Origin of the sequence: Pedobacter insulae, from assembly GCF_900113525.1 — a bacterium.
GTDB classification, from domain to species: Bacteria; Bacteroidota; Bacteroidia; order Sphingobacteriales; family Sphingobacteriaceae; genus Pedobacter; species Pedobacter insulae.
Genome location: NZ_FOPP01000011.1, coordinates 57672 through 115342, shown reverse-complemented (window position 1 = coordinate 115342; position 57671 = coordinate 57672). Strand labels below are relative to the sequence as shown.

Below are 57671 nucleotides of genomic sequence, written 5' to 3'. Positions count from 1 at the left end.
ACTGGGCATTGCGCTGCAAAAAATCAAAAATCTCTGTATGATAAGAGGAGGACGAGCTCGTAAATGCAGTTTCCCATTCTTCTCTTTGCATTACATAAGTAGCATTCGGGAAACTAAGCTCCATCTTTTCTCCCAAATGATGTACCATGCCTCCTGAATGATCGAAGTGCAAATGCGACATCAGCACTAAATCTACGTCCTGCGGGTCAAATCCTGCCTTCTTAATATTTTTATGTAAATGCAACTCCCCTGCTTCATCGCTATAGCCCAAACCTGTATCCAATAAAATCAATTGGTTATCCAACTTAACTAAAAAAGGTTGGACATGGATAAATAAAGAAGCAGGTCTGTCTTTCGGATTGTCCTTCAAAGGATCAAATGGTATAAATTTCTTAGTGGAATCTACAGAATAAGAACCTTCATTTAACGTAAAAACTTGCATCGGCATAGGCGAGAAAAGATATATAAGAAATATTGAAGCAAATATAAGGACGAACGGGGATTAATTCATCTCTTTTTTGTATCTATGCTTTAACAATTAATTGTTTATCAAAGAAACAGTAAAGATGGAAAAAAGATGGGCGCAAGTTGAACAAGGTGATCTGAGATTGAGCGATCTACTTGCCCGCGAATTGAATATTGATCGAAGTCTGGCTCAAATTCTAGCACAGAGGGGAATTTCAAACTTTGAAGAAGCACGCTACTTTTTTAGACCGCAATTAACACACCTGCACGACCCTTTTTTAATGAAGGGTATGGAAACAGCCATTGACCGGATTAAATTGGCGCTAGAAAGGGAAGAGAAAATAATGGTTTATGGCGACTACGATGTAGATGGTACTACGGCTGTGGCCTTAACCTACAGTTTCTTCAGCCAATTCACCAATAACATTGCTTATTATATACCCGACAGGCATAAAGAGGGTTATGGCATTTCTACTTTAGGGATCGATTATGCCAGTGAGCATAATTTCAGTTTAATCATCGCATTAGATTGCGGCATTCGTTCGGTTGATAAAGTCGACTATGCAAAAGGCCTGGGAATAGATTTTATCATTTGCGATCACCATTTACCAGGAAATGAAATCCCTTCGGCTATTGCGGTATTAGATCCGAAACAAAAAGACTGTGGCTATCCATTCAAAGAATTGTCGGGCTGCGGAATTGGGTTTAAATTAGCTCAGGCCTATTGCGAAGCGATGAACCTGCCAGACGAACTTTACACGCAATATTTAGATTTGGCCATGGTGAGCATTGCTGCAGATATTGTGCCCATAGTTGATGAAAATAGAGTACTTGCCCATTATGGCTTGTTAAAACTCAATGAAAATCCTTGTAGGGGTTTAAAAGCCTTAATGGAAATTGCCAACAAAACAACCCACTATACCATTACCGATGTTGTTTTTATACTTGCCCCTCGTATTAATGCGGCGGGACGAATGGGGCATGGCAACGAAGCGGTAAAAATGTTGCTTTGTGAAGGCGATATTGCATTAGTACAAAGCAATTTAATTAACGCACAGAATACCGATCGTAAATCATTTGACCAACATATTACCTTAGAAGCTTTAGCCCTTATTGAAGAAAATGAGGAGCTTATTCATCGAAAAACAACGGTGGTGTACCAACAAGATTGGAATAAAGGCGTGATCGGAATTGTAGCCTCCCGCTTAACGGAAAAATATTACCGGCCCACTATTGTTTTAACGGAGTCGAACGGATTTTATACCGGTTCAGCCCGTTCAGTTGTTGGCTACGATCTTTATGAGGCACTTGTAGCGTGCTCAGATCTGCTAGAGCAATTTGGCGGGCATAAATTTGCAGCGGGGTTGACCTTAAAACCGGAAAACCTGCAGTCATTCTCTCAAAAATTTGAAACTGTAGTTGCCGCAACTATTCATCCTGATCTATTAATTCCGGAAATACTGATTGATGCAGAGATTGATTTGGCACAAATAGATTCGAAGTTTTATCGTATTTTAACACAAATGGGACCCTTCGGACCATCAAATATGAACCCAACTTTTGTTAGCCACGGCGTTAGCCTGATAGGTTTTCCGCAAATTGTTGGCACAAATCATTTAAAGTTAAGTGTAAAACAACAAAATTCAGCTATTTTTGAAAGCATTGCCTTTGGCTTAGCGAACTTCGAGGAGTTACTAAGGCCAAATACATTATTTTCTATATGCTATATGATTGAAGAGAATGTATGGAAAGAAAAAAGAAGATTGCAATTAAATATTAAAGGAATAAAAATAGCATGATTTTAAAAGCCGAGAATCTGGTTAAAAAATATAAACAACGCACTGTTGTAAATGATGTTTCTTTTGAAGTAAGTCAGGGAGAAATTGTTGGGTTACTTGGGCCAAATGGTGCAGGAAAAACAACTTCATTTTATATGATTGTTGGGTTGATAAAACCAAATGAGGGCAATATCTATCTGGAAGGCGAAAATATTACTAAAGACCCAATGTATCGCCGAGCACAAAAAGGCATAGGTTATTTAGCACAGGAAGCTAGTGTTTTTAGGAAATTAACGGTAGAAGATAATATTATGGCCATCTTAGAGATGACCAATATGGGTAAAGAAGAGCGCCGAGAAAAATTGGAAGAACTAATCAACGAGTTCAGTTTGCACAAAGTTAGAAAAAACAGAGGCGATCTACTCTCCGGGGGCGAACGCAGGCGGACGGAAATAGCCAGAGCACTTGCTGCAAATCCAAATTTTATTCTACTAGATGAGCCTTTCGCTGGTGTTGACCCTATTGCGGTAGAGGAAATTCAAACTATTGTAGCCCGTTTAAAAGACAAAAACATCGGAATCCTGATTACCGATCACAATGTACAGGAAACCTTATCTATTACCGACCGTGCTTATTTACTCTTTGAAGGTAAAATCCTTGAGTCTGGCACACCAGAGGTGTTAGCTGCCAACGAAATGGTAAGAAAAGTATATTTAGGTTCGAACTTTGTACTACGCAGAAAAAAGCTATAAAAATCTATTCAATGGCAATTGTTAATTCAATATTTACCTGGTACATGAAGAAGCGCATCCATCAGATTGAGCTTTTTATGAAGTATCCATTAGATGTGCAGGAGGAATGGTTACACAGCTTAATTGCAAGCGCCCAAAATACCGAATGGGGAAAGCAGTATGATTACAAATCTATTTTAACGGTAGCCGAATATAAAGAACGCGTTCCTATCCAAAATTACGATACGCTAAAACCCTATATCGAACGGATGCTCAAAGGTGAGCAGAATGTACTATGGCCATCAGAAATAAAATGGTTTGCTAAATCGTCGGGTACAACAAGCGATAGAAGTAAATTTATTCCTGTCTCTGAGGAAGCTCTAGCAGAATGTCATTTTAAAGGCGGAAAGGATATGATTTCGATTTATTGCAATCACAGACCAGATACCCAAATGTTTACGGGAAAAGGATTGGTACTCGGGGGCAGTCATCAAATTAATCAACTCTGTGATGATATACATTTCGGAGACCTTTCAGCGGTGCTGATTAAAAACCTTCCCATGTGGGCAGAATATTATCGAACGCCTAATATTTCGATTGCTTTAATGGACAATTACGAAGAAAAGATGGATAAAATGGCTGAAGCCACCATCAAAGAAAACGTAACCAATATTGCTGGTGTTCCTACTTGGACGATTGTTTTAGCGAAAAAAGTTCTGGAAATTACCGGAAAAAAGAATTTGCTGGAAGTATGGCCTAATTTGGAGTTATATTTCCATGGCGCAGTAAATTTCGGACCCTATCGAGAGCAGTTCAAAGAATTGATACCTTCTCCAAACATGTATTATTTGGAAACCTATAATGCCTCGGAAGGCTTTTTCGGCATACAGGATCAAGATCAGTCTGAAGAATTACTTTTGATGCTCGATTATGGGATTTATTATGAGTTTTTACCCTTAGAAAATATTGGAGCTGAACAGCCCAAAACACTTTCTTTAGACCAAGTGGAACTCCATAAAAATTATGCGATCATCATTTCTACTAATGCCGGGCTATGGAGATATCTGATTGGAGATACCGTGCAATTCACCTCTATTCATCCCTTTAGAATTAAGATAACAGGTCGAACCAAGCACTTCATCAATGCCTTTGGCGAAGAAGTGATCATCGACAATGCCGAACAAGCACTGGCAAAGGCATGCGAAGCTACCTCAGCGAAAATAAGAGATTACACCGCTTGTCCCATATACTTTAAAGGTGAAGAAGCAGGCGGACATGAATGGATCATCGAATTTGAAACTCAGCCCAGCAATTTTGAATTATTCATTGATATAATGGATCAGACGCTAAGGGAAATCAATTCCGATTACGATGCTAAACGTTTTAAGGATATGGCTTTAAAAAGGCCAAAAGTGCATAATGTGCCAACCAATACCTTTTACAATTGGCTTAAGCAACGTGGAAAACTAGGTGGCCAGCATAAGGTTCCACGCCTGGCGAACGATAGGGAATATGTTGATGAGATATTAACAATGCTTTAAAATATCCTTTTTTGATTTTCAATAATTTTGTTTAAATTTAAGTAGCTAATAAACAAAACATTATGAGAACCGTTCAGCATGTCTTAAATACCAAACCTGTTCAAGTGTACAGTGTAACTGCATCCAGCTCTGTTTTGGATGGTCTAAAAATGATGACTGAAAAAAACATCAGTGCCTTATTGATTATGGAGGCCGGAACTTTACAGGGCATTTTTACAGAACGCGACTATGCACGTAAGATTATCTTACATGGTAAAGCCTCGAAAGATACGCCTATTAGCGAAGCCATGACCCTCAATCCAATTACCGTAACCTCGTCAGACAGTATTGATAGTTGTATGGAAATTATGACGGAAAAACATATCAGACACTTACCGGTGGTAAATGAAAATCAAGTCGTCGGTATGGTATCTATTGGTGATGTAGTTAAGTTAATTATTGCTGATCAAAAACAAACCATATCACAGTTGGAGAGCTATATTAACTCCTAGTCTTTCCACCTCCACTCTCCCGCAATTTTTAACGGTTCTTTTAAGCGTTGAGAAATTAAGAAGGCCTCTAATTTTTCTTCTGTTTGCTTCTGCACAGGTATTTTACCGGTATTAGCTAATGCATAAGTAAGCATAGCCCCATAGCGGACAGTGTTTTTCAAGCCTTGCTCATCTACCAGCTTAAACGTATCGCCATCAGAATGATAAAATGGTCCTGAATTGTTTGGCAATCTTCCTCCGGCTCCGCCGCCCGTTGGAATACCTTCTAATAAAAATGGTTGATGATCACTATGCAAACTTGCGCCCGCCAGAAATAAATTCCTAAAGTTTGTATCTATTTTTACAACATCGGCTCCCCAGGCAGTAAACAAGGGCTCCATCTCTTCTCTTGAAGTAGAAAAACCTTTTGGATCGTTTGTCATGTCATAATTCAGCATAAAACGCACCTGGTCTAAGGTTTTATCTTCTTTGCCCTGCGCTACATAGGCTTTAGAACCTAAAAGGCCTTGCTCCTCGCCCATAAATAGCACGAATTCAACAGTTCTTTTATTTTTAAGATTAAGCTTTTTGAATGTCCTTGCCATATCAATTACCGAGAAAGATCCGATACCATTATCTATGGCACCCGTTGCTAAATCCCAACTGTCTAAATGGCCACCAACCACAATTTTCTCTGCAGGAAACTCCGTTCCCTTGAAAGTAGCAATTACATTTCTAGCTTTAATTAAACCAGAGAAATTTGTCATCTCAATGGTCGAAAATTGCTGTGCAGTTTTGAGTTTTTCTTTTAACTCCATTCCACTTTCCAAGCCTATGCATACTGCAGGAATTGGAATTAACTTACCCGTAACCGAGGCAGTTCCCGTTAAAAGCACGCCATTTTTAACTGTATTGATAATAATTACGCCAATAGCACCATATTTTGTAGCAATCGCCGTTTTTTCAGAACGGTGTAGAGAGCCTGTTCCTTTTGGAGACCCCGGTAAAACACCCAAATAAATCAAAGCGATTTTCCCTTTCACCTTCTCCAATAAAGGCTGATAATCTGCATCCAGGCCATTACCTACATCAATAATCTCCCCGGTAACTTTTGATTCAACCGGTGAGTGCGCTAAAGTTACCGCTCTAACTGCTTTCATAGCTGTACTAGAAGGACCAACTTTAACGGAAATTGTTTTTCTATTCCAGCTTTCTACTTCAAATGGTTGATACTTCACCTCACAACCATAAGATTTTAGCAAATTATACGCATACTCTTCTGCTTTTGCGCCATTTTCCGATCCTGTTAGTCTGTGCCCAATTGTACTTGATGCATCTTTTAAATTCGCATATGCATTTGAATTGGTTTGTACCTCTTTGTTAATTTGTTTGAAAGCGGAACCAAAGTTATCTTGGGCGTTGGCACTAAAGCAAAGAGCAGCAAGTGCTAGGAAAAGGAAATTTCTCATTTGTAAATACGATTTGGTAAACTCGACCATTGAAAATTAATTCAGTGAAATTAACTTTTTTTTTGAAATAGATTATACAGAATTAAAGATTTCACTGATTAGTTACAATCCTGGTTTAATCCGCTTTTTAGGAAACGCCAAAGATGCCACGATACTAGCCGTCAAAATAGACACAATAACTATTAAAGAATGTTCCGTTGTAAAACCCCAGCCTTTTAAATAATCATGTGCAAGCATTTTGACTCCGATAAATGTTAGTAATATAGCCAGTCCCGTTTTTAAATAGTGGAATTTATGGATGATATTAACCAAAAGAAAAAACATCGATCTCAATCCCATGATGGCAAAGATGTTTGAAAAGAATACGATATAAGCATCTTTTGTTACCGCAAAAATTGCCGGAATTGAATCCACTGCGAAAATCAAATCTGTAAATTCAACAATTAACAGCACTAAAAATAACGGGGTTATTAGCTTTTTTCCACCTACTCTATGGAAAAACTTCTTGCCTTCATATCTAGGATGAATTTTAAAAAACCGGGCAGCAAACTTTACTACAGGATGATTCTCGGGATCTATCTTATCATCTTCTTCTTTTGAAAAGAACATTTTCACGCCAGTAAAAAGTAAAAACGCTCCAAAAACATATAGTATCCAAGAAAACTCTTTAATTAACGCTGCGCCAGCGAAAATAAAAATGAAACGCATGACAATGGCCCCTAAGATCCCCCAAAATAACACTCTATGATAGTATTTTTCTGGCACTGCAAACGCTGAAAAAACAAGCACAATTACGAAGATATTATCTACAGACAGTGCGTATTCAATCACATACCCAGTTAAAAACTCTATTCCCAGGTTCTTTTTATAAATGATTAAGCTTTCTTCAAAATGGCCTGGTATTAAGGTAATTGGGTGTTTATTTGCGGCTACAACCTCTTCGAGCCTAGCGTAGCTATCGATACCGTGTAAATATTGCCCTTCTAAAACCAGCAGCAGGTAAAAACTAAGCGCTAACACTACCATGATGAAACTCATGATGGCTGCTTGCTTTAAAGTGATCGTGTGTTCTCTTTTACTTAACAACCCCAGATCAAGTGCTAAAATGAGCACGATAAAGATTAAAAAACCGGAAATAAATAAAAGTTCGTGCGACATTATTTTTTGCGTTCTGTGGTATATCTAACTAATTGTTCTAGACCGATTCTGGCTTCACTTTCCTCAAAGGTGTATAAGACATCAAACGCCTGTTGCTGATATTCCAGCATCTTTTGGTTTGCATAATGAACTCCTTGTTTACTGTTTACAAAGTCAATAATCGCTTGGATTTTTTTTGGATCATCCTGATGGTTTTTAACTAAGTTGATTACTCTCTTTCGTTCTGCCTTATCAACCGAATTTAATGCATAAATTAACGGTAAAGTAACTTTCTTTTCTTTGATGTCTATTCCAAGTGGTTTACCTACATCATCCGTTCCAAAATCAAAAGTATCATCCTTAATTTGAAATGCGATTCCCACCTTTTCTCCGAATAGCCGCATTTTTTCAATCGTTTGTTCATCAGCACCTGCTGAAGCTGCTCCACAAGCACAACATGAGGCAATTAAGGAAGCGGTTTTTTGTCTTATGACATCAAAATAGAGTTCCTCACTAATGTCCATCCTCCTTACCTTCTCAATCTGTAATAATTCACCCTCACTCATTTGCTGTACTGCCTCGGAAACAATTTTCAACAAGGCGAACTCATTATTGTTCACTGACAACAATAGTCCCCTCGCCAATAAAAAATCACCCACCAACACAGCGATCTTATTTTTCCATAGTGCATTGATAGAGAAGAAACCTCTTCTCTCGTAGGCATTGTCTACTACGTCATCATGTACCAAGGTTGCCGTATGCAATAATTCTACCAACGCTGCACCGCGATGTGTTGATTCAACAATTCCGCCGCATAATTTAGCGGCAAAAAAGACAAACATTGGCCGCATCTGCTTACCCTTACTTTTTACAATATAATGCGTAATTCGGTTAAGTAAAGGGGCATCACTCTGCATCGAAGCTTTAAACTTTGCTTCAAACGCATCAATTTCGGTGGCTATAGGGAGTTTTATCTGATTTATTCCGGGCATTCAGCTAAAAAATGTGTTTGCAAACTTACTTATTAAAAGCGTATTTTTAATCAAATTATTAATGTGAAAATATTTGTAAGTTTCTTTTTGGCCCTAATCATCGTTTTGTTAGTGCTGTACTTTATTGGTCCAAAACCATCAAAGCCTAATTATGCAACCAAGCTGCCAAATGTTCCAGAACTCGCGGCCTTAAATAATTATGTTTCGTTACAGGAAGCAAAATACAAGGTGAAACCGGGTAATGAAGCTGAGATTGTATGGGCCGATAGCTCAAAACAAGAGCAAACGGAGTATGCGGTCGTTTATCTGCATGGTTTTTCGGCTTCCAAAGCAGAAGGAAACCCCGCTTATAATTATCTGGCCAAATCGTTAAATGCCAATATGTATTTAGCTCGCTTGGCCGACCATGGCTTAGACACCATCGCACCTATGGAGTTCTTTACGGCAGATCGGTTATGGGAAAGCGGAAAACAAGCCTATGCAATTGGTCAGAAATTAGGAAAAAAAGTAATCTTAGTGGGTACCTCAACAGGGGGAAGCTTGGCCTTACAATTAGCAGCTACCTATCCCGAAATCAATAGTTTAGTATTGATGTCGCCCAATATCGCCATTAACGACAGTAAGGCGTGGCTACTCAACAACCCATGGGGATTGCAAATTGCCAGACAAGTAACAGGCGGAAATGAGCGGCGAGTAGACGGCAAAAGCCCGCTGTATAAGAAATTTTGGTACACAAACTATCGGCTTGAATCGGTCGTTCAGTTAGAGGAGCTTTTGGAAAGCAGTATGAATACAGAACTTTTTAATAAAGTTAAGCAACCCGTGCTCATGCTCTATTATTACAAAAGTGAGACCGAACAAGATCCCGTAGTACGGGTTGATGCGATGTTAAAAATGTTTGATGAACTCGGTACTCCGCTAAAAGACAAGCAAAAAGTTGCACTGCCAAAAACCGGCAACCATGTAATTGGGTCAGCTATTACTTCAAAAGATATTAAAGGGGTTGAAAAAGCAATGAACAAATTTATTGCTGCCCGGTTAAAGGGCAAGTCATGAAGTATTCCTTTCAAGCAAAAATTTATCAAATAGGTATCAATTGGGCGGTTGATGTTCCTAGAGATATCTCGCAGAAAATGACTCCCGAAAAAGGATATATCAGGGTAAAAGGGCAAATTAACCGTTTTGATTTTACACAAACCTTAGTACCCGTAAAAAATGCACCCTACCGGCTTTTTGTGAATCTAATCATGATGAAAGGTGGTAAAACCGCAGTTGGAGAAATAGCAGTGTTTGAAATTGAACAAAACCATACGCATGTTGACAAAATGTATCCTATGCCAAAGTTGTTGGCCGATGCCCTTCAACATCACGAGTTGACAAAGGATTTCAACCACTTATCCCCAACCAGAATAAAAGACATCTTGAAATATTTATCCTATGTAAAAACTGAAGAAACTATGAAGAAAAATATTGACAAGGTAATTCTTCAATTAAAAAACAAAGAAAAGAATACTCGAATACCTTAAAAATTATGCTTTCATGGCTTTACTCGGACAAGCGAAATCTGTTCTTTTAAGGCTCGTTTCCTTAATTGCTCCATAACCGCCGGCAATATCAATCACATTTTCAATTCCACGCGCTTTTAAAATGGAAGCTGCAATCATTGAACGGTATCCACCTGCGCAATGGATATAATAAGTTTCTTTTGGATTTAAAGCACTAGTCCACTCGTTGATATAATCTAGCGGGCGCGTTAAGGTATTTTCTAAATGTTCTGCTTCATACTCCCCTGGCTTACGCACATCAAGGGCATTTAGGGTTTCATTTGCATTTACAGCAGCCTCAAATTGAGCAGCAGAAATGGATACTATATGATCTACCTCGTTTCCTGAAGCTTCCCAAGCCACAACACCACCCTTAAGATAACCGATAGTATTATCGTAACCTACCCTTGCCAAACGGGTAATGGTTTCTTCTTCCTTGCCTTCCTCAGTAACCAGTAAAATTTCCTGCTTCAAATCGCTGATCAAAGCGCCCACCCATGGGGCAAATTGACCGTTCAAACCTACATTGATCGAATTAGGAATAAACGCTTTCGCAAAAACCTGTGGATCTCTGGTATCCAGTATCAAGGCTCCGGTTAAATTCGCTAAGTTTTCAAATTCGGCAGGCGACAGCGCTACCAGTCCTTTCTTATACACATCATCTATGCTTTCATAGCCCATTTTATTCATGGCCACGTTCTGGGCAAAATATTGCGGAGGCGGAAGAATTCCCTCAGTTACTTCTTTAATAAACTGTTCTTTTGAACTTGCCTTTAAAGCATAATTTACTTCCTTTTGATGCCCAAGTGTATCAAATGTCTCCTTACTCATATTTTTACCACATGCAGATCCTGCACCGTGAGCTGGGTAAACAATTACCTCATCTGCTAAAGGTTTGATCTTATTGCTTAGTGAATCATAAAGCATCCCTGCCAGATCATTCATCGTTAACTCCCCTTTTTGCGCTAAATCCGGTCTACCCACATCACCAATAAACAAAGTGTCGCCAGTAAAAATACAATGATCTTTCCCGTTCTCATCGGTCAATAAATAGGTAGTAGATTCGAGCGTATGCCCTGGAGTGTGAAGTACGGTAATAGTGAGCTGTCCGATTTTAAATTGCTCGCCATCTTTGGCAATATGAGATTTGAAATCTGTTTTCGCCGTCGGTCCATACACAATTGTAGCACCCGATTTCTCCGCTAAATCTACATGGCCTGAAACAAAGTCCGCATGGAAATGTGTCTCGAAAATATATTTTATAATTGCTCCATTTTGCGCAGCCTTTTTCAAATAAGGCGTCACCTCACGTAGCGGATCAATAATAGCTGCTTCTCCATTACTTTCTATGTAATAAGCCGCCTCTGCTAAACATCCTGTATATATTTGTTCTATTTTCATTTTATGCGTATCAAGACTTGAATTACAAAAATAAGGTAAATCTTATAGTAAGTGACATGATATTCATCACAATTGTGTTTTTTTATCCAACAGTCTATTGGCTAAGCTCTCCCGCAATCGACACTTCCATTAATCGTTTAACTTCTTTAATCGGCAATTTTTGTCCCATTAAAAACATTAATTTCGTTACGGTAGCTTCAAAAGTCATATCATAGCCACTTAAAACGCCCATTTCCTGGAGTTTTCTACTCGTTTCGTACACGCCTAATTGTACAGATCCACCCTTACATTGAGAAATGTCTACAATAATTTTATCTTGTGCAATTGCTCGTTCTAAACACGCTATAAACCATGGAGCCGTTGTCGTATTCCCCGAACCAAAAGCTTCCAAAACAATGGCGTCGACCGCCGATTCTGTGATCGCTTTAACCGCTAATTCGGTGATGCCAGGATACATTTTCAACACCCCAATATTGGCATTCAGATCTGTATGTATCTTAAATTTTTCAGTCGGATAAGGTAATATATAATTATGATAGAATGTTAAATTCACTCCCGCTTCTGCCAGGATCGAATAATTGGGAGATTGAAAGGCTTCGAATTTTTCAGAATTGTATTTGATAGATCGATTGCCTCTAAACAATTGATAATCAAAGTAAACACAAACCTCCGGAACCATTGCTTTATCACCACTCTTTGTTGCGGCAATTTCTAAAGCTGTAATTAAATTCTCCTTCGCATCTGTTCTAATCTCCCCAATTGGTAATTGAGAACCTGTTAAAACCACTGCCTTACCTAAATTCTGTAACATAAAGCTTAATGCAGAGGCCGTAAAGGACATTGTATCAGACCCATGCAAAATTACAAACCCATCATAAGCTTCGTATTTAGCTAAAATTAAATTCGCAAGCTCGGCCCAAACCGCTGGGTTCATATTAGAAGAATCTAAAATAGGGTCGAAAGAATGAACCGATAATTCATAATCCAAACGCGCCAATTCAGGGACATTTTCTTTAATCTGCGCAAAATCAAATGGAATTAGCGTTCCAGTTTTGGCATCGTTTACCATTCCAATGGTACCGCCGGTATAAATGATGAGAATTTTTGTCATGTTAATAACGCAAAGATAATTAGTTTTAGGCTTTTTAACACCGAGAACTAGGAGAATTCACAGAAAAAACAGAGCTGATTAATAACCATTTATTAATCTTTTAATCCCATCTCTTAATCTATAAACATTGAAATTTATAAGTAAACCCGTTTGATAGTTACCTAACTTCATATAGGTTAAGGCCTGAGCCAAATGAACATTATGTAATACTTCTACACTTTTAAGTTCCAGGATAACTTTGTTTTCTACCACTAAATCTATCCTATAACCACATTCTAATCTTACCTCTTCAAAAAAGATGGGTATAACTTTCTCCTTTTCGGTATTAAGTCCTTCTTTGATTAGTTTATAATATAAACATTCCTTATAAACATTTTCTAATAAACCAGGACCTAAAGCCGTATGCACTTCAATTGCAATCCCAATAATTCTTCTTGTTAGTAAATCTTCAGACATTCTGCAAATTACAAAATATCTATAATGCATTGAAAAACAATAAGTTAATTAACTGAAAATTAATAAACGACCCAACTCCAAGTTTCTCTGCGAAAGACTCTGCTCACTCTGTGGTTAAAAAATCTTTGCGGTTAAAATTGATAATTTATCTGCGTTAGATTCTATATTCCAAACACCTTCTTCGAGTTCTCCGTCGTGATATCAGCCACTTCTTCCAAGTTTAGCTGATAAATCTCGGCAACCTTTTGCGCGATATGAATCAAGTAGCTACTTTCATTAGGTTTACCTCGAAAGGGTACGGGCGCCAAATAGGGAGAATCTGTTTCCAGTACGATGTGTTCGATAGGTATATCATTCAAAACTAAATCCAGTCCAGCTTTCTTATACGTTACCACTCCCCCAATTCCCAAATAGAAATTCAGGTCAATCGCTTTCTTTGCCTGTTCCAAGTTTCCTGTAAAACAATGAAAAATACCCCTTAACTGTTCGCCTCTCTCCGACTCCAACACTTCAAAAACTTCATCAAATGCTTCGCGGCAATGGATTACAATAGGGAGGTTAAGGCTTTTAGCCCAGTAAATTTGCTGCCTAAATGCATCCTGTTGAATCTGCAAGGTAGTTTTGTCCCAATATAAGTCAATACCAATCTCACCAATGGCATAAACATTCCGACCTATTATACTCGCGTAAATCGCACCTAATTGTTCCTGGTAATCCTCTTTTACATCACAAGGGTGCAAACCTGCCATCGCAAAACAATTGTTAGGGTATCTGCTCACTAAATTATCAATCATTTCAATCGAGGCCGTATCAACATTTGGCAAAAAGAGCCTTTCAATGTGGTTCTCAAAGCACCTATTCATCAATTGCGCTTGCTTATCCGTATCGGTTTCGTAATAAAGATGCGTGTGGGTATCTGTTAAAAGCATGCACAAAAGTATCTATTCTTAATGGAAAAAGCATAAAAAAACCCCCGGGGTAAATCGGAGGTTCTCATTATAAGTTAAATATTATTGCGCAGCTGGTGCTGGTTCTACTGGTGGAGGCGGCATAGTTGTAGCCGGATTTCCTTTGATAATATTTTTCATCTCGATATCAAAAACAAGTGGGCTATATGGACCAATTGGACCACCACCTTGCTCACCATAACCTAATTTAGATGGCATAATAACAGTAATTTTACCGCCTTTACCAATCAGTTGTAAAGCCTCTACAAATCCTTTAGCAATGCCTTCCGACAAAGGAATTGGAGTTGGAGCAAATTGCTTCATAGGATTAGGAGTCATTGTTTTTTCAGCGATAGCTTTTACACTTGTATCGAACACATTGTCCACACCAGATATTTTCTTGAAAGTTAACTTACCAGTATAATCAACTACTGCTGTATCTCCCCAAACTGGCTTCGGACCTGTTCCAGGTTCTAAAATTACATATTGTAAACCACTTGCAGTTGTTGTTACTTTAAGGTTATTATCCTCTGCATATTTTTTCATTTTAGCAGCTTCGCCAGCTTTTTTCTTATCTAAAGTAGCTTTGTAATCAGCAGTAAAAAACTCATTTGCTCTTTTCTGATAAACAGAATCAACCTCATTTGCCTTTTTGCTCAATACTTTTTGAATCTTTATAGTATAATTTAAATATTTTTGATCTTTAAACTGCTCTGGACGAGGTTGTTTGTTATAAAACACCATCGTGTCAATGTTTAATCTGAAAGTAACACTATCGCCTTCCCCAAAAAGTGTCAATACATCATTCATATCTCCGTCGTAAAGTTTTTTACCTACTGGAAAAATTCTTGATTGATCGTGGTCATAGGTAGCATCCATAATAGAATCTTTATCATTTCGTTGGATAAAGTCTATTTTAATAAAATCACCTTCCTTAATTTTTGTTGCACCCGCATCTTTATGCACGGTATACAGTAAGCCACCCTTACCTTTCTGTTCCTTATTACAAGCAGCTAAAACTGTTGATGCTGCTAAAAGAATTACTAAACTTTTTTTCATTATTTTATATTTGCTTTTTAATTGTCTTTTAAATGTCTATTTATTTTACTGTATTAATTGCGTTTTATACTCCGGTAATATTGCTTTAAAAGCTTCAATTGTTGAAGCTAAATCTTGCTCTGAAACGCCACCAGCTGCATTCCTGTGTCCCCCGCCGTCAAAGTATTTCTTACATATTTCGTTCGCAGGAAAATCCCCGGTTGAACGCAAAGATAATTTAACTTTATCAGTTCTTTCAATAATAAATGCAGCCAATTTAATTCCATTAATGGAGAGTGCATAATTTACAATCCCCTCCGTATCTCCGGTGGCAATTTGATAGTCTTTAAGCTCCTGTGCGTTTACGGAAATTATGGCCGTGTTAAACTCTCTGATAATTTCTAATTTATTAGTGAGGCAGTGCCCTAAAAAGCGAAGTCTGTTCTCCGACGCATTATCGTAAACCAATTGATGAATACGCCAATGTTCAGCGCCTAAATCTATCAGATCAGCAGCGATGCGATAGACTAAAGAGGTAGCCGAAGGGAAACGAAACGAGCCTGAATCGGTCATAATACCCGTATATAAACACGTAGCAACATCTTTATTAATCAATGCCACATCATCCAGTTCATTTACAATAAAGTCGTACACCAATTGCGCTGCCGCACAGGCATTGATGTTCCAATGTCTGAAATCATCGAAATCTTCGGGTTCCAAATGGTGATCAATCATCACTTTTATCGCCTCAGTTCCGCGAATATGTTCACCCAATTCGTTAATTCTACTAAGCGTATTAAAATCCAGGCAAAATATTATGGCCGCCTCATCCACTAATTGTAACGATTTATCTACCGCTTCCGTATAAACTATTACGTCTGAATTATTTGGCAGCCAGTGCAAAAAATCAGGGTAATCTGTCGGCGTAATAACCGATACATGGTGACCTTTTTGAATTAAATACGCATATAAACCCAAAGAAGAACCCATTGCATCGCCATCAGGCTTATGATGCGTGGTGATCACAATTTTCTGTGGAGTAGAAAGTAATGTTTTTAATTCGCTTAAGGATATCATATTTCGGACGCAAAGCTAATGATTTTAGGTAGACTTGCGAAGTTTTTATACATCTCGTTTAATTTAACTTCACAAGTTCTAGTAATTTATATTTTTTAAAACGTATTTTTGCAAAAAATTTGAAAATAAATAAGATGAGTACAAATAGAACATTTACCATGATTAAGCCAGATGCTGTTGCAAATGGTCACATCGGTGCTATCATTAACGACATTACAAATGCTGGTTTCAAAATCATTGCATTAAAATACACACAGTTAACAGCTGAAACTGCTGGAGAGTTTTATGCAGTTCACAAAGCACGTCCTTTTTACGGCGATTTAGTAAGCTTTATGTCTTCTGGACCAATTGTAGCGGCTATTTTAGAAAAAGACAATGCTATTGAGGATTTCAGAAAATTAATTGGCGCTACTAACCCAGCCGAAGCTGCTGAAGGAACTATCCGTCAGAAATATGCTAAATCTATTGACGCAAATGCAGTTCATGGATCAGACTCGGATGAAAACGCACAAATTGAGGGCGACTTCTTTTTCACTGCAGCTGAGAGATTTTAAAATAAACCGATCGATTAATCGTTTATTCAGTTCAAGAGTCATTTCGTTTGATCGAAATGACTTTTTTTTGGATTATTTAGTATATTTCGACCTTAAACCTAATTAAATAATGAAAATATTATTAATTGCAGCCACTATATCTTTAATCGGATTGACTGCAAGCGCACAAACTGCAAAAAAAACCATCCCTGCCAAAAAAACCGTCGTTAGTCCTGCTAAAAAACCAGCAGTAACTACTGTAAAAAAGCCCGTTGTAAAACCGCAGCCTTTTAAAACAAATCTCGATTCTGCCAGCTATGCTTTAGGTGTAAATGTTGGAAGCAGCTTTAAATCTGGCGGATTAAGTATGCTTAATTTTGACCTTTTAAACAAGGGAATCAGAGACGTTTTTGCGGGCGCTAACCCCACTTTAACCCAGCAGCAGTGTCAAGAGGCTATCCAAACACTTTTCGAGGGCTTCAGTAAAGAACGAGAAGAGCTTGCCAAGAAAAACGAAGAAATAGAAAAACAAAAGCATATGCCAACCATCAATGAAGGTGCTACCTTCTTAGCCCAAAACAAATCCAAAGAAGGGATCAAAAGCACTGAAAGTGGATTACAATATGAAGTAATTGTACCGGGCACAGGGGCTAAACCGACTGCAACAGACAGAGTAACCGTTCATTATAAGGGAACATTGTTAAGTGGCTTAGAATTCGATAGCTCTTATAAACGCGGAGAACCGGCAACGTTTGGCTTAAACCAAGTAATTTCGGGCTGGACAGAAGGTGTTCAATTAATGCAAGAAGGTGCGAAATACCGTTTCTTTATTCCATATAACCTTGCCTATGGCGGAAGGGGTGCAGGCGAGATTCCTCCCTTTAGCACGTTAATTTTTGAAATAGAGCTGATTAAAGTCGGCGGAGAATAGTTAAAACATTTCTCAATTCAGGTTTGTTCTTACCAAAAGATCAAATCTGAATTGTTATGAAAAAGTATATCCCATTATCAGCCATCGCCCTTGCATGTACCCTATTTGCTAGCTGCGATTTAATTGAAGGCATTTTTAAAGCGGGCGTTTGGACCGGCGTAATCGTTGTAGTTCTCGTAATAGCACTCGTTATCTGGTTAATCTCCAAAGTTTTTGGAGGGAGGGGATAATAGACGGTAATCCATTAGATTTATTAATTGAATATTACACTAAGTTTGTATTTAGAGAAACTTTAGTTATGTTTAAATTAACCCATTAAAATATGGCGATCTTTAAGCATGAGAAATCTTTTAATATTAATTCTTTTTTTATCGGCTGGGGCTCTCTATGGTCAAACAAATTTTACAATAAATGGGAGCGTGAAAAACACACCAGGCATAAAGGGTCTTTTAAAAGATGGAGATACGATCAAGCTTTCGTTAAGTACACTTGGCAAAACCTTCTCCGGGGTTGTCAAAGACAACACCTTTTCAATTTCTGGTAATATCGTCGAACCTGCTGTTGCCATGTTGCAGTTCAAAAGTTCCGGAGCCAAAATACTTGTTGATAACAGTACCTATACTGCGGAGATTACAAACGCGAAGGTAGGAGATGGTCTATATACCTACAACGCCAATATCACAACGGATTCCCAGTTTCACAATACCTGGTTTTCTTTTGTAGGTTCAACTAAAAAATTATACCGTCAAAAATCTGTTTTGGTGAATGAACTGGACTCTGCGGTAAACCATGAAGCCAAACAAAAGCTTAAAAATGAAATTAATAAAGTTGACTCGCTGATTAATGTGAGTTACAAAAATCTTGCATTAAACAATCCGGATAATCCTGCATCTGCTTATTTAATGAGTGCGGCACCAGATTTTTCTTATGCTGGATACATCGATAGCTATCGAAAATTAAGTTTCAAGGTTAAAAACAACTTTTTTGGCAAAGAACTTTATCAGAAGCTAAATTTAATCAAGGATCTTAAGGCTACAAATACTGCTGCCGGTACCGACAAAAAAAATAGTCTGTTTCCAGTTACGAATGTGATTGATACCGCAGGCAGCAACAAGGCGCTGGATTTGGATTTTTTCAAAGAAAGTAAGTTCACCTTAATAGAATTCTGGGCAAGTTGGTGTGCACCCTGCCGTCTCATTAACATCGACCTTAGAGCGAAAGAAAAAGAGTATTTACAAAAAGGTTTGAGAATTGTAGGCTTTTCCCTTGACAACCAAGTTAATCCATGGAAAAGCGCTATCGTAGCCGATAAAGTAAAGTGGGCAAATTATTCTGACCTCAAAGCTACTAACTCTCCGTTGGCTGTTTTCCTAAACTTAACCCAAATTCCTGCTAATGTAGTGATTGACAATAAGGGGGTTATCATTGCCAGAGATGTATATGGAGCTGATCTGGACAATCTTTTAAAATAGAGATGGAAGGTTTCTCAATTTTTATTACGTTCAACCCCCACCTTGACTAAATAATTTGCTAAATCTTTTAAACCAACCTCACTTACCGATCTGAATACGACTTTGCCTTTTGGGTCTATTAAGATACTGGTAGGGAATTGCTGAACCTTAAACTGTTTGGCAATTATACTTTTTCCCGCCTCCATATTGTCAAACAAATGATGCCAAGTCATACCGTATTTAGTGATAAGAGTTCTTAACTTATCCATATCAGCTGTCTTATCAAAGGCTACACTTACAAACGCTACATTTTGCTGATATTGGTGATATATATTTTTCAATTCCGGGATAGCCTTAATACATGGACCACACCAAGTACCCCAAAAGTCTATCAAAACATATTTTCCAAGATACTTTTTCAAAGAGAAAGACAAACCTGTCATTACATCTTTCCCCTCTATTGGAGGTGCGAGTGAATTGATTTCTCCACCGGATAAGTCATTTTTCTTAACGTAATTCAAAGACAGAACTAATTTAGCCATACCTGAATACAAATAACGATTATAGCCAATATCTATGGTATCTGTAGATAAATAGCTGTAAAGATGTTTGGAAAGTGACCCGGGAACTATCTTTTCAACGGATATCTTAAAAGAAGAATTTTTATATAGCTTGTTATAGTTAGAAATTTTTATCAAATACTTTTCCTTTTCTATAGTCACCTCTCCTGACCAATCTGGAAATGTTTTGAGCAGAGTAATATCTAGTGCCTTATCCTTTACTACTGAAAAATAGGAGTCGGGAACAGCCGTATCATAGGCATCGATCACCATTGTTACCCACGCATCTTTAATCACAATCCCATCAAAATAGCTAATCGCAACCTGAAGCTCTGGATAGACTTTTTTGGTATCTTTTAAATTAAAGCTGTATACTTTGTCGTCTGCGAAATCTCTATTATTATTGGCATCGACAATTACATATTTTAAGCCACTATCATCTAATCCCGTAACTACATAAATTAGGTTCTTTGGAATTTTTTGTTTTGATAAAAAAACAGTATCTATATTGTTGTTGCGCACAAACTTCGAAAACCAACCCGTCGACCGTTTTCCATCTAATACGTCATCAAACAAATTTTGTGAAGGATTGTAAGCGACTCTTCTCAAGCTCCATTTTGCAAATAATTTTGCTGGTACATTCTTAACAACAGTAGTATCCAATTGTCTTTTTAGTGATAGTTGTTCTCTATAAACCCCATCTTCCTTCAAAGAAACGTGTACTAGCTGTCCGTTTACTTTTCCTGTAAACGAAAGCATCATTACTATAGTAATTAATAGAAAATCTACTTTAAATGTTGACTTTTTCATGTCGGCGCTGCTTACAAAAAAACAATTTCCGTAATTACTTCCGAGCCGGCTCTTTCATTCAATTTCTGAATAATACCTGTGCGCACCATTAAAAGTTCGTTTTTAATTACAGAGGATTCTATACGGACAAATAGTTTCTTTTGGCTCACGTAAATTTGCGTTGTCCGATTGGCTATGGCAGTACCCATTAATTCTGGCCAAAAAGCTACTACGCCTGTTTCATCATACTTACCGCGCAGCCGGTATACTGCTAACATTTTGGTGATAGCGTCTTTTAAAAGGATATCATTTGGCTTACGCATGTTTTACCACCCCGCTTTCTACTTCAAACAAAGTTACTGCAACTTTAATGGTGTTAAAAACAGAAAGCACTCTTTCTTTTCCGGTATCCGTAATAAAAATTTGTCCAAAATCATGATGCGATACCATTTCCATTAGCTTGCGAACTCTCAAGTCGTCTAATTTATCAAAAATATCGTCGAGCAGCAAGATTGGTTTAAAACCTTTATGCTTTTGCAGATAAACATATTGCGCCAGCTTTAGTGCAATTAGAAATGATTTCTGCTGCCCTTGTGAGCCATACCTTTTTAAGGGCGAGTTGGCCAGTGTAAAAAGCAGATCATCCTTATGTATGCCCGTGGTGGTTCTTTCTAAAACCCGGTCCTTTTCTATCGTCTTACTAAGAAGCTCGTCAAACGGCTCCTCATTTAATTGAGACTGATAAGTTAATGCAACATTTTCGGCATCGTCACTTATAAAACTATAATGTTTATTAAAGAGCGGAATAAAGTCGAGCATAAATTGCTTTCTTTTCTCAAAAATCTTATTCCCCGAATTAATAAGCTGCGCATCTAAAATCTCCAGTAAAGAAACATCCAGCTTCCTAGTTAAAGCCACTTGCTTTAAAAGTGCATTTCGGTTCAATAAGTGCTTATTATAGGTAATCAGCTCATCCAGATAATAAGCATCCGTTTGCGAAATTACATTATCAATAAATCGGCGCCGTTCTTCACTCCCGTCCATCATAATGTTTACATCGTATGGAGAAATCATTACTAGCGGAAAAAGTCCGATATGATCGGCTAGCTTGTCATAATCCTTCTTATTTCTTTTAAATTGCTTTTTCTGATTTCGTTTTAACCCGCAGGAAATCTTTTCATTCTTCTCTTCCCGATCAAAATCTCCCTGAATCAAAAAGAGATCTTCATCACTTTTAATTTGATGGCTATCTATCGGATTAAAGTATCCTTTACATAAACACAGATAATGAATCGCATCTAATAAATTGGTTTTACCCGCACCATTGTTTCCTACAAAAGCATTAACTGTTTCTGCGAAGTTAAGTTCTGCGGACGCATAATTCTTGAAATTTAAAAGGGTAATGTTTTTTAACCACATAGTTTACCTACAAAGATAAACAAAATGAGACCTCTTTATTAAATAGTTACGAAAAGCAGTTGTTACTTTCGTTGAAAAACGTATTTTTGCAACTCAATTTTTAGAACACATGTCTACAACAGATAAAACGTCACAATCAGTGAAAAAAAATTCTTTCGTTGAAGAGAATGGCAAAAGCTTGCTTTTTATTGCTGCAGCAGTTGTTGCCTTAGGCGCAATTGCCCTTTATTATTTCGCATCTTACTTACCTGGCCGTGCTGAAGAAGCTGCTGCTAAAATGTTTAAAGCAGAACAATATGTAGGTATCGATTCTTTAGCTAATAAAGCGATCGACGGAGAAGGTGGTTATCCTGGCCTGGCAAAAATTGCTGAAGAATATGACAACACTAAATCTGCAAATCTTGCTAATTTATATTTAGGTGGTATTTATTTACGTAAAGGTGAATATAAAAAAGCAACTGAGGCTTTGGGCAAATACACCGCAACAGGTAGTCCGGTAGCCGATCCATTAGCTTTAGGTTTATTGGGTGATGCCTATAGCGAGTTAAAAGATTATAAACAAGCTGCAACCTACTATCAAAAAGCTGCCGATAAGGCGAGCAATAAGTTTACTTCACCAATGTTCCTTAAAAAACTAGGTTTAGTAAATGAAAATCTTAAGGATTTTAAAGGAGCCGAAGACGCTTACACAAAAATTAAAACTCAATTCCCAGAAAGTCAGGAAGCTGCCATGATCGATGAATATATCGCTCGCGTGCAAGTTCAAGTAAAATAAGAGTTAAATTATTATAGGAAAGAGTCTCGACATATCGGGACTCTTTTTGCATTATGTAGGATTCAAATTATACCGCTATCTTTGTCCCATGGCTTCACATTTAAAAAACCTGTCCGACTTTTCTCATACGACCATTCCAAATGGTAGTGCTTTTAAAATTGCAATCGTAGTTGCAGAATGGAACGCAAAAATTACTGGTGCGTTATATGATGGCGCATTAAAAACACTTTTAAAACATGGTGTACAGGAAAACAACATTTACTCAGTGGCAGTACCAGGAAGTTTTGAACTTACCGCCGCAGCCGAGATATTTTTAAATCGGCAACCAGACCTTGATGCCGTAATTTGTTTAGGCTGTGTAATACAAGGCGACACGAAACATTTTGACTTTATTTGTGATGCGGTTGCAAATGGCATTACGAATGTAGGCATCAAACATAGCAAACCGGTTATTTTCGGAGTGCTTACCACCAATGATGAACAACAGGCGTTAGATAGAGCCGGAGGCAAACATGGCAACAAAGGTGATGAAGCCGCAATAACTGCGATAAAAATGGCCGACTTTGCCACAACAATTTAACGAGTTAGGTGTTATTCATAAAAATTAGTACTTTAGAATAATAAAGCATTAAACTATACGCAGATGAAAAAGATAGCCATACTCTTATTAGTTGCCTTTTGTGCAATCGTTGTATTAGAATCATGCTCATCACGTTTATGCCCAGCCTATAGTACCTATCCAGAAGGAAAAAAGAAAAGAGGATAATATGCAGTGGATTAACTTAATTGATTCTGATCAATTAAATACGATAAAAAAAAACGAGAAGTATAGCCTGATTTTTAAACACAGCACACGTTGCTCCATCAGTTCGATGGCTAAAAGGCGGTTCGAAATGGATGAAGATGTTCTTCCGAAAGAGATTGACCTCTACTTTTTAGATTTAATCAGTTATAGAAATATATCGGCAGAGGTTGCGGAAGTGTTTCAGGTGCACCACGAATCTCCGCAACTGTTACTTATCAAAAACGGAGAATGTATCCTCGATCTCTCACATGGCGATATTTCTGCAGAAGAAGTTGCTGAACTGGTAAGGAATTAACCCGTGCTCCCGGATAAAAGCTTAGACTATTGTTAGACTTTGCTCAGAGTATGGTTAGAGTTTGTTAGACCAACCCTCTGATCAAAGTCCGAAATACATCCCTTACAAAGCTGATGTGTCTACTGGTAGTTAAAGGTAATTTCTTGCTTAATATCAGGATGTAAGCTAAAGGCAACCGGACAAGTTTTTGCAGCACGCTCTATAATCTCTTTATCCTTATCGCTATAACTATTGCCAGGAAATTGAAGGTTCACAATAATTTCAGTAACCCTGCGAGGGTTCTCGCCCATCACTTTTGTAATCTCGGCCGTCGTTCCATCAATACTAAAGCCATGGGTTCTGGCAGCAATGCCCACTATGGTTAACATGCAATTACCCAAAGAGGTAGCCAATAAATCTGTAGGCGAGAAAGCTTCCCCCTTACCTTGATTATCTACCGGAGCATCGGTAATAATTTCTATACCAGATTTTAAATGAACCGACGAAGTCCTGAGTTCGCCTGTATAGGTTATTTTTGAAGTAGCCATGCTGTAATATTTTGGATAAAAATAGCACTAAATTTACATCATCCCAATATTTAAGTATTAACTTTGCAATATGATTGAACTTCCTGTAGTTGCAGCCGTTACAGAAAAACCTCGCAAACCAGATTGGTTACGGGTTAAATTACCTGTAGGGAAAGAATATGCACAAGTGCGGAGCCTCGTTGATACGCATAAATTACACACGATATGTGAAAGTGGGAACTGCCCTAATATGGGAGAATGCTGGGGAGCGGGAACCGCAACCTTCATGATATTGGGAAACATTTGTACACGCTCCTGCTCATTTTGCGCCGTTGCAACTGGAAGACCATTGGCAGTTGATTTAGACGAGCCTAATCGGGTAGCAAACTCGGTTAAACTGATGAAAGTAAAACATTGCGTAATTACTTCGGTAGATCGGGACGATTTAAAAGATGGGGGCTCGATTATTTGGGCCGAAACACTCCAGGCAATTAGAAGGGAAAGCCCCGAAACAACCCTGGAAACCTTGGTGCCAGATTTTAAAGGTCAGTGGGATAATTTATACAGAGTATTAGCAGAACGCCCTGAAGTAATGTCGCACAACGTGGAAACCGTAAAGCGCCTGACCAAACAAGTACGGATCCAGGCTAAATATGATAGAAGTTTAGAAGCGCTCAAAAGAATTTCTGAATTCGGACTGAGAACAAAAACTGGTATTATGCTGGGCTTAGGCGAAACTGAAGACGACGTTTTGGAAGCGATGGACGACTTAGTGGCAAATGGAGTGCATATCCTAACGTTGGGTCAATATTTACAGCCCACTAAAAATCACCACCCAGTGGTAGATTGGATCCACCCCGATCAATTTGCCAAATACAAAGAAATAGGCTTAGCAAAGGGTTTGAGATATGTAGAAAGTGGACCGCTCGTGCGTTCTTCTTACCATGCCGAAAAACATTTGTTTGAATTCTAACAGTAAAATTTCTTTTATCGCAATTTGATTGTATATTAGCATCATTGGCACCAACAAAAAAAATATCTCTATCCGAAGAAGAACTGGTCAACGCACTAAAAAGGCAAGACACCATCGCTATGAAAGCGTTGTATGATATGTATTCGGGAGCATTGCTTGGGGTTATTTCGAGAATAGTTATTCATACCGAAATTGCAGAAGATTTATTGCAGGAAACTTTTGTGAAAATATGGAACTCTGCATCCAGTTATGATAGCTCAAAAGGCCGTTTATTTACTTGGATGATGAATGTAGCACGAAATTTATCAATCGACAAATTAAGATCCAAAGACTTTAAAAACGCTGCTAAAAACCAAGACATAGAAAATAACGTAGATTTCATTGACGAGCAAAAAAGGGTTACTTTTAATGCAGATACTTTAGGTTTGAAAGAGTTGGTAACGAAGCTGAAACCAGAGTTTAAAAATGTGTTAGATATGATTTATTTTAAAGGGTACACACACGTTGAGGCAGCAGAAGAATTAAATTTACCTCTAGGTACAGTAAAAACTCGTATTCGTATGGCAATTTTAGAGTTAAGGAAAAATTTTAATTGAAGTGGAAGAAGTAAAAGCATATATTGAATCTGGCATACTTGAACTTTACGTTCTAGGGCAATTATCTGCCGAAGAATGTAGCGAAGTAGCAGCAATGGCTCAAAAACATCCTGAGGTAAAAGCAGAGATTTTAGCCATTGAGCTTGCGATGGAAACTTATGCCTTACAAAATGCGGTTGAACCCTCTGCCAATATAGAAGACCAAATCTTTGCTAAAATAGCTGAACCCAAAATTGTTCCATTGTATGATAATAATGATGGAAAAGTAAGGAAATTGCGCTATGCACTAGTTGCTTGCAGTATTTTATTAGCCATTAGCATAGGGGCTTTATTTTCGGCTCATAAAGAACTGAAAGATGCCAATTTCCAAATCACCGCCCTAAACAGTGATAAAGAGAAATTTGCGCAAACGGTTTCACAACTGGAATTTCAGAATGCGGGCATGGAGAACAGAATAGCCATGACCAAAACAGACGAGTGGACAACAGTTAAGCTTGCTGGCGTTAAAACCTCTCCGAAAGCCGAAATGCTGGTATATTGGAACAAAGTAAATAAAAATATCCTGATCAATTATGCTGCAATGGACCTGCCTAAAACCGATCAAGCTCATGAATATCAGTTGTGGGCATTGGTAGATGGCAAACCTGTTAGCCTGGGCATTTTTGGCGATAGTGAACGTGCAAAAGATGCTGTGAAACAAATGGATGCCATTGAAAAAGCGCAAGCCTTTGCAGTAACCATTGAACCAGTTGGTGGAAGCGTAAACCCTACCATGGAAAAAATGGTAGTAATGGGAGCTATCTAACCCGTTAAGCCCTTCATCACTTTCGGTATTTCATCAGCAAGCTGCGAAGCGCTTATCGCAAAACTGTTCTTGGCTAATTCATCCCCTGCCTTGCCGTGGATATAAACCGCTAACCTCGCTGCATCCGCTGCTGTATAAGACTGTGCTAGCAAACCAGTTATCGTCCCGGTTAATACATCACCCATGCCTCCTGAGGCCATGCCAGGATTACCAGTTTGGTTAATGTAAATCTCGCCGTCTGGCAAACAAATAAAGGTATACTGATTTTTAAGTACGATGATCAACTGCCTCTCGAAAGCTTGTTTTTTTGCGGTTTCTACCCTGGCCCACCAGTTTTGATGATCGCCAAATAAACGGTCGAATTCTTTTAAATGTGGTGTGAGCATAGATTGATGGGGTACGGCGGCAAACAAATCAGGCCTATCGGCCAGCAAGGTAAGTGCATCTGCATCTAACACTAATGGCTTTTTTAAGCTGAGCAGGTTCGCTAAAATCTCTTCACTAGCTGCTGCAGTACCCAAACCCGGACCAATGGCAATGGACGTATACTTTTCAAAAGCTTCGAGATCCAAATTTTCGCTTCTCGGTAAAGCCATTACTTCGGGTAAGCTTGTATTGAGCGCTATTAAGCCACTTTGTGGCAGGCAAACAGTGGTTAATCCTGCGCCAACGCGCAAACAGCCCCGGGCAGCCAACAGCGCAGCACCCATCGTGGTTGTATTTCCCGCCACAATTAAGGCATGTCCGTAAGTTCCTTTATGGGTAAAATTCTGTCTACTTTTAACGGTCAATGCATCATTCAACTTCCAATAACTTTCTTGGCGCGCTATAAAATCTTCGTCCAAACCTATATCAACCACCTTAAAGCTATTTAGGGCGACTGCTGATTCGGGAAAGAAAAAGTTAATTTTAGGTCGCTGGAAAGTGATGGCCAACTCCGCTTTAATACCCAGGTAAGGCTGGTCAACCGGTCCTTCACCAGGAAACCCGGTAGGCACATCTACGGCAACGATGGGTTTATTTAAATCGTTTAACAAACTTGCTAATTCCGCATACTTCCCGGTTAGGGGCTTATGTAAACCCGACCCTAGGATGGCGTCAATAATTAAGTCTGCAGTTAACCCTTTGAGCGCAGCTGGCAGTAAAACCGGGGTTATCGCCACATCAGTTTGCTCCAAAAGCGCCAGGTTGTGGGCGTAATCTTCACTTTGCTTGGTTCCGAAATTGATTAACGACACAGAGATGTGTTGATAGCCGGCAAGGTTAAGCAGCCGGGCGATTGCTAAGCCATCACCTCCGTTATTCCCTTGTCCGCATAAAATAGCGATAGACTTTTCTTTATCCGGAAAATCTGCGCTAAAAACCTCCACGAAGGCAGCCGCAGCGCGTTCCATTAATGCTGTCGACGAAATAGCTTCACGCTTAATGGTGTAAGAATCTGCTTCCTGCATCTGAGACGAACTGAGTAGCTTTTTCATGTCACCTAAGTTAATAAAATTGATTAACTTACTATCCCTATGAAGGAAGCGTTAGATATTTTAATTATTGGAGGCGGACTAGCGGGCTTAACTGCGGCACTTCATTTGCAGCAAGTCGGGCTCAGCGTAACCTTGATAGAAAAAAATGAATTTCCTCAACACAAGGTTTGCGGTGAATACATCTCGAATGAAGTGCTACCTTACTTAAATTGGCTCAATCTTGACATCACAGTCCTTAAGCCTAATCCAATTCATCAATTTCAGCTCACAACGCGCTCCAACACCAGTATTGCAACAAATTTACCGCTTGGTGGTTTTGGCATTAGCAGATTTGAGCTAGATCACTTTCTTTACAAGCAATTAATTAAACGATGCGTCCCCGTCATCAAAGACCGGGTAACAAATATCGAGTTTAAGGACGATAAGTTCTTTGTGACAATGCATAGCGGGAAAGAAATCAGCGCCAACCAAATCATCGGCGCTTATGGTAAGCGCTCAGCCATCGACATTAAATTAAGCCGGTCATTTATTCAGCAAGCTTCGCCATTTTTAGCGGTGAAGGGGCATTACCGTGGTAACTTCCCGAATGAACTGGTAGCCGTACATAACTTCAAAGGCGGATACTGCGGGGTTTCAAAGGTCGAAAACGACATCATAAATATTTGCTATTTGGCAGACTATAACTCTTTCAAAAAGTATAAGCATATTCAAAACTACGAGGAAAAGGTGCTGTACCAAAATAAACACCTGGAGGCTGTATTTAAAGAAAGTACCCCCTTATTTGATGAACCGCTGGTGATCAGTCAGCTATACTTCGGCGAAAAAAAGGCGGTAGAAAATCATATATTGATGATTGGAGATACGGCCGGACTTATCCACCCACTGTGTGGTAACGGGATGGCAATGGCGATGCATAGTGCAAAAATTGCTTCAACGTTACTGGTAAAGCTTAAACTTGGAGAAATCAACTCCCGTGAGGAACTGGAGCACCTGTACACCCTAAATTGGAATGTCGAATTTAGGTCCCGGATAAAAATGGGTCGCCTATTAGCTTCCCTGCTAAGAAAAGAAAAGCTCTCCAGTTTATTAATTAGCGGCTTGGCAAAATCGCCCTATCTACTCAATAAAATTATAGAGAAAACACACGGAAAACCAATTGTAAATGATGGGAATAGATACAACGCATAGAAGTAACTTGCCCGAGCTAATGGACAACTTCGAGATGGAGGGCGACATACTAAGAGATGCCTTAGATAAGATTGCCAAAATAAATCAACTACTAGGCGGCAATAAAATCACCCTCGAAGGGGTAAAATCACTACTTAAAAAGCATCAATCGCAAGCAAGCATCAGCATAGTCGACATTGGCTGTGGCAACGGCGATATGTTAAGAACATTAGCAGAATATGCAAAAAAGCACAAGTTAAATTTTTTGCTCACCGGTATCGATGCTAATAGCTTCACCATCCAGCATGCGCAAAAGCTTTCGGTCAACTACCCTAACATCCGCTACAAGTGTGCCGACATATTTGATAAGCAAACCGAAGCGTACGATATCGTACTATGCACCTTAACACTGCATCATTTTAAAGATGAAGAAATAACGAGCCTTTTAGCAAACATTTTACCGCTCACAAAGGTTGGTATAGTAATTAACGATTTACAACGAAGCGCTATAGCCTACTACTTATTTAAGGCCCTATGCTTTTCTTTTAAGCTAAATGATATGTCGAGAGAAGATGGCCTGATATCCATACTTAGAGGTTTTAAAAAAGACGACCTAAGAAGGTATTCCCATACCCTAAAATTAAAGTCCTTTTCTATCAAATGGAAATGGGCATTCCGTTACCAGTGGATTATTCAAACAGCATGAGCGTAAGCATTAAAACAGTTTCCAAAGTACTACCAAAATATTCGAGACCTACGTCTGATATTATTCCATTTTTCGAGGCTTGGTTACAAGGACAAGAAGAAAGATTTATTAGAAAAGCCTTAAAAATTATGGAGGGTGCAGAGGTTGATAGACGCTATTCTTTTTTAGCACCAGAAGAGGTTTTCAGTAACCTGAGCTTTGAAGAGCGAAACAACATTTACATCAAAGAAGGAATTAAATATGCTACTGAATGTTTAAGTACCGCGCTAGCAAAAGCAAATTGGGAGCCGCAGGATTTAGATTATATCATTACAGTGAGTTGCACCGGAATAATGATCCCTTCGCTAGATGCCTACCTCATTAATGAACTAAAACTGAGACAGGACATTGTAAGGTTACCCGTTACCGAAATGGGCTGTGCGGCAGGGGTTTCGGGCATGATCTATGCAAAGAATTTCTTACAGTCGAACCCCGGAAAACGAGCGGCAGTGATAGCAGTTGAATCGCCTACAGCTACATTCCAGCTTAACGATTACTCGATGGCCAACATTGTAAGTGCCGCAATTTTTGGAGATGGAACAGCCTGTGTATTAATGAGCTCTCATGAAAACGATGAAGGACCCAAAATCATCGCCGAAGAAATGTACCACTTTTTTGACAACACACAAATGATGGGCTTTAGTTTGCGTAACACCGGCTTACAGATGGTGCTAGACCCCGCAGTACCTGAGGTAATAGCCCAGCATTTCGAAGGGATTATCCATCCCTTTCTAGCTAAAAATAATTTATCCATTAAAGAGATCGACCACTTGATCTTTCACCCCGGAGGGAAAAAGATTGTACACCTGGTGGAAGGGCTATTTAAAGTGCTAGGGAAAAATATGGATGACACCAAAGAGGTTTTAAGACTCTACGGCAACATGTCTAGCGCCACCATATTATATGTACTGGAAAGATTTATAGATGGCCAGCATAAGGCAGGAGAAACAGGTTTGATGTTAAGCTTCGGCCCGGGCTTTTCTGCCCAGCGAATGTTAATTCAATGGTAAAGAGGGTATTTAACCCTCCATTTCTTTTTTCAAGAACTTGCCCGTTAAACTGATCGGATTTTGGATCAGGCCTTCTGGTGTGCCTTCAAATATAATCCTTCCACCTCCAATACCGCCTTCTTCACCCAAGTCTATCACCCAATCGGCCACTTTTACCACGTCTAAATTATGTTCAATCACCAATACGGTATTTCCCTTTTCAACGAGCTCATTTAACACGCCTAAAAGAACATTGATATCTTCGAAGTGCAAACCTGTGGTGGGTTCATCTAAAATATAAAAAGTTTTGCCGGTGTCTTTTTTCGAAAGCTCGGTCGCCAACTTAACCCGCTGAGCTTCACCCCCAGATAAGGTGGTAGAAGATTGCCCCAGCCTGATATAGCCTAAACCTACATCATTTAAAGTTTTGATCTTCCGGTAAATGGCAGGCATATGCTCAAAAAAGACACAGGCCTCCTCGATGCTCATGTCTAATATATCGCTGATGGATTTCCCGCGATAGCGAACTTCTAAGGTTTCACGATTATAACGTCTGCCCCCACATTCTTCGCAAGGAACGGCCACATCGGGCAAAAAGTTCATCTCAATAACCTTCATTCCGGCACCCTGACAAGTTTCGCAGCGACCACCTTTCACGTTAAAAGAAAAACGACCAGGCTTATAACCACGAATTTTTGCCTCAGGCAATAATACAAATAGGTTACGAATGTCTGAAAATACACCGGTATAGGTTGAAGGATTTGAGCGAGGTGTACGCCCAATAGGCGCCTGATCAATCTCGATCACCTTATCAATTTCTTTCAATCCCACAATTTTCTCGTAAGGCAATGGATGTTTTTTGGCCCTGAAAAAGTGATGGTTCAAAATCGGATATAAAGTTTCGGTAATCAAACTCGACTTGCCACTCCCAGAAACACCGGTTACGGCAATAAACTTGCCCAATGGAAAATCCACAGAAACATCTTTCAGATTATGCCCCGTTGCCTTAATGATCGATAACTTATGTCCATTACCCTTTCTGCGTTTCTTTGGCACCTCAATTCCTTTTTTGCCATTTAAATAGGCCGCTGTAAGCGTTCCAGATTTTAAAATTTCTGCAGGCGTTCCCTGCGCTACCACTTCTCCGCCATGCACACCTGCGGCGGGACCAATGTCAATCACATGATCGGCTTCCAAAATCATATCCTTATCATGCTCTACCACAAGAACGGTATTGCCTAAGTCGCGCAAGTTTTTTAAAGCACCGATCAGTCGCTCATTGTCTCGCTGATGTAAACCAATACTGGGCTCGTCCAATATGTACATCACATTCATCAACTGCGAACCAATTTGAGTAGCCAGTCGAATCCGTTGAGCTTCCCCGCCCGAAAGTGTTCTCGCCGTTCTGTCTAATGATAAATAGGTAAGCCCCACATCCGTTAAAAATCCAATCCTGGCCCTGATCTCTTTCAAAATTTCTTTGGCAATAATATTCTGACGATCATTTAATCTCTCCTCCAGGTCAACAAACCATGCTTTTAGTCCGTTAATATCCATTTCGGCCAACTGGAAAATATTCTTCCCATCTACCTTAAAATGTAAACTCTCTTTCTTTAAACGCGCACCACTACATTCGGGACAAGTTTTCAACTTTCTAAATGTATCCATGTCATCAGGAGCGGTATCTCCCCTTTTCTCTTGTTGCTCTTCCAAGAGTTTGATAATCCCGTCGAACGTAACCTGATAATTCTGTACATTCCACTTATTATACTCAACCGCCACACTTAATAGTTCGTGTGTTCCATTTAAAATAATATCGATGTTTTCATCACCTAACTTTTCCAATGGTGTAGAAAGTGAAAAGTTGTACTTTTTTCCGAGAGCTTTCAAAACCTGAAACATCCAAACATCGCGGTACTCGCCCAGTGGCGCTATGCCGCCGTTTAAAATGCTCAGCTTCATATTGGGCATTACCGATTCCTTGTCGACTACAAAAATGTACCCCAGGCCATCGCAACGCTCACATGCACCGTAGGGTGAATTAAAAGAAAAGCTATTTGGCTGTGGCTCATCATAAGAAATGCCGGTAGTGGGGCACATTAAAAACTTACTGAAATGCGCTACGTTATTTTCTTTGTCGCTAATCTTAATAACGCCCTTTCCCAATCGCATAGCCGTTTGAATACTATCCAACAACCTTTTATGATCCTTTTCGTCAATAATCAAACGATCAACCACAATCTCAATATCATGTATTTTGTAGCGGTCTACTTGCATTTTAGCCGTTAGGTCTTGAATTTCCCCATCAATGCGAACCTTTACATAGCCTTGCTTCCGAATTTGTTCAAAAAGCTCCCGGTAATGTCCCTTACGCCCTTTTACAACGGGCGCTAAAATATTTACGGGCATGGTATCGAACTTTTTGTAGATATTTTTTAAGATTTGATCCTCGCTCATGCGCTCCATCTTCTCACCGGTATTGTAAGAGAAAGCATCCGCAACACGTGCATAGAGCAAACGCATAAAATCGTATATCTCGGTAATCGTACCCACAGTTGAACGCGGGTTTTTACTCGTTGTTTTTTGTTCTATGGCAATAACCGGACTAAGGCCCGAAACTTTATCCACATCGGGGCGTTCCATTCCGCCCATAAACTGACGGGAATAAGCGCTAAAAGTTTCCATATAGCGCCGCTGCCCCTCTGCATAAATCGTATCAAAAGCCAGGGATGATTTTCCGCTTCCACTTAAACCGGTAATCACTACCAGCTGATTTCGGGGAAAACTAACGTCGATATTTTTAAGATTATGCACCCTAGCACCATACACTTCCACATCTTTTTGCTCGCCTAGGTCTATATTCTTTTTGCTCATAAATTTATAGGTAACTGCATTAAAAAACAGCCTGCAAAAATACAGAAATTCTACCACTTTGTCAAAGCGCCAACAAAACCACGAAATATTTGGAATGGAGAGAAATTAAGAATAGTTTTGACAAACAAAACGCTTAGAATATAAAATCGCGTTATTATTGGAGTTATTAGCTTAGAATTATGATTATTGAACCTAGAATGCGAGGATTTATATGTTTAACGGCACATCCTAAAGGTTGTGAGCAAAACATTATCAATCAAATTAATTATATTAAATCTAAAGGACCAATCAATGGTCCAAAAAAAGTATTGGTTATCGGATCTTCTACCGGCTTCGGATTAGCTTCCAGAATTACAAGTGCCTTCGGATCAGGTGCTGCTACAATAGGCGTCTATTTTGAAAAACCACCTAAAGAAGGCAAAACCGCTTCGCCAGGATGGTATAACACTGCAGCCTTCGAAACCGAAGCTATCAAAGCAGGATTATACGCAAAAAGCATTAATGGAGATGCATTTTCTAACGAAATAAAAGCACAAACAATGGAGTTAATTAAGGCTGATCTGGGGCAAATTGACCTGGTGATTTATAGCTTAGCCTCTCCGGTTAGAACAAACCCAAATACGGGGGTGCTGCATCGCTCAACCTTAAAACCTATCGGCCAAAATTTCAGCAATAAAACGGTCGACTTCCACACAGGCATCGTATCGGAAGTAAGCATAGAGCAGGCCAACGAAGAAGAAATTGAAAACACCGTAGCCGTTATGGGCGGAGAAGATTGGGAAATGTGGATTGATGCGCTAAAAGCAGAAAATTTGTTAGCTGATGGCTTTACTACGGTTGCTTATTCTTATATAGGTCCTGCTGTAACAGAAGCAGTTTATAGGAAAGGTACCATTGGCAGAGCTAAAGATCATTTAGAAGCAACAGCTTTTACAATTTCCGATAAATTGGCTGATGTAAACGGAAAAGCATATGTTTCTGTTAACAAAGCATTGGTAACCCAGGCAAGTTCAGCAATCCCTGTCATTCCCCTCTATATATCTTTATTATACAAAATAATGAAGGAAGAAGGCATTCATGAAGGTTGTATCGAACAAATTCAGCGCCTATTCAAGGATAGATTGTACACCGGTGATGCGGTTCCGGTAGATGAGAAAGGGCGTATTAGAATAGACGACTGGGAAATGCGCGATGATGTGCAGGCTCGGATCGTTACCTTGTGGAAAGAATCGACGACCGAAAATTTACCAGCTGCAGGAGATTTGACCGGCTATAAAAAGGACTTCTTAAATCTTTTTGGCTTTGATGTAGCAGGAGTTGATTACCAGGCAGACGCAAATGAAATGGTAGAAATACCAGGTTTAGTTGCTAACGATTAGCTACTTTGTAAGTGGGATCTTCGATGATATTGACCTCGATAATCCCACTTGCATTTTGCAAGAGCGTCCTACAATCGCCGCTTAAATGACGTAGCCGAACTGTTTTATGCACAGTTGCATAGCGTTCCGTAATTTTGTTTACCGCATCAATTGCGCTCATATCATTTATCCTACTTTCTTTAAAATCGATTATAACCTGCTCAGGGTCATTCAACACATCAAATTTCTCGGCAAACGTGGCTGCTGAACCAAAAAATAGCGGACCAAAAATCTCATAATGCTTCACTCCATTTTCGTCGACGTATTTTTTTGCCCGAATGCGTTTAGCGCTTTCCCACGCAAATACCAATGCGGAAATAATGACGCCAATTAAAACGGCTAATGCCAGATTATGCAATAAAACAGTGATTACAGCCACCAAAACGCCTACAAAAATGTCGTGCCTGGGCATTTTGTTGATCACCTTAAAACTTGCCCATTCAAAAGTACCTACCGCCACCATAATCATTACCCCAACCAGTGCGGCCATGGGAAGTTGCCCTATAACAGGTGCCCCAAATAAAACAATCAATAAAATAGTTATCGAGGCAACAATGCCAGATAAACGAGCCCTTGAACCCGAAGAGAGGTTAACCAATGTTTGCGCAATCATCGGACAGCCGCCCATGCCAAAGAAAAAGCCGTTTAAAATGTTCGCACTCCCCTGCGCAATACATTCTCTGTTTCCATTCCCTTTTGTCGCCGTAATTTCATCTACCAAATTTAAAGTCAGCAGCCCCTCTGTTAACCCTACACTGGCCATAATGAGCGCATAAGGAAAAATAATCTTGAGCGTTTCGAAATTGACAGGAATATTGGGAATGTTAAAAGGAGGAAAGCCGCCCGCTACCGAGGCAATATCACTCACAGTTTTTGTATGGATCCCGAAACCTGCTACTAAACCAAAAACTACCACTATAGCCACTAAAGATGCCGGTACTGCCTTGGTAATTTTCGGAAATCCAATTACGATTGCAATGGTTAAGGCAACCAAACCTAACATGATGTATAAAGCTGAGCCAGCTAACCAGGTGTCTGTACCCTGCACTTTAAACTGATTGATCTGCGACATAAAAATGATGATGGCTAATCCATTTACAAACCCGAACATAACAGGTTGCGGCACCAAACGAATAAACTTTCCGAACTTAAAAATACCCACCAGAATCTGAATAACGCCTGCCAGCGCAACTGCGGCAAATACGTAGTCTAAACCATTGGATTTCATGAGCGCAATAAGCACAATAACCGTTGCCCCTGCCCCACCAGAAATCAAACCTGGCCTGCCTCCAAAAACAGCAGTAACCAAACCCATTATAAATGCAGCATATAAACCTGTTAACGGCGGAAAACCAGCAAGAATAGCAAATGAAAGCGACTCTGGAATCATCGTCATCGCCACCGTTAAACCAGCAAGCACTTCTTTTTTATAATCTACACGTTGCGTAAAATCGAATAGGTTTAAATAGCTTTTCATCATCAATTGCAAATGTACAAATAAAGAAAATAGTGCGATAAAGATATTTCCTAGGCAAATTATTATCTTTAAAAAAAAATCAGATGTCGAACATTAAACTCATCATTGAAGAACGCCCAACCAACATTGGGAACTTCCTAGTTGGCAGGTTACTCCCGTTCAGGGAAAAAAGAATGGTTGGCCCTTTCTCCTTCATCGACCACATGGGCCCCGCAGCAATGAACGATCATCAAAACATAGACATACCTCCGCATCCACATATTGGTTTATCTACGCTTACCTATTTGTTCGAAGGGAGCATTATGCATAAGGACGGCCTTGGCACTGCCATCGAAATTAAACCCGGCCAGGTAAATTGGATGACTGCCGGAAAAGGCATCGCCCACTCAGAACGAACTCCTGCATACCTCCGCCACAGCGATAAAATGCTACATGGCTTACAAATCTGGGTAGCGCTACCTAAACATTTAGAACAAATGGAGCCTGAGTTTTATCATGCTGATGCGGATGAGCTTCCCACTTGGGAAAATGAGGGCGTTCATTATAAACTGATTGCTGGCACTGCCTTCGGCCGTCAATCGCCCATTCCGGTTTATAGCCCCCTATACCTCATAGAGTTAAAAAGTAAAGAACGCAGCACGCTTAAAATAGGCACGGAACTTTTTGGAGAAAGCGGGATCTACATTTTAGAGGGCAGTATCACTAGCGAAGAAAATAGCTTTGGTCCGAAACAACTTTTAGTAGCAAATGATAGCTCCTTGTGCGAATTTACGATGCAAGAAAACACGACCATTTATATTTTTGGCGGCGAACCGTTTCCAGAGGAGCGCTTTATATATTGGAATTTTGTGGCGAGTGATAAGAGCCTGATCGAAGCTGCAAAGAAACGTTGGGTAGCACAGGATTTTGCACCAGTTCCGGGCGAAACTGAATTTGTTCCCCTACCAGCGCAAAGGTTGTAAACTACAAGCGCCCCGCATTATTCCCAAGAAATAATTGTTTCATTCTCGGTGGGATGCCCCGTGCACACCAATACTCTGCCACGAGCAATTTCATCGTCTGTTAATACCTCGTTATAATCCATCCGTACCCCACCCTGTATGCAATTAGCAATGCAGGTACTACACACCCCACCACTACAACTATAAGGCAAATTTATATTGTTTTCTAAAGCAACCTCTAAAATTCTTTTAGGATAAGGCACCAACAAACGATGTTCTTTTCCGTTGAAATGCAAAACGATTGAGTAGGTATTTTTATCTACTACCTTCTCCGTGCTATCGTCTTCATCCACTTCGTCTTCCGGCAACACAAAAGTTTCACGTTTAAGCTGATCGGATTTAAACCCTGCACTTAATAAAGTAATACGGCAAACATCCATATAATCAACCGGTCCGCAAATGTAAAACAGGGAATCGTTTGGATCAAACTCCATATTCTCCTTCACCAGCTGATTAATTAAGATACCATTTAGCCTTGCACGAAATAAATTCTTGCTATTACTATATAGGTGGACTACGGTAAGGCGGGCAGGGTGCAAAAGCTGCCACCTTTGAATGTCGGCCGCAAACAGTGTTTGATCTGCACTCCTACTACTGTAAACCAGCACAAGCTTAGCAGTGGGTTCTTTAAGCAATGCCGTCTTTAAAATAGAAAATAAAGGGGTAACACCTACTCCAGCTGCAAATAAAAAGATCGTTCTTGGTGTTTTGAGTTTGGGTTCGTACACAAATTGCCCGTTAGGCTCGGCAATTTGAACAACATCTCCAGCGCTTAGCTGATGGTGGATAAACCTGGATATTTCTCCATTCTCAACCAGCTTTACTGCAATAGCGATGGGCTCATCAACCGCAGGTGAACTGCAAAAAGAATAGGATCTTCGCAATTGCTTTTGATGAACATCGAATACTAGCGTTAAAAACTGTCCCGCTTGATAGTGTAAGGATTCACCATTAAGTGTTTCAAAACAAATCTTGATCACCTCTGTAGGTTGTTTACTTACTGAAATTACGCGGAGTTTTTGCAAGGACATATTGCAAAAATAAGCAAAATCAACAACAGGGCTTACAAAGTTAGCAAACTTCGTAAGCCTTAAGTTATTCTATTGTGCTCGACGGGCTTTCTGTATAGGCAATTAATGCCTTCTGACTCGAGTAGCCATTTCGAACAGGGTTTTCAAGAATTTCTTTCATTGAAATTAACTTGTAAACATATCCACCTGTTTCCCGATTTAACTTCATTTTGAAATAATTGTCTTGATTTTGCTTATTGATCTGCTTCTTCATGTGCACATCACCAACATTATACGCCGCCGCAACCAATGTCCAGCTGTTAAAGATGCCGTATAGCTCTTTAATGTACTTGCATGCTGCAATGGTAGATTTACGCAGATTGTTACGCTCATCAATTTGGCTATTTACCTTTAGGCCATACATACGTGCAGTTCCTGGCATAAATTGCCAAAACCCGGATGCTCCCTTCGGTGAGGTTCCGCTTTGCAAGCCGGACTCGACAAGGGGCATGTACTTAAAGTCATTGGGAATGCCATAAGATGCTAAAATAGGTTCGATTACCGGAAACCATTCTGCTGCCTTACGATGTAAGCGGTTGGTTTGTAAACTTTGGTAGCCAAAAGACGCCAAAACTTTCTTCATTTTACCAATTACTTTATCATCGCCCAAAGGCAGGTTTTCATCGGCAAATGCTAACTGAGCTATTGTAAATTCTGGCTCTTCAGGTTCTTCTATTATGGTGGTGAGATTGTTATTCTTTAGTGGTGTTTTTTCATTTTCTGGTAGTGTGTAAGCAAACACTTTTGCCATCACTAATAATGCTATGATTACCGTCGATGGAATGAGGTGTTTCTTTATCATCTTCCTCCTTTTTTTGGTGAACAATTATAAATTGACGACAAAGGTACAATATATTAATCTAATTATCAAATAGTTACAAAAATAAGCCTCAAAATCACTGCTTAAGGTTATTTAAACGGCGTTTTTAATTAATTGAAATAACATCATTTTTTTCGTAAGTTTGTACCCGCATAAATTATGTGGTTAAAGGCATATCATGATAAGAAATAACAACAGGAACAGTCGCGATGACAAGTCCAAAGCGGGCGAAGGAAGCAAAAGCAGAAGACCTGCTGGCACCGATAAACCCAAGGGAAGATACAGTGAAAAGGACGGAAAAAGCAATTCCGACAAAGAGGATAGAGATAAACGCAAACCTTTAGCCTCAGGCGATAAGCCAGCATATAAACCAAGAACTTCAAGAGACGGCGATTCAAAGCCATATTCAGCAAGGCCATCAGCCGGAAAAGATTTCAGTGGCGCATCAAACTCATACAAGCCAAAAAGCGAAGGTAAAGGTGGTTTTAAACCTTGGGAAAAGAAAGACTCTGGAAGCTCAACTTACAAGCCTAAAGCCTACAAAGAAGGAAGTTCGAGAGATGAAGCTAAGGAAGGTAAACGGAGCTACGTTAAAAAAGACAATTATATAACAGACGGCGACAAATCTAAATTCGCAGACAAAAAGGGAGGTTCATCAAGAAGCACAGATAGCCGCCCGTATAGAAAACGTGAAGATGGCGACTTTAAACGCAAAGATGATCGTGGTGAAAGAGTTGCCCCAACAACTAGAGCAAGAAAAACGGCCGAGCCTAAAGATGACGGACTGATTCGTTTGAACCGTTATATTGCCAATTCAGGAATTTGCTCTCGCCGTAAGGCTGATGAACTCATTGAGGCAGGCGTTGTTTCTGTAAACAATATCCCAGTAACAGAGTTAGGTCACAAAGTTGATCCCTATAAAGATGAAGTACGCTACAATGGCGAGCTACTAAAACGTGAAAAGAAAGTGTACGTTTTATTAAATAAACCTAAAGATTACATTACCACTACAGACGATCCACAAGAACGTAAAACGGTGATGCAATTGGTTGAAAAAGCAAGCAGGGAACGTATTTATCCGGTGGGTCGTTTAGACAGAAATACTACTGGACTGATTTTAATGACTAATGACGGAGATCTTGCTGATAAATTATCCCATCCAAAAAATGGTATTACAAAAATTTACCACGTGGAGTTAAGCAAAAATTTAAGTCAGGGTGACTTCAATAAAATTCAGTTCGGTTTAGAGCTTGAAGATGGCTTGATTAAACCAGATAACGTATCCTATGTTGCCGGAGCAAGCAAGAAAGAAGTAGGCATCCAAATACATAGTGGAAAAAACCGTATTGTACGTCGTATCTTCGAACATTTAGGATATGATGTAGTGAAGTTAGACCGCGTTGTGTATGGCAATTTAACCAAAAAGGATTTACCGCGTGGTAGATGGCGCTTTTTAGAAGAACATGAGCTTATCCAGATTAAGCATCTGATAAAATAAGCTAATTTAAACTTTGCGTTAAAATCAACATTATGCAAAAGAACGTCTTACTGCTATTTTCAATTTTTCTGCTAGCGAATCACGCTAAAGCTCAAAAATACAACCTCCTCATTGGAACCTACACCAATAAAGGTACGAGTGAAGGGATATATGTGTATGATTTTAATAGCTCAAATGCCGATACGAAATTAAAAAGCATTGCTAAAAACGTGGTGAACCCAAGTTACTTAGCCCTTAGTAGTGACAATAAATTTCTGTACAGTGTAAATGAGAATGGAAAAGAAAGCGGAGTAAGCGCATTCAGCTTCGACTCTAAAAGTGGGACGCTTGAATTTTTAGACAGAAAATCACCTGAAGGGGCCGATCCTTGCTACATTATCACGAATGGCAAAAAAGTTTTAACAGCAAATTATTCGGGAGGAAGTATTACTGCTCTTAGCACTGGCAAAGACGGAAAGTTTTTAGACACCAAACAAGTGATACAACATACGGGGAAAAGTATTGATCCGAAGCGCCAGTTAAGTTCTCATGTACACCAGATACAACTAACCCCTGATAAAAAATATATTGTTACAGATTTAGGAGAAGATCAAATTTACGTTTATGCGACTGAAACTAATCATCCCGGAACGTTAATTCGTAAAAGTGTTACTAAAACCAATCCTGGCAGCGGCCCCAGGCACTTAACTTTTAGTCCGAATGGCAAATTTGCTTACCTTACCCATGAATTTAATGGAAAAATAACAGCTTATCGTTATTCAAACGCCAATTTGCAAAAAATACAAGAAATTGAAACTACCCCGAAAGATTTTTCTGGAAAAATTGATGCTGCAGACATTCATGTATCGGAAGATGGTAAATTCCTATATCAAAGTAATAGAGGAGAAGCAAATACGCTAAGTGTGTTTAAAATCCAGTCGGGCGGAACGCTAAAGCTCGTAGAAATTGTAAGCACGCTAGGAAAAGGGCCCAGAAATTTCAGCATAGATCCAAGTGGCGACTTTTTATTAGTGGCACATCAGTATACCAATGACGTGGTTATTTTTAACCGTGATAAAACAACAGGAAAATTAACCGACAGCGGAAAAAGAATACAGGTTGGTGCGCCGGTTTGTTTAATCTTCAGTAAAATTTAAAGTTTTTTAGCTCACTGCTACCGACTGGGCTAAAACCTCTGTATAAAGGTCTATATACATGGGCAATATCTTTTTAAGATCGAAGTCCTGTGCTCTCTTTAAGGCGTTTTCTTTAAAATAGCGCAAGGTATCTTCGTTACTTAAAATGGTAATCGCTTTGTTCGCCATGTCATCAACATCGCCAACATTACACATATACCCGCAATAATCGTCGATATTTAATTCGGGCAATCCCCCTGCGTTAGAAGTGATAACAGGCACTTTACAGGCCATAGCCTCTAAGGCGGCTAAACCGAAACTCTCCGATTCGGAGGGCATAATAAACAAATCGGAAACCGATAAAATTTCCTCAACCGCATCTTGTTTCCCTAAAAACCGTACATTTTCGCAAATATTAAGTTCGCGACACAGTTGTTCATTGGCAGTACGCTCCGGACCGTCGCCCACCATTAATAACTTTGATGGTAGTTTTGCCTGCACTTTTTGAAACATCTTAATCACATCTTCCGTGCGTTTTACTTTTCTAAAGTTAGAGGTATGGATTAAAATCCGTTCATTGTTGGGCGCTATCGCTTTCTTAAAATGGTCTTTAGGTTGTAAGCTAAACCTATTAAAGTCTATGAAATTAGGGATAACCTTAATATTTTTTTTGATATCAAAATGACTGTAAGTATCTTCTTTTAAATCTTCAGAAACCGTTGTTACACCGTCGCTTTGGTTAATCGAGAACGTCACAACTGGTTTATAAGTTGCATCTTTCCCTACAAGGGTAATATCTGTACCATGCAACGTAGTCACAAAAGGAATATTGATACCAAAGGTTGCTAAAATTTGCTTCGCCATAAAAGCTGCAGACGCATGGGGTATCGCATAATGCACATGTAATATATCCAATTTTTCAAAACGGACAACATCTACCAGTTTACTGGCTAAAGCCGATTCATAAGGAGCATAATCGAACAAGGGGTAATCCCTTACCGAAACCTCATGGTAAAATAAATTTGCTGAAAAAAAATCAAGTCGCGCAGGCTGGCTATAAGTGATAAAATGAACCTGATGGCCCGCATTGGCCAAGGCTTTACCTAATTCTGTAGCGACTACGCCACTTCCGCCAAATGTAGGGTAACAAACAATTCCTATTTTCATTAATACGTATATGTCTTACGCAAATTAACCTATATCTTAGCTAATTTGTGTTATCTGTGGGTAATAAAACTCACAAGTGGTTTCATCCCTAGCAGTTTTTCTTCCTCCACCCGTATTTCCGACCTAATATCTTCTACTCTCTTTTTCTGCTTGTCATAAGAATCCAACGCCTTTTGTGCATCGTTCATATCGTCTTTCGCTCTTTTTGCAATTTTCTGTATCGCTTTGGCATCTAAAGTTCCGGTACCAAACTTCTTTGAAAGATCGTCGTTCTTTGATGCCGATTCCTTCGAGTCGGCATTCGCCTTTATTAGTTTTATCCTAAGCTTTTCAACGTCTTTCTCTTCCTCTGCCTCTTTAACCTTAAGCTCGTGAAGTTTTAAAGTGGCTTTTAAAACAGCAATACGATCCTCGAGAATACCCAAAGAATCTTTAGATACTTTAGGCATGTACGTTTGGGCCTTTAGTCCGGTTGTAAATACTAATGCGAGCGCTGTGGCTAAAAAGGTATATCTAAAGTTCATCATCATATCAAACTACTGCTTCATTTCGTCCTGAATAACCAGATACATTTCATTCGGTCGTTGAGTTCCAATAAAATATTCTAACCCATCACGATCTGTTAATACAATCGCATCCTTACCAGAAGAATAAAAACGTATACTCCCCTTTTTATGTAAATTATATACTGGGTTATTAAATAAATAGCTACTATAGGTGTCTTTCCTTACTTTAACGATACTATTCAAATCAATTTTAACTTTTTTGGCAGTCCACAAGCCATCAATTATCACGCTTTTATTTTCTATACGAATTTTATACTGGATAAGAAATAAAAGTATAATAGAAACGCCTATAATCCCGAAGCCAACTACCAGAAAAAGATCAACAGTATTGTCACGATCGCGCTCATATACATAAGCACCAAAGCAAAAAGCAGCCATAATTAACCTGATACAAATGCGAATGTAATCCCTCCCAATGTATTGCTTTTCGATATAAACGTGTTTCTGATCCATTATTGATAGTAGGTATAATGTTTTAAAGGTATCAATGAGCTCACAAGTTCGGTTATTGATAGTAGGTATAATGTTTTAAAGGTATCAATGAGCTCACAAGTTCGGTTATTGATTTAATAGTTCGAATATAACAACTTTTTTTGTTGTTGCCTTTACTTTGTATCTATTATCCTGCCTTAATCCAACCACCCATATTATTTCACCATTGCCATTCACCAGTAATGGAATTTTTGATTTGTTGGGAATTGGGATCTTTTGACTGATTAAGAAGTCGCTCACCTTTTTATGATGCTGCATTCCTAGCGGCATAAACCGATCTCCATCCTGCCAGAAACGCAGAACCAGAGGAAATATTAGCTGGTCTGAATCTACAAATAGCTTATTCAAATTCGATTCGAAATAAGTTGAAGAAGTATGGGTCATTATCATTCGTTGACTACCTATCCATATGGCTTCATCATCCGAATGGATGAAACGATTGGCTGTATGCGCTGATTCCCGCAATGGTGAAATGATAACTTCGCTCCTATCTATTGTTAAGCAATGAGTATGACTATAAAACAGGGTGCCGCTTTGTTTAGTTAAGGATTGTAAAATTTCTTCCACAACAGCGGATGCAAAATGATAAGGCTTAAGCAGCTCAAAGAACAATAAACGCTGGGGTTGCAACAGGTTAATCTTGTCGATCGAAATATAAATATCACCATTTCGATTTTCACATAAACTGCTCCTTGTTTGCGCTATTACATTTTGTAACACCATTTCAGTTTCGGCGAAACGGATAAAATTCTGCACAAAAGTTTCTTCCAAACTTGGATTCAGTTCCTTTAAAACAGGAACAACGTTAAGTCGAATGCTATTACGCGCATAATTGTCACTTTGATTGGAACTATCTTCTACAAAATCGATATGGTTTTCATTGACTAAATCGTCAATTTGTTGTCTTGATAAAAACAACAACGGCCTGATGAGATATCCTCTTTTCGGCAAAATGCCATGCATCCCGCTAATTCCTGTCCCTCTGGTTAAATTCAGCAATAATGTTTCAATAGAATCATTCTGATGATGAGCTACCGCTATGTAATGATACTTGTATTGAGTTCTCACTTCCTCAAACCAATTATACCGTAATGTTCTTGCGGCCATTTGAGTAGATAATTGATGTTCCTTGGCAAAACTTTTTGTTTCAAAATGGTTTACATAAAACGGCACTTCCAAAATAGCCGCCAATAACTTTACAAAAGCTTCATCCCGCTGTGACTCATCGCCTCTCAAATTAAAATTGCAATGGGCTATACTAAAATTAAACCCTGCGAGTTTAAATAGCTGAGCCATGAGAACAGAGTCTTTACCACCGCTTACGGCCAATAGAATTTTATCCTCTGGGGTAAAAAGGCTATTTTTTTTGATATAATCAACAAAACTGTTTACAGGTAACATCATTCAAAAATATTTAATTTAAACCAGCAAAGTCTATCTCATTAAAAAAAAATTAAACTTAACTTTGTAAAGTGCAGAAATTACGCCTTTTCTTGTTTTTAATGCTGTTTCCCAGCATAATGTTTGCTCAACAAAGAACAAAAATTGTTCTTCAAACGTCCGACCAAATGATTGTGGACAATAAAACGCAAATTACCCGTCTTCAGAGACCTATTTTCGAGCATGACGGGGCTATTTTAACTTGCGATAGTGCACGGCTATGGAGCGAATTGAATTATTTTGAGGCGTTTGGCAATGTTCACATTCGTCAGGACACCGTAAATATCTTCTCCGACAAGCTCAATTATGATGGGAACGCTAAAATGGCGCACTTAATGAATAATGTACGGATGTCTGATCCCTCCACTACACTTACCACTAATATTTTCGATTACAATATGGCAAGCCGGGTTGGCACTTATGTTGACAACGGAAAAATAGTAAACAAGGAAAATAATGTTACTGTAACCAGTAAAAGAGGGTATTATTTGGCCAGCACGAAAGATGCCTATTTCAGGTACAATGTAGTGGTGGTTACAGAACAGGTAACGATAAAATCCGATACCCTACGGTATAATACGTTTACTAATCAGACCTATTTTTATGGACCTACCAATATTAAAGGTAAAGATGATAACCTTTATACTGAGAATGGCGAATACAATACCAAGACCGAGAAAGCATTTTTTGGCAAAAAGAATCTTTATACACAAGATACAAAAAGCTTAAAGGGCGACAGCTTGTATTATGATGGCAAACGAGGCTACGGAAAAGCTGTTAAGAATATCATTTTTGTGGATACCAAGGATAAACTAGAATTGCGAGGGCAGCTGGGCGAATATTTTAAAATAGATGAACGGATTAAGGTGCAGATAAATGCCTACGTCGGACTGGGAACAGCCGACTCTGTGACTGTTAACGACAAGCTCGTCCCGGATTCATTATGGCTAGGCGCAGATATATTGGAGGCGCAGATGACTTTGCAAAAAACATTGAAGCTGATTGAAAAACCAACCGTTTTGGCAGATGATGAAATTGGCGTGGAAGAAGAAAAACCAAATACCGAAGAAACCCCTGCCGGTAAACCAGCGCTTGATACGGCCTTACCTAAAAAAACACCCGTAGTAACTCCAAAAGCAACTACTAAACCAAGCAGAAAAGATCGAAGAAACGGAAAAGTTGTAAAACCGACTAGTACACCAGATTCCACAGCGGTAATACCACCCATTGATTCTCTCAAATCAGTTCCAGACTCTATTGATTTAAAACCGAAATCTATTATAAAAAACGATAGCTTAGCAAAGGATACGCTTATTAAAAGCCAAAAAACACTGGCTAAAGACTCTGTTAAAGCCGTTCCAAAAACGAGCACTAAAAAAGACAGCGTCGTTACAGCAAAAAAGCTCCCTCCTGCCCCATTTAACCCAGCCGATACCGTTAGAACCCGGACCATTAGCGCGTACCATAATGTTCGCGTTTTTAAAACCAACTTACAGGCCAAGTCCGACTCCCTATTTTTTACTGCAGCCGATTCTACCTTGAGGCTATATCGGGATCCTATCCTATGGTCTGATAGTTCACAGCAAACGGGCGACACTATTCATGTACAATTTAAAAACAAGAAAATAAATAGTGCTCAGGTATTGCAAAATGGGTTCATTGTAGATCAAGAAACCGATACGACTAAATTTAACCAGGTAAAAGGTAAATTGATTACTGCTTTTTTCGATAACGGGGAGATCAGGGACATGTATGTAGATGGCAATGCGGAGAGCATCAGCTATGATAAAAAAAGTGATGGAAAATATCAGCAAAATCAAACTGTTAGTGCCCGAATAAAAATAAGTTTTGCCGATAAAGATATTTCCCAAATTAAGATTGTTAAAGGGATTGAAGGTACATTTTCATCGCCCGAAAAAGCGACCAAAGACGCCATCTTAACTGGCTTTATATGGAAGCCCGAGCTAAGACCGAAAAGCAAAAATGACATTATCAATAATCCATCTGGGAAAACACCGGTTAAACCGAAAGTTAACAAAGTTAAACCTAAAGTTGCTCCGAAGACGAACGCCACAAAAACTCCGGCTAAAACAGCACCACCGGCTAAAAAGCCGAGGGAAACCATTTAAAGCGCCCGTCATTGCGAGCGTCCCGTCATTGCGAGTTAGCCTACCGTCATTGCGACTTCCCGTCATTGCGAGCGTCCCGTCCTTGCGAGCGCAGCGAAGCAATCTAATTAACAACGTAAGATTGCTTCGTCGCTACGCTCCTCGCAATGACGACCGGTTATACCAAGCATCCGTCATTGCGAGCGTCCGTCATTGTGAGTTAACCTACCGTCATTGCGAGCGTCCCGTCATTGCGAGTTAACCTACCGTCATTGCGAGCGTCCCGTCATTGCGAGCGCAGCGAAGCAATCTAATCAACAACGTAAGATTGCTTCGTCGCTATGCTCCTCGCAATGACGACCCGTTATACCAAGCATCCATCATTGCGAGTGTCCCGTCATTGCGAGCGCAGCGAAGCAATCTAATTAACAACGTAAGATTGCTTCGTCGCTACGCTCCTCGCAATGACGGGTTACTTTTTAAAAAAGTTATCAACTTTTGCATAGCTATTGCTCTATGGCTGATTTCATTTTTTTGCGCTAAAGTCATTTGTGCGAATGTTTCGGTATAACCGTCTGGTTGAAAGATCGGGTCGTACCCAAATCCCATTGTACCCGAAGGCTGAGTGCGTAATACTCCGTTGATAACCCCTTCAAAAAGATGGTTTTCTCCGTCTTGTATCAATGAAATCACGGTTTTAAACCTGGCTCTCCTGTTTTCAATCCCCTCCATCTTCGCCAGAAGGTAATTTAAATTAACTTCGTCCCCTCTTGAGCCGCTATACCTCGCAGAATAAATACCAGGCTCATTGTTCAATGCCTCAACCTCCAGTCCACTGTCGTCGGCGAAACAATTAATCTGGTAATTCATCACAACATAGCTGCTTTTTAAAGTTGCATTTTCTGCAAAACTGTTGCCCGTTTCAGGGATATCTACTAAACAACCTATGTCACTCAAATTCAGTACCTCATAGTCGGACGACAATAATGCCTTAACTTCTGCTGTTTTCTTTAGATTATTCGTTGCAAATACTAACCGTTCCATTATTTTAACTGTTGCAGGCTTGTCCATAATGTCTTTTTACCCGGCAAATCACGCTCCAGGTCATCCAGGTTCGAGCTGAAAATAAACTTCACACCGTTGTAGTCAACCAGTAGATTTTGGGGCTGCACCGGTAAATTGAGGTCACTTGCACCGACACCAAAAGCTAAAACCAGTTTACAACCAAAAGTTGTTTTAAAATCATCATAATGATGTCCTTTATACGATGCATAATTAACCAAGGCAAAGTCATTCGCGGTAAGATCGATGGCTTTTACCAATTTCCGCAACAATTCTCTCCCTTCAACTGTACTCACCTCATTTTGATCGTCGTTTACCAAGATTAAAATGTTCTTTTGATTTTTTCCTAAATATTTAAATACTACTTCAACTTTCATTGGCTTCACGGCTGACTCTCCAACAGTTACTGCTTGTTGAGGTATTAAATAAATATCTTCAGTAAAAAATAAACGTAAGGCTTCGGCGTTACTTGTAAGTTGGTTAGCCATATAATATTAACAGAATTTTTTTCTGTTAAAATTAGTTAAATATCTTATTATAGTGGCGCAAATTGTTATTTTTATCCATTAATATATATAGGTGTTGTCTTTTGTGAGAAAAGTCTGTTGCATTTTTTTATTGGGTTCTTTAAATTTTCTTGCGTATGCACAAAACGTGGCATATGTAAACGGGAAATCTATAAGCAGTAAAGAATTTATGTGGGTTTATAAAAAAAATCATGGTGGTGTAGCAAATGCGACATATGCTGATTTAGCTTCCTATTTAAATCTTTACATCAACTTTAAGCTCAAGGTTATAGATGCCCGCTCAATGGGGTTGGACGTAGACACAGCTTATAAAGCAGAAATTAATGGCTATGAAAGGGCGCTTAGAGCACAAAAAAAAGCCTCACCAAAAAATTTAGAATACGCCTATATTATGAATGAATATCGCGAAGGAGTATTGATGTTCAATATTTCAGAGCAAAAAATTTGGAGCAAAGCGCAAGATAATGAAAGTAAACTAAAGGAATTTCATCAGGCAAATGCTTCGAATTATGGGAATAAGGACTTTGATGAAGTGAGGGGCCAAGTAATTGCAGATTACCAGCAAAGCTTGGAAAATCAATGGATTAAAACACTAAGAACGAAATATACAGTTAAGATTAATGATGATGAACTAAGGCATTTAGCCAAGCTCTAGCTAATTCTTATCAAATAATATTAACTTTGCAAACATTTAGAATTGAATATATAGAATGAAGAAAACTTTAGGCATAGCAGTTGCATTAATGTGTCTGTTTATAAATGTACAAGCTCAGAAGAAGAACGTAGATAAAGTGGTAGCAGTTGTAGGTAGTAATATCATCCTCCTCTCTGAGTTGAATCAGCAATATGCTATCTATTTAAATCAGGGAAATCCTGCCGACGACCGCATTAAATGCATGTACCTTCAGCAAATGCTGATTCAAAAACTTTTAAAGCAACAGGCTGAAATCGATTCAATTGTTGTAGAAGATGCGCAGGTTGATGATGAGTTAGACAAACGGATGCGCTATCAAATTAAGCGTATGGGTGGGCAAGAACAGCTGGAACAGTTTTTACATAAATCTGCATTGCAATACAAAGATGAGATGCGCCCTGATGTAAAAGAAGGATTAATTGCGCAAAAAATGCAGGCAAAAATCACTGAAAACATTAGTGTAACACCTTTAGAAGTAAAAAAATATTTCGATTCTTACCAGAAAGACAGCTTGCCAGATATTGGCACTGAAGTAGAGGTTGGGGAAATTGTTTTATACCCTAAGTTAACGAAAGCCGAAAAACAAAAATCTTATGATAAGCTCGAGGCGATGAGGATTCGTATCAAAGAGGGCGAAGATTTTGGATTCTTGGCTAAAAGCTATTCAGAAGATCCAGGCTCCGCATCGGAGGGTGGTGACTATGGCTTTATTGACAGGACAACAATGGTTAAAGAATTTACTGCCTGGGCGTTTAAATTAAAGGCTGGAGAAATGTCGCCTGTTTTTGAAACAGAGTATGGCTACCATCTTCTTCAGGTATTAGAACGCCGGGGAGAAACCGCTCATGTGCGCCATATATTAGTGAAGCCGCAAACTACGCCTGAGAGTTTAACCAGGTTGAAATTAAAAGCAGATAGTATTTATAAAGATATTGCTGTAAACAAAATGCCATTTGCTTTCGCAGCCTCCAATTATTCCGATAATAAAGAAACTCAATACAACGGCGGTATGATGTTATATGCAGACGATGTTACGGCAAGAACAACATTTATTCCCGTTGATAAGCTAGATCCAAGTGTTTTTGTCGTAATTGATACGATGAAAGTCGGAGAAGTTTCTCAACCGGTTGCTTTTTCAAGTCCTGAACAAGGTAAAGAGGGTTATAAAATTTTCTTCTTGAAATCCAAAATACCTCCTCACAAAGGAAATTTGGAGCAGGATTACCCTAAATTCAAGGAACGCGCCCAAAAAGAAAAGGAAGACCGCGTAGTAAGCGAGTGGTTCCAAAAACGCAAAGAGACAACATATATCAAAGTTGACGAGGAATTTGCAACTTGCGACGAAATGAAACTTTGGGCTAAAAACGAAAACAAATAAGTTGCATGCAATTTGAAAGCGAAGTAAAAGCCGTCGATGCACTGCATCAGTCCTTCAAAAAAATCCAATCCGAAATTAACAAAGTAGTTATTGGACAAGATGAAGTAATTAAATCGGTGTTGGTCGCTATTTTCAGTAATGGCCATTGCCTATTAGTTGGTGTACCAGGTTTAGCTAAAACCTTATTGGTGCAAACTGTTTCAAGTGTCTTAGACCTTTCTTTTAATCGTATTCAATTTACGCCAGATTTAATGCCAAGTGATATTATCGGGGCGGAAATACTTGGCGAAGACCGCCACCTTAAGTTTATCAAAGGACCGATTTTCGCGAACATTATCTTGGCCGACGAAATTAACCGGACACCGCCGAAAACTCAAGCTGCTTTACTCGAAGCCATGCAAGAGAAAGCGGTAACTATCGCAGGCCACACCCACAGTTTGCCACAACCATTTTTTGTACTCGCTACGCAAAATCCGATTGAGCAAGAAGGGACTTACCCCCTTCCGGAAGCACAATTGGATCGTTTTATGTTCAACATTCACTTAGATTATCCAACATTTGCAGACGAACTAACGATTGTTAAAAATACCACAAGCAATAGCGAAGTTAAATTGACTAAAGTAATCAATGCCAGCGAAATCCAATATTTCCAGCAACTAATCCGTAGTATTCCGGTTACTGACCATGTTTTAGAATATGCGGTTAAATTAGTTTCAAAAACTCGCCCCAACACCCCACTAGCGTCTGCCGCTATTAACAATTATGTAAGTTGGGGAGCAGGGCCACGAGCATCTCAGTTTCTAGTATTAGGTGCTAAATGCCATGCGGCAATTTCTGGAAAATATGCTCCCGATATTGAGGATGTACAAGCAGTAGCAGAGCAGATTTTACGCCACCGTATTGTGCGAAATTACCGGGCAGAAGCTGAAGGTTTATCCATTGAACAAATTATCAAAGACTTATTTTAGCAAAATATTTTTCAGGCGATTGCCGACCCTAACCGTCGCGCTATTATTTTGCTCCAAAAAGAAACCAACTAGTTATTAAGCTGCCCCATTAAATTTGGATAATCAGTAATGATGCCGTCTACTCCTAAATTCATCAAATACTTAATGTCTTTTGTCGAATTGATCGTCCAGGGAATAATTTTAATGCCTAATGCATGACATTTTTCTACCAATGATTTGCCTACCAATACCGAATAAGGGCTGTATATAGTCGGATTAAAACCTAGTTCCTTAATATTATCTTCGAAATCCTCTTTCTCATCAATTAAAAGAGCGGTTCTTATTTTAGGATATTTCTTATGAAGATACTGCAAGGTTCTCACATCAAAAGATTGAATAATCACGCGCTTTTCAATTTTCTTCTTCTTCACAGTCGCCATGATGAGTTCAATATAGGTGGCTGCATCGGGTTGAAACTCATTGTCCCCCTTAGGGATTAATTTTGTTTCAATACTATAATCTGGCTTAGCTAAGCGATTTAATTTTACATAGCTTTCTACAGAATCGATCATCTCTCCAAGCAGAGGCTTATAAGCTTTATATTTCTGCTGACCAGGAAATCGTGGGTGAGGCTTACTTCCTACATCGTACTGCTGAATATCGACATAGTCCATTTTAAAGATATTATGCTTCTTTTGGTCTTTGAAAGCAATTAACTTCCCATCTGGAGAAAGGCTAATTTCATGGTTAAAATAAGGCTCTTGAGATAACACCACTTGGAGGTCTTTCGATATCACCGCATCCATTTCTAAAGTAGTTACCCCTAAGTCTAACGCCTTAATCATTCCGGCAATGGTGTTTTCGGGCATAATTCCCCTACAGCCTGCTTTACCTTGTACATCAAATTTTTCTTGGGCAAATGCTCCCAATGCCCCTTGCAAAATGGCAAATAAAACTATCAGTCTCCTCATCCTGTTAACGGTCGGCCAAAGTGTAAATCTGTACTAAGATGTTCCAGCTAAAATCTGCCTGGCGCTCCCATATATATAGATAATTGAAGCTCTCGCGCAAATCGGTTTTATAATCGATTGTAGCAATCCCATAAGTATAAGCAAGATCACCACCCAGTGCTTTATCAGCCGACGTAGTCTTTAAACTTATTTTATCAATCATCCTGTAGTTAAAAGCCTGAATATTTTCTTTTCCAATGATTGGTTCAGTTCCAGGGAATAATAAACGAGAATTAGCACTTAAAAAACCAGAAAAAGCACTAGATCCGTAGGTTTTTAACGTGGTGTTCAGTGTTTTTTCGGTGGTATAGATAATATCTCTACTCATTTTCAACTCCTTCTCGGTTGCAAAAAAAGGCTTGAACTTATCTTTTGGTTCTATGATAACCGGGGTTACCTTGTCTAATGGCTTGTTTGTTTCAGTTCCCATGTCTAAAATCATTTCCCAATTCCCATTTTTACCGCGCCATACAGAAACATACTGCCCGTATGATTTTTGCTCACCATCAACAAGATAAGCACCAGTTGTAAAACCCCAGTCCCTGCTTCTCGAAATCTGTGTATAGCTGGGCGACCATGATAAATTTTTCATATCTGGAGCGCTCGCATAAAATTGTCTTGCATTAACTGCGTTTGGCCTAAATACAACTGCATCTGACGCAGCAAAAGTGGCAAACGCGTCACTAGTTCCATTCTTTAAGGCGTAATCTGAAAAAGCTACTTCTGTTTTTGCCAGCGACTTTGCACTGCCATCTGATTTCTGGGCAAAGGCCGAAAATCCGGCAGACAAAACAAATAAGGTATAAATAATTCTTTTCATAGGAGTAAATATTTAGCTAATATAAGTAAATTAACAATTAACACTAGGCTGCTGGTTTTTCCCTATAGATTGTTTCTAAAACAACCTGTCCCACTGCCTTTAAAGTATTCCGGTCAATATTATTTAAATTATCTAATTGCGTATGCCAGTTTTTGTAAAAACCCGTCGCATCAGTAAAATGAATAATATCAATACAAGGTATACCCGCCTGGTTAACCCAATAATGATCATCAATTAAGCTGCCAGAATTTAGGTTAACAAAATAATTTGAGTAACCAATCTCACTAGCAATACTCCAAACCTTTTGTACTACTTGCGGCGCATATTGTCGAGATACCTCATCCATTGCAAATTGCGCACTTTCTCCCCCAACCATATCCAAATTAATACCATACAATGGTTTATATCCCTTCACTGGCGGGTTTCTATACCAATACTGAGAACCAATGCACCAGGTCGTCTCCTTTTCCGTTTCGTCATTAGATTTTCCATAATCTTCTATATCCCACAAAATAAAATCCACCCCTACATTTGGCTGCTTCATTTGAATTTGGCGCGCCATTTCGAGCACTACCGCAACGCCACTCGCACCATCATTTGCGGCATCAAATGCTTTATCCCTACTAGCCTCATCCATATCCTGATCAGAAAAAGGACGTGCATCCCAATGTGCGGTGATCAAAACACGTTGCTTTTTTTCGGGATAAAATGCAGCAATAATATTTTTTAATTGATGTGTCTTTCCATCATAAGTTTTAACTGGAGCCTCCTGTATGAACACCTCGCCGCCGAAAGATTGTAACTTTTGCTCCAAATACTTCGCACATTTCGAATGCGCTGGGGTAGAAGGAATCCGCGGACCAAAATCAACCTGCGCCTTAACATAAGCAAACGCACTATCGGCATTAAAATCTGGAGACATCAAGGCAACCATTTTTTGCTCCTCCTTTGTCGATTCTTGTTGTTGATCTGAATTACAGCCTATCAATACCATTAAAGACAACAACAAAGATAGCTTACCCCTTTTATACATATTACTCATTGTTTTACTAAACTTTACTCCAAGTTGTTCCTTCTTTACTGTCTTTTAGTTGTATGCCTATTTCCTGCAAACCGATTCTAATCTTATCAGATGTTGCATAATCTTTATTCTCTTTAGCATCCTTCCTAAGCGTAATAACCATATCCAATATATCATTCAGCTCTACATTGCTACTATCCTCGTCCTTTAATCCGAATACATCAAATACAAAATCATTCATCAAAGTATTCAACTTTTCCAGTTCAATTGAGGAAATTTTTGCCCCTCCATCATAAACGGTATTAATGATTCTTACCGCTTCAAATAACTCGGCAATTACAATCGGACTGTTAAAATCGTCGTTCATAGCGTTGATACAATTGATGCGCAATTGCTCAATTTCAAAATCACCTTCTTCGCTAGCCTTAAGCTTTGGCAGCAAACTGATGGCACTCATTAAACGTCTAAATCCTTTTTCAGAAGCTTCTAATGCCTCATTAGAGAAATCTAAAGTACTGCGATAATGGGCCTGCAACATGAAAAACTTCACTGTCATAGGACTATACCCCTTTTTTAACAATGGGTGGTTACCGGTAAACAACTCACCCGGCAAGAAACCATTGCCGGCAGATTTTGACATTCTCGTACCATTTACCGTTAACATATTGGTATGCATCCAATATTTTGCGGGCTGGTGGTGGCTACATGCTTCCGACTGTGCAATTTCGTTGGTGTGGTGCGTTGCTGCCAAATCCAGGCCTCCCCCATGTATATCAAACTCCTGACCTAAATATTTTGCACTCATCGCAGAGCATTCAATATGCCATCCCGGAAAACCAGCGCCCCAAGGAGATGCCCACTGCATTAATGTCTCGGGCTTAGCTTTAATCCAAAGCGCAAAATCTAACCTCCCATGCTTATCATCCTGTCCACCCAGCTCCCTGGTATTGGCAAGCATATCCTCTAAATTGCGGTTGGTTAATACGGTATAATTATATTCCTTGCTGTATTTCTCTACATCGAAATAAATCGTTCCATCAACCTCATAGCCATACCCATTGGCTATAATGGTTTTGATCATTTCAATCTGCTCAATAATGTGCCCGGTTGCGGTAGGTTCAATGCTTGGAGGCAAGGTATTAAACATCCTCATCACATCATGAAAACCCAGTGTGTACTTTTGCACAATTTCCATGGGTTCCAACTGCTCTAACTTTGCTCTTTTTGCAAACTTATCATCACCTTCATCCCGATCTCCTTCTAAATGCCCGGCGTCCGTTAAATTACGCACATAGCGAACTTTATATCCGCTAAACTTCAGGTAACGAAAAATTAAATCGAAAGAGATAAATGTTCTACAATTACCCAAATGCACATCACTGTAAACTGTTGGACCACATACATACATACCCACATGCGGGGCGTTTAGCGGTTCAAATAATTCCTTTTTCCGTGAAATGGTATTGTATAACTGTAGATTTTGTATCATGTGGCAAATTTAATAAATACGTTGGTTTTTATGTTACTCTTTTAAACGCAGATCGCTGCGAACGGGAAAATGGTCGGATAGTCTCGCTTCAATAATCTGATAATTTACCACCTCAATATCTTTGGTGGTTGCAATATAATCTATCTGAAAATTGGGGAACTTACCGTTATAAGTTTTTCCAAAACCCTGCCCTTTCTTAATAAATGCATTATTTAAGGAATCGGTCATTTTCCTCACTACGTAAGATGCTGGGGTATCGTTAAAATCTCCTGCAATAATATACGGCGTTTCACAAGTTTTCATGTGGGCTTTCATGAGATCAACCTGCTCGCTTCGTTTTTTAAATGCTCCTTTCAGCATCCTCAAAATCCGTTTAGAGGAGGTCACCTGAGGATCCATATCCTTGGTAACCTGGTCCAGGTAAGTATAATCTTCCTTCCCAAAAGAGATGGATTGCAAATGAACATTATACACTCTTACCAGCTTATTATTAACCTGTATATCAGCAAATATACTCTCATTGCCCCTCACATTTGGGAATTCAATTTTGCCAATATTTTTAATGGGGTAACGAGAGAAAATCGCCATTCCAATTGATTCCTTCTCACTCGTCATAGTGGGCTCAAAGTAGTAGTATTTTATATTGAGCAACGTTTTTAAACTATCGATGATATCAAATGGCCCTTTTTTTCTGGTATAGAAT

At 39.2% G+C, this 57671-nt stretch carries 58 protein-coding genes (2 of these 58 cut by a window edge); 28 read left to right on the top strand and 30 right to left on the bottom strand.

Annotation, left to right across the window (positions count from 1 at the left end; translation table 11 throughout):
• Positions 1–442: the 5' portion of an MBL fold metallo-hydrolase gene (locus BM207_RS16645; protein WP_090997093.1), read on the bottom strand. It extends 323 nt beyond the left edge of the window; 442 of the gene's 765 nt are visible here — the first part of the coding sequence; it begins with the start codon at positions 440–442; the stop codon falls past the left edge of the window.
• Between the two features lie 124 nt (positions 443–566).
• On the opposite strand from BM207_RS16645, the gene recJ reads away from it, so the two are divergent.
• The 4 genes from recJ to BM207_RS16625 all read left to right on the top strand — a co-directional run bounded on the left by recJ (position 567) and on the right by BM207_RS16625 (position 5006).
• Positions 567–2264, top strand: coding sequence for a single-stranded-DNA-specific exonuclease RecJ (recJ, locus tag BM207_RS16640; protein WP_090997090.1), 1698 nt, complete (start codon positions 567–569; stop codon positions 2262–2264).
• Positions 2261–2995 (top strand): LPS export ABC transporter ATP-binding protein, encoded by a 735-nt coding sequence (gene lptB, locus BM207_RS16635; RefSeq protein ID WP_090996990.1) that lies wholly within the window; start codon positions 2261–2263, stop codon positions 2993–2995. Before recJ ends, lptB begins: the two co-directional genes overlap by 4 nt.
• Positions 2996–3006: 11 nt before the next feature.
• Positions 3007–4515, top strand: coding sequence for a GH3 auxin-responsive promoter family protein (locus BM207_RS16630; RefSeq protein WP_090996987.1), 1509 nt, complete (start codon positions 3007–3009; stop codon positions 4513–4515).
• Between the two features lie 62 nt (positions 4516–4577).
• Positions 4578–5006, top strand: coding sequence for a CBS domain-containing protein (locus tag BM207_RS16625; protein ID WP_090996984.1), 429 nt, complete (start codon positions 4578–4580; stop codon positions 5004–5006).
• Here the strand turns inward: BM207_RS16625 and BM207_RS16620 are convergent.
• The 3 genes from BM207_RS16620 to BM207_RS16610 form a co-directional block, all read right to left on the bottom strand.
• Positions 5003–6454 carry a M28 family peptidase gene (locus tag BM207_RS16620; protein WP_090996982.1) on the bottom strand — a complete coding sequence of 484 codons (1452 nt, stop codon included), beginning with the start codon at positions 6452–6454 and terminating at the stop codon, positions 5003–5005. The two genes, BM207_RS16625 and BM207_RS16620, sit on opposite strands and share 4 nt — an antisense overlap.
• A gap of 102 nt (positions 6455–6556) precedes the next feature.
• Complete coding sequence (locus BM207_RS16615) at positions 6557–7612, bottom strand: TerC/Alx family metal homeostasis membrane protein (RefSeq protein WP_090996979.1); 1056 nt, start codon at positions 7610–7612, stop codon at positions 6557–6559.
• Entirely contained in the window at positions 7612–8583 is a 972-nt protein-coding gene (locus tag BM207_RS16610) for a polyprenyl synthetase family protein (RefSeq protein WP_090996976.1), read from the bottom strand. Before BM207_RS16610 ends, BM207_RS16615 begins: the two co-directional genes overlap by 1 nt.
• 63 nt (positions 8584–8646) lie before the next feature.
• Between BM207_RS16610 and BM207_RS16605 the strand changes: the two genes are divergently transcribed.
• Together BM207_RS16605 and BM207_RS16600 are read left to right on the top strand one after the other, a co-directional pair.
• The gene (locus BM207_RS16605) at positions 8647–9639 is read left to right on the top strand and encodes an alpha/beta hydrolase (RefSeq protein ID WP_090996974.1); all 993 of its coding nucleotides are present in this window, start codon (positions 8647–8649) and stop codon (positions 9637–9639) included.
• Positions 9636–10109 (top strand): DUF1905 domain-containing protein, encoded by a 474-nt coding sequence (locus tag BM207_RS16600; RefSeq protein ID WP_090996971.1) that lies wholly within the window; start codon positions 9636–9638, stop codon positions 10107–10109. Before BM207_RS16605 ends, BM207_RS16600 begins: the two co-directional genes overlap by 4 nt.
• Positions 10110–10112: 3 nt before the next feature.
• Here the strand turns inward: BM207_RS16600 and BM207_RS16595 are convergent, their stop codons facing one another.
• The 6 genes from BM207_RS16595 to BM207_RS16570 all read right to left on the bottom strand — a co-directional run bounded on the left by BM207_RS16595 (position 10113) and on the right by BM207_RS16570 (position 16157).
• Complete coding sequence (locus tag BM207_RS16595; RefSeq protein ID WP_090996966.1) at positions 10113–11528, bottom strand: MBL fold metallo-hydrolase; 1416 nt, start codon at positions 11526–11528, stop codon at positions 10113–10115.
• 94 nt (positions 11529–11622) lie between these two features.
• The gene (locus BM207_RS16590) at positions 11623–12639 is read right to left on the bottom strand and encodes an asparaginase (protein ID WP_090996963.1); all 1017 of its coding nucleotides are present in this window, start codon (positions 12637–12639) and stop codon (positions 11623–11625) included.
• 78 nt (positions 12640–12717) lie between these two features.
• The gene (locus BM207_RS16585) at positions 12718–13095 is read right to left on the bottom strand and encodes a GxxExxY protein (RefSeq protein ID WP_090996961.1); all 378 of its coding nucleotides are present in this window, start codon (positions 13093–13095) and stop codon (positions 12718–12720) included.
• 161 nt (positions 13096–13256) lie between these two features.
• Positions 13257–14024 carry a TatD family hydrolase gene (locus BM207_RS16580; RefSeq protein WP_090996958.1) on the bottom strand — a complete coding sequence of 256 codons (768 nt, stop codon included), beginning with the start codon at positions 14022–14024 and terminating at the stop codon, positions 13257–13259.
• An 81-nt stretch (positions 14025–14105) separates the two neighbouring features.
• Positions 14106–15101 carry an FKBP-type peptidyl-prolyl cis-trans isomerase gene (locus BM207_RS16575; protein ID WP_090996955.1) on the bottom strand — a complete coding sequence of 332 codons (996 nt, stop codon included), beginning with the start codon at positions 15099–15101 and terminating at the stop codon, positions 14106–14108.
• Between the two features lie 45 nt (positions 15102–15146).
• A complete protein-coding gene (locus BM207_RS16570; protein WP_090996952.1) occupies positions 15147–16157 on the bottom strand; it encodes a DHH family phosphoesterase in 1011 nt (336 codons plus the stop codon).
• A 134-nt stretch (positions 16158–16291) separates the two neighbouring features.
• On the opposite strand from BM207_RS16570, the gene BM207_RS16565 reads away from it, so the two are divergent.
• The 4 genes from BM207_RS16565 (at position 16292) to BM207_RS16555 (ending at position 19093) form a co-directional block, all read left to right on the top strand.
• Positions 16292–16711, top strand: coding sequence for a nucleoside-diphosphate kinase (locus tag BM207_RS16565; RefSeq protein ID WP_090996949.1), 420 nt, complete (start codon positions 16292–16294; stop codon positions 16709–16711).
• A gap of 109 nt (positions 16712–16820) precedes the next feature.
• Positions 16821–17621, top strand: a complete 801-nt coding sequence (locus tag BM207_RS16560; RefSeq protein WP_090996946.1) for a BamJ family beta-barrel-assembly machinery protein — start codon at positions 16821–16823, stop codon at positions 17619–17621.
• Positions 17622–17677: 56 nt separating this feature from the next.
• On the top strand, positions 17678–17851 hold the full coding sequence (locus BM207_RS19165; protein ID WP_177217150.1) for a hypothetical protein: 174 nt from the start codon (positions 17678–17680) through the stop codon (positions 17849–17851).
• Positions 17852–18040: 189 nt separating this feature from the next.
• Positions 18041–19093 (top strand): TlpA family protein disulfide reductase, encoded by a 1053-nt coding sequence (locus BM207_RS16555; protein WP_177217149.1) that lies wholly within the window; start codon positions 18041–18043, stop codon positions 19091–19093.
• A 14-nt stretch (positions 19094–19107) separates the two neighbouring features.
• Here the strand turns inward: BM207_RS16555 and BM207_RS16550 are convergent, their stop codons facing one another.
• Genes BM207_RS16550 through recF form a run of 3 tightly spaced genes read right to left on the bottom strand, consistent with a single transcriptional unit; the run spans position 19108 to position 21840 of the window.
• A complete protein-coding gene (locus tag BM207_RS16550; protein ID WP_090996940.1) occupies positions 19108–20442 on the bottom strand; it encodes a TlpA family protein disulfide reductase in 1335 nt (444 codons plus the stop codon).
• A gap of 11 nt (positions 20443–20453) precedes the next feature.
• Positions 20454–20744 (bottom strand): DciA family protein, encoded by a 291-nt coding sequence (locus tag BM207_RS16545; protein ID WP_090996937.1) that lies wholly within the window; start codon positions 20742–20744, stop codon positions 20454–20456.
• The gene (gene recF / locus BM207_RS16540) at positions 20737–21840 is read right to left on the bottom strand and encodes a DNA replication/repair protein RecF (protein WP_090996933.1); all 1104 of its coding nucleotides are present in this window, start codon (positions 21838–21840) and stop codon (positions 20737–20739) included. The genes BM207_RS16545 and recF overlap by 8 nt, the downstream gene beginning before the upstream one ends.
• Positions 21841–21949: 109 nt before the next feature.
• Here recF and BM207_RS16535 point away from each other — a divergent pair, with 109 nt between their 5' ends.
• The 4 genes from BM207_RS16535 (at position 21950) to ytxJ (ending at position 23715) form a co-directional block, all read left to right on the top strand.
• Entirely contained in the window at positions 21950–22615 is a 666-nt protein-coding gene (locus BM207_RS16535) for a tetratricopeptide repeat protein (protein ID WP_090996930.1), read from the top strand.
• An 88-nt stretch (positions 22616–22703) separates the two neighbouring features.
• Positions 22704–23195, top strand: a complete 492-nt coding sequence (gene ribH / locus BM207_RS16530) for a 6,7-dimethyl-8-ribityllumazine synthase (RefSeq protein WP_090996927.1) — start codon at positions 22704–22706, stop codon at positions 23193–23195.
• Positions 23196–23258: 63 nt separating this feature from the next.
• The gene (locus BM207_RS19385; protein WP_262497213.1) at positions 23259–23381 is read left to right on the top strand and encodes a hypothetical protein; all 123 of its coding nucleotides are present in this window, start codon (positions 23259–23261) and stop codon (positions 23379–23381) included.
• Between the two features lies 1 nt (position 23382).
• Entirely contained in the window at positions 23383–23715 is a 333-nt protein-coding gene (gene ytxJ / locus BM207_RS16525; protein WP_090996924.1) for a bacillithiol system redox-active protein YtxJ, read from the top strand.
• A 119-nt stretch (positions 23716–23834) separates the two neighbouring features.
• On the opposite strand, the gene BM207_RS16520 is transcribed toward ytxJ, so the two are convergent.
• Positions 23835–24242 carry an OsmC family protein gene (locus tag BM207_RS16520; protein ID WP_090996921.1) on the bottom strand — a complete coding sequence of 136 codons (408 nt, stop codon included), beginning with the start codon at positions 24240–24242 and terminating at the stop codon, positions 23835–23837.
• A gap of 70 nt (positions 24243–24312) precedes the next feature.
• Between BM207_RS16520 and lipA the strand changes: the two genes are divergently transcribed.
• Genes lipA through BM207_RS16505 form a run of 3 tightly spaced genes read left to right on the top strand, consistent with a single transcriptional unit; the run spans position 24313 to position 26595 of the window.
• Positions 24313–25194, top strand: coding sequence for a lipoyl synthase (gene lipA, locus BM207_RS16515; protein WP_090996918.1), 882 nt, complete (start codon positions 24313–24315; stop codon positions 25192–25194).
• 44 nt (positions 25195–25238) lie between these two features.
• Complete coding sequence (locus BM207_RS16510; RefSeq protein WP_090996915.1) at positions 25239–25790, top strand: RNA polymerase sigma factor; 552 nt, start codon at positions 25239–25241, stop codon at positions 25788–25790.
• 1 nt (position 25791) lies between these two features.
• Complete coding sequence (locus BM207_RS16505; protein WP_090996912.1) at positions 25792–26595, top strand: anti-sigma factor; 804 nt, start codon at positions 25792–25794, stop codon at positions 26593–26595.
• On the opposite strand, the gene BM207_RS16500 is transcribed toward BM207_RS16505, so the two are convergent.
• Positions 26592–28073 (bottom strand): NAD(P)H-hydrate dehydratase, encoded by a 1482-nt coding sequence (locus tag BM207_RS16500; protein ID WP_245768148.1) that lies wholly within the window; start codon positions 28071–28073, stop codon positions 26592–26594. The two genes, BM207_RS16505 and BM207_RS16500, sit on opposite strands and share 4 nt — an antisense overlap.
• Before the next feature lie 39 nt (positions 28074–28112).
• On the opposite strand from BM207_RS16500, the gene BM207_RS16495 reads away from it, so the two are divergent.
• The 3 genes from BM207_RS16495 to BM207_RS16485 are packed head-to-tail and all read left to right on the top strand — an operon-like array spanning position 28113 to position 30995.
• A complete protein-coding gene (locus tag BM207_RS16495; RefSeq protein ID WP_090996909.1) occupies positions 28113–29261 on the top strand; it encodes an NAD(P)/FAD-dependent oxidoreductase in 1149 nt (382 codons plus the stop codon).
• A complete protein-coding gene (locus tag BM207_RS16490) occupies positions 29236–29946 on the top strand; it encodes a methyltransferase domain-containing protein (protein WP_245768147.1) in 711 nt (236 codons plus the stop codon). Before BM207_RS16495 ends, BM207_RS16490 begins: the two co-directional genes overlap by 26 nt.
• On the top strand, positions 29943–30995 hold the full coding sequence (locus BM207_RS16485) for a type III polyketide synthase (protein WP_090996906.1): 1053 nt from the start codon (positions 29943–29945) through the stop codon (positions 30993–30995). Before BM207_RS16490 ends, BM207_RS16485 begins: the two co-directional genes overlap by 4 nt.
• A 9-nt stretch (positions 30996–31004) precedes the next feature.
• Here the strand turns inward: BM207_RS16485 and uvrA are convergent, their stop codons facing one another.
• Positions 31005–33848, bottom strand: coding sequence for an excinuclease ABC subunit UvrA (gene uvrA / locus BM207_RS16480; protein WP_090996904.1), 2844 nt, complete (start codon positions 33846–33848; stop codon positions 31005–31007).
• 179 nt (positions 33849–34027) lie between these two features.
• Here uvrA and fabV point away from each other — a divergent pair, with 179 nt between their 5' ends.
• Positions 34028–35227: an enoyl-ACP reductase FabV gene (gene fabV, locus BM207_RS16475; protein WP_090996901.1), complete on the top strand. Its 1200-nt coding sequence runs from the start codon at positions 34028–34030 to the stop codon at positions 35225–35227.
• Here fabV and BM207_RS16470 read toward each other — a convergent pair.
• Positions 35217–36743, bottom strand: coding sequence for a SulP family inorganic anion transporter (locus BM207_RS16470; protein WP_090997081.1), 1527 nt, complete (start codon positions 36741–36743; stop codon positions 35217–35219). The genes fabV and BM207_RS16470 overlap by 11 nt on opposite strands.
• Before the next feature lie 83 nt (positions 36744–36826).
• Here BM207_RS16470 and BM207_RS16465 point away from each other — a divergent pair, with 83 nt between their 5' ends.
• Complete coding sequence (locus tag BM207_RS16465) at positions 36827–37705, top strand: pirin family protein (RefSeq protein ID WP_090996898.1); 879 nt, start codon at positions 36827–36829, stop codon at positions 37703–37705.
• Positions 37706–37722: 17 nt separating this feature from the next.
• On the opposite strand, the gene BM207_RS16460 is transcribed toward BM207_RS16465, so the two are convergent.
• Positions 37723–38775: a ferredoxin--NADP reductase gene (locus tag BM207_RS16460; protein ID WP_090996895.1), complete on the bottom strand. Its 1053-nt coding sequence runs from the start codon at positions 38773–38775 to the stop codon at positions 37723–37725.
• Between the two features lie 64 nt (positions 38776–38839).
• Complete coding sequence (locus BM207_RS16455; RefSeq protein ID WP_090996892.1) at positions 38840–39616, bottom strand: lytic transglycosylase domain-containing protein; 777 nt, start codon at positions 39614–39616, stop codon at positions 38840–38842.
• Positions 39617–39812: 196 nt separating this feature from the next.
• Here BM207_RS16455 and BM207_RS16450 point away from each other — a divergent pair, with 196 nt between their 5' ends.
• Positions 39813–41132 (top strand): pseudouridine synthase, encoded by a 1320-nt coding sequence (locus tag BM207_RS16450; protein WP_090996889.1) that lies wholly within the window; start codon positions 39813–39815, stop codon positions 41130–41132.
• Positions 41133–41164: 32 nt separating this feature from the next.
• On the top strand, positions 41165–42268 hold the full coding sequence (locus BM207_RS16445) for a lactonase family protein (RefSeq protein WP_090996885.1): 1104 nt from the start codon (positions 41165–41167) through the stop codon (positions 42266–42268).
• Positions 42269–42274: 6 nt separating this feature from the next.
• Here BM207_RS16445 and bshA read toward each other — a convergent pair whose 3' ends face one another.
• The 4 genes from bshA to tilS form a co-directional block, all read right to left on the bottom strand.
• On the bottom strand, positions 42275–43414 hold the full coding sequence (bshA, locus tag BM207_RS16440) for an N-acetyl-alpha-D-glucosaminyl L-malate synthase BshA (protein WP_090996882.1): 1140 nt from the start codon (positions 43412–43414) through the stop codon (positions 42275–42277).
• Between the two features lie 50 nt (positions 43415–43464).
• The gene (locus BM207_RS16435; RefSeq protein WP_143095986.1) at positions 43465–43944 is read right to left on the bottom strand and encodes a hypothetical protein; all 480 of its coding nucleotides are present in this window, start codon (positions 43942–43944) and stop codon (positions 43465–43467) included.
• A 6-nt stretch (positions 43945–43950) separates the two neighbouring features.
• Positions 43951–44433, bottom strand: a complete 483-nt coding sequence (locus BM207_RS16430; protein WP_090996874.1) for a hypothetical protein — start codon at positions 44431–44433, stop codon at positions 43951–43953.
• Between the two features lie 105 nt (positions 44434–44538).
• Positions 44539–45876: a tRNA lysidine(34) synthetase TilS gene (tilS, locus tag BM207_RS16425; RefSeq protein ID WP_245768146.1), complete on the bottom strand. Its 1338-nt coding sequence runs from the start codon at positions 45874–45876 to the stop codon at positions 44539–44541.
• A gap of 116 nt (positions 45877–45992) precedes the next feature.
• On the opposite strand from tilS, the gene BM207_RS16420 reads away from it, so the two are divergent.
• Positions 45993–48041 carry an OstA-like protein gene (locus tag BM207_RS16420; protein ID WP_177217148.1) on the top strand — a complete coding sequence of 683 codons (2049 nt, stop codon included), beginning with the start codon at positions 45993–45995 and terminating at the stop codon, positions 48039–48041.
• Between the two features lie 429 nt (positions 48042–48470).
• Here BM207_RS16420 and rdgB read toward each other — a convergent pair whose 3' ends face one another.
• Entirely contained in the window at positions 48471–49064 is a 594-nt protein-coding gene (gene rdgB, locus BM207_RS16415) for an RdgB/HAM1 family non-canonical purine NTP pyrophosphatase (RefSeq protein ID WP_090997078.1), read from the bottom strand.
• Positions 49064–49570, bottom strand: a complete 507-nt coding sequence (locus BM207_RS16410) for a hypothetical protein (protein WP_090996866.1) — start codon at positions 49568–49570, stop codon at positions 49064–49066. Before BM207_RS16410 ends, rdgB begins: the two co-directional genes overlap by 1 nt.
• 166 nt (positions 49571–49736) lie before the next feature.
• On the opposite strand from BM207_RS16410, the gene BM207_RS16405 reads away from it, so the two are divergent.
• Genes BM207_RS16405 through BM207_RS16395 form a run of 3 tightly spaced genes read left to right on the top strand, consistent with a single transcriptional unit; the run spans position 49737 to position 52649 of the window.
• The gene (locus tag BM207_RS16405; protein WP_245768145.1) at positions 49737–50264 is read left to right on the top strand and encodes a hypothetical protein; all 528 of its coding nucleotides are present in this window, start codon (positions 49737–49739) and stop codon (positions 50262–50264) included.
• Between the two features lie 55 nt (positions 50265–50319).
• Positions 50320–51681, top strand: a complete 1362-nt coding sequence (locus tag BM207_RS16400; protein ID WP_090996863.1) for a peptidylprolyl isomerase — start codon at positions 50320–50322, stop codon at positions 51679–51681.
• Positions 51682–51686: 5 nt separating this feature from the next.
• On the top strand, positions 51687–52649 hold the full coding sequence (locus BM207_RS16395; protein ID WP_090996859.1) for an AAA family ATPase: 963 nt from the start codon (positions 51687–51689) through the stop codon (positions 52647–52649).
• Between the two features lie 68 nt (positions 52650–52717).
• Here BM207_RS16395 and BM207_RS16390 read toward each other — a convergent pair whose 3' ends face one another.
• The 5 genes in view from BM207_RS16390 to BM207_RS16370 are tightly spaced (at most 43 nt apart) and all read right to left on the bottom strand, a layout consistent with a single transcriptional unit that may run on beyond the window.
• Positions 52718–53599 carry a glycerophosphodiester phosphodiesterase family protein gene (locus tag BM207_RS16390; protein WP_090996854.1) on the bottom strand — a complete coding sequence of 294 codons (882 nt, stop codon included), beginning with the start codon at positions 53597–53599 and terminating at the stop codon, positions 52718–52720.
• 4 nt (positions 53600–53603) lie between these two features.
• Positions 53604–54458 (bottom strand): nuclear transport factor 2 family protein, encoded by an 855-nt coding sequence (locus BM207_RS16385; protein WP_090996851.1) that lies wholly within the window; start codon positions 54456–54458, stop codon positions 53604–53606.
• Positions 54459–54501: 43 nt separating this feature from the next.
• On the bottom strand, positions 54502–55500 hold the full coding sequence (locus BM207_RS16380; RefSeq protein WP_090996848.1) for a M28 family peptidase: 999 nt from the start codon (positions 55498–55500) through the stop codon (positions 54502–54504).
• A gap of 7 nt (positions 55501–55507) precedes the next feature.
• Positions 55508–56968 (bottom strand): cysteine--tRNA ligase, encoded by a 1461-nt coding sequence (cysS, locus tag BM207_RS16375; RefSeq protein WP_090996845.1) that lies wholly within the window; start codon positions 56966–56968, stop codon positions 55508–55510.
• Positions 56969–57001: 33 nt separating this feature from the next.
• Positions 57002–57671, bottom strand: the 3' portion of a protein-coding gene (locus BM207_RS16370; protein ID WP_090996841.1) for an endonuclease/exonuclease/phosphatase family protein. 440 nt of this gene lie beyond the right edge of the window; only the last 670 of its 1110 coding nucleotides appear in the window; the start codon falls outside the window, past its right edge; its stop codon occupies positions 57002–57004.

Bases quoted from the DNA above. Each gene is read 5' to 3' on its own strand.
- recJ (WP_090997090.1), top strand. From the start codon at position 567: ATGGAAAAAAGATGGGCGCAAGTTGAACAAGGTGATCTGAGATTGAGC.
- lptB (WP_090996990.1), top strand. From the start codon at position 2,261: ATGATTTTAAAAGCCGAGAATCTGGTTAAAAAATATAAACAACGCACT.
- BM207_RS16630 (WP_090996987.1), top strand. From the start codon at position 3,007: ATGGCAATTGTTAATTCAATATTTACCTGGTACATGAAGAAGCGCATC.
- BM207_RS16625 (WP_090996984.1), top strand. From the start codon at position 4,578: ATGAGAACCGTTCAGCATGTCTTAAATACCAAACCTGTTCAAGTGTAC.
- BM207_RS16620 (WP_090996982.1), bottom strand. From the start codon at position 6,454: ATGAGAAATTTCCTTTTCCTAGCACTTGCTGCTCTTTGCTTTAGTGCC.
- BM207_RS16615 (WP_090996979.1), bottom strand. From the start codon at position 7,612: ATGTCGCACGAACTTTTATTTATTTCCGGTTTTTTAATCTTTATCGTG.
- BM207_RS16610 (WP_090996976.1), bottom strand. From the start codon at position 8,583: ATGCCCGGAATAAATCAGATAAAACTCCCTATAGCCACCGAAATTGAT.
- BM207_RS16600 (WP_090996971.1), top strand. From the start codon at position 9,636: ATGAAGTATTCCTTTCAAGCAAAAATTTATCAAATAGGTATCAATTGG.
- BM207_RS16595 (WP_090996966.1), bottom strand. From the start codon at position 11,528: ATGAAAATAGAACAAATATATACAGGATGTTTAGCAGAGGCGGCTTAT.
- BM207_RS16590 (WP_090996963.1), bottom strand. From the start codon at position 12,639: ATGACAAAAATTCTCATCATTTATACCGGCGGTACCATTGGAATGGTA.
- BM207_RS16585 (WP_090996961.1), bottom strand. From the start codon at position 13,095: ATGTCTGAAGATTTACTAACAAGAAGAATTATTGGGATTGCAATTGAA.
- BM207_RS16580 (WP_090996958.1), bottom strand. From the start codon at position 14,024: ATGCTTTTAACAGATACCCACACGCATCTTTATTACGAAACCGATACG.
- BM207_RS16575 (WP_090996955.1), bottom strand. From the start codon at position 15,101: ATGAAAAAAAGTTTAGTAATTCTTTTAGCAGCATCAACAGTTTTAGCT.
- BM207_RS16570 (WP_090996952.1), bottom strand. From the start codon at position 16,157: ATGATATCCTTAAGCGAATTAAAAACATTACTTTCTACTCCACAGAAA.
- BM207_RS16565 (WP_090996949.1), top strand. From the start codon at position 16,292: ATGAGTACAAATAGAACATTTACCATGATTAAGCCAGATGCTGTTGCA.
- BM207_RS16560 (WP_090996946.1), top strand. From the start codon at position 16,821: ATGAAAATATTATTAATTGCAGCCACTATATCTTTAATCGGATTGACT.
- BM207_RS19165 (WP_177217150.1), top strand. From the start codon at position 17,678: ATGAAAAAGTATATCCCATTATCAGCCATCGCCCTTGCATGTACCCTA.
- BM207_RS16550 (WP_090996940.1), bottom strand. From the start codon at position 20,442: ATGAAAAAGTCAACATTTAAAGTAGATTTTCTATTAATTACTATAGTA.
- BM207_RS16545 (WP_090996937.1), bottom strand. From the start codon at position 20,744: ATGCGTAAGCCAAATGATATCCTTTTAAAAGACGCTATCACCAAAATG.
- recF (WP_090996933.1), bottom strand. From the start codon at position 21,840: ATGTGGTTAAAAAACATTACCCTTTTAAATTTCAAGAATTATGCGTCC.
- BM207_RS16535 (WP_090996930.1), top strand. From the start codon at position 21,950: ATGTCTACAACAGATAAAACGTCACAATCAGTGAAAAAAAATTCTTTC.
- ribH (WP_090996927.1), top strand. From the start codon at position 22,704: ATGGCTTCACATTTAAAAAACCTGTCCGACTTTTCTCATACGACCATT.
- BM207_RS19385 (WP_262497213.1), top strand. From the start codon at position 23,259: ATGAAAAAGATAGCCATACTCTTATTAGTTGCCTTTTGTGCAATCGTT.
- ytxJ (WP_090996924.1), top strand. From the start codon at position 23,383: ATGCAGTGGATTAACTTAATTGATTCTGATCAATTAAATACGATAAAA.
- BM207_RS16520 (WP_090996921.1), bottom strand. From the start codon at position 24,242: ATGGCTACTTCAAAAATAACCTATACAGGCGAACTCAGGACTTCGTCG.
- lipA (WP_090996918.1), top strand. From the start codon at position 24,313: ATGATTGAACTTCCTGTAGTTGCAGCCGTTACAGAAAAACCTCGCAAA.
- BM207_RS16500 (WP_245768148.1), bottom strand. From the start codon at position 28,073: ATGAAAAAGCTACTCAGTTCGTCTCAGATGCAGGAAGCAGATTCTTAC.
- BM207_RS16495 (WP_090996909.1), top strand. From the start codon at position 28,113: ATGAAGGAAGCGTTAGATATTTTAATTATTGGAGGCGGACTAGCGGGC.
- BM207_RS16490 (WP_245768147.1), top strand. From the start codon at position 29,236: ATGATGGGAATAGATACAACGCATAGAAGTAACTTGCCCGAGCTAATG.
- BM207_RS16485 (WP_090996906.1), top strand. From the start codon at position 29,943: ATGAGCGTAAGCATTAAAACAGTTTCCAAAGTACTACCAAAATATTCG.
- uvrA (WP_090996904.1), bottom strand. From the start codon at position 33,848: ATGAGCAAAAAGAATATAGACCTAGGCGAGCAAAAAGATGTGGAAGTG.
- fabV (WP_090996901.1), top strand. From the start codon at position 34,028: ATGATTATTGAACCTAGAATGCGAGGATTTATATGTTTAACGGCACAT.
- BM207_RS16470 (WP_090997081.1), bottom strand. From the start codon at position 36,743: ATGAAAAGCTATTTAAACCTATTCGATTTTACGCAACGTGTAGATTAT.
- BM207_RS16465 (WP_090996898.1), top strand. From the start codon at position 36,827: ATGTCGAACATTAAACTCATCATTGAAGAACGCCCAACCAACATTGGG.
- BM207_RS16460 (WP_090996895.1), bottom strand. From the start codon at position 38,775: ATGTCCTTGCAAAAACTCCGCGTAATTTCAGTAAGTAAACAACCTACA.
- BM207_RS16455 (WP_090996892.1), bottom strand. From the start codon at position 39,616: ATGATAAAGAAACACCTCATTCCATCGACGGTAATCATAGCATTATTA.
- BM207_RS16450 (WP_090996889.1), top strand. From the start codon at position 39,813: ATGATAAGAAATAACAACAGGAACAGTCGCGATGACAAGTCCAAAGCG.
- BM207_RS16445 (WP_090996885.1), top strand. From the start codon at position 41,165: ATGCAAAAGAACGTCTTACTGCTATTTTCAATTTTTCTGCTAGCGAAT.
- bshA (WP_090996882.1), bottom strand. From the start codon at position 43,414: ATGAAAATAGGAATTGTTTGTTACCCTACATTTGGCGGAAGTGGCGTA.
- BM207_RS16435 (WP_143095986.1), bottom strand. From the start codon at position 43,944: ATGATGATGAACTTTAGATATACCTTTTTAGCCACAGCGCTCGCATTA.
- BM207_RS16430 (WP_090996874.1), bottom strand. From the start codon at position 44,433: ATGGATCAGAAACACGTTTATATCGAAAAGCAATACATTGGGAGGGAT.
- tilS (WP_245768146.1), bottom strand. From the start codon at position 45,876: ATGATGTTACCTGTAAACAGTTTTGTTGATTATATCAAAAAAAATAGC.
- BM207_RS16420 (WP_177217148.1), top strand. From the start codon at position 45,993: ATGTTTGCTCAACAAAGAACAAAAATTGTTCTTCAAACGTCCGACCAA.
- rdgB (WP_090997078.1), bottom strand. From the start codon at position 49,064: ATGGAACGGTTAGTATTTGCAACGAATAATCTAAAGAAAACAGCAGAA.
- BM207_RS16410 (WP_090996866.1), bottom strand. From the start codon at position 49,570: ATGGCTAACCAACTTACAAGTAACGCCGAAGCCTTACGTTTATTTTTT.
- BM207_RS16400 (WP_090996863.1), top strand. From the start codon at position 50,320: ATGAAGAAAACTTTAGGCATAGCAGTTGCATTAATGTGTCTGTTTATA.
- BM207_RS16395 (WP_090996859.1), top strand. From the start codon at position 51,687: ATGCAATTTGAAAGCGAAGTAAAAGCCGTCGATGCACTGCATCAGTCC.
- BM207_RS16390 (WP_090996854.1), bottom strand. From the start codon at position 53,599: ATGAGGAGACTGATAGTTTTATTTGCCATTTTGCAAGGGGCATTGGGA.
- BM207_RS16385 (WP_090996851.1), bottom strand. From the start codon at position 54,458: ATGAAAAGAATTATTTATACCTTATTTGTTTTGTCTGCCGGATTTTCG.
- BM207_RS16380 (WP_090996848.1), bottom strand. From the start codon at position 55,500: ATGAGTAATATGTATAAAAGGGGTAAGCTATCTTTGTTGTTGTCTTTA.
- cysS (WP_090996845.1), bottom strand. From the start codon at position 56,968: ATGATACAAAATCTACAGTTATACAATACCATTTCACGGAAAAAGGAA.